This window comes from Bifidobacterium sp. M0404 (assembly GCF_016101415.1).
GTDB classification, from domain to species: Bacteria; Actinomycetota; Actinomycetes; order Actinomycetales; family Bifidobacteriaceae; genus Bombiscardovia; species Bombiscardovia polysaccharolytica.
The window spans coordinates 1-57,671 of sequence record NZ_JACFQP010000004.1; the positions used below are offsets into that span (position 1 = coordinate 1).

Annotated in this window: 43 protein-coding genes, 2 tRNA genes and 2 pseudogenes (1 of these 47 running past the window's edge); 16 read left to right on the forward strand and 31 right to left on the reverse strand. The window is 60.3% G+C overall.

The features are described 5' to 3' along the window. Positions 1-389: 389 nt before the first annotated feature. The 4 genes and pseudogenes from H3T93_RS08085 to H3T93_RS08100 form a co-directional block, all read right to left on the reverse strand. Positions 390-737 (reverse strand): hypothetical protein, encoded by a 348-nt coding sequence (locus tag H3T93_RS08085; RefSeq protein WP_015022035.1) that lies wholly within the window; start codon positions 735-737, stop codon positions 390-392. Positions 738-761: 24 nt separating this feature from the next. Then, positions 762-1,025, reverse strand: a complete 264-nt coding sequence (locus H3T93_RS08090; protein ID WP_141650026.1) for a hypothetical protein — start codon at positions 1,023-1,025, stop codon at positions 762-764. 183 nt (positions 1,026-1,208) lie between these two features. Then, a complete protein-coding gene (locus H3T93_RS08095) occupies positions 1,209-2,639 on the reverse strand; it encodes a ParB/RepB/Spo0J family partition protein (RefSeq protein ID WP_015022037.1) in 1,431 nt (476 codons plus the stop codon). Between the two features lie 699 nt (positions 2,640-3,338). Beyond that, positions 3,339-4,501 (reverse strand): annotated as a pseudogene (locus H3T93_RS08100) (IS1249 family transposase). Positions 4,502-4,663: 162 nt separating this feature from the next. Here H3T93_RS08100 and H3T93_RS08105 point away from each other — a divergent pair. The 5 genes from H3T93_RS08105 to H3T93_RS08125 all read left to right on the forward strand — a co-directional run bounded on the left by H3T93_RS08105 (position 4,664) and on the right by H3T93_RS08125 (position 8,790). Beyond that, positions 4,664-4,807 (forward strand): hypothetical protein, encoded by a 144-nt coding sequence (locus tag H3T93_RS08105; RefSeq protein WP_015021173.1) that lies wholly within the window; start codon positions 4,664-4,666, stop codon positions 4,805-4,807. A gap of 21 nt (positions 4,808-4,828) precedes the next feature. Beyond that, positions 4,829-5,164, forward strand: coding sequence for a hypothetical protein (locus tag H3T93_RS08110; protein WP_015021172.1), 336 nt, complete (start codon positions 4,829-4,831; stop codon positions 5,162-5,164). A 487-nt stretch (positions 5,165-5,651) separates the two neighbouring features. Then, on the forward strand, positions 5,652-7,679 hold the full coding sequence (locus H3T93_RS08115; protein WP_144178546.1) for a bacteriocin-associated integral membrane family protein: 2,028 nt from the start codon (positions 5,652-5,654) through the stop codon (positions 7,677-7,679). 25 nt (positions 7,680-7,704) lie between these two features. Next, the gene (locus H3T93_RS08120) at positions 7,705-8,376 is read left to right on the forward strand and encodes an ATP-binding cassette domain-containing protein (protein WP_015021170.1); all 672 of its coding nucleotides are present in this window, start codon (positions 7,705-7,707) and stop codon (positions 8,374-8,376) included. 27 nt (positions 8,377-8,403) lie between these two features. Beyond that, positions 8,404-8,790, forward strand: a complete 387-nt coding sequence (locus H3T93_RS08125; RefSeq protein ID WP_144178548.1) for a replication protein RepA — start codon at positions 8,404-8,406, stop codon at positions 8,788-8,790. 269 nt (positions 8,791-9,059) lie between these two features. On the opposite strand, the gene ilvA is transcribed toward H3T93_RS08125, so the two are convergent. The 6 genes and pseudogenes from ilvA to H3T93_RS08155 form a co-directional block, all read right to left on the reverse strand. Then, the gene (gene ilvA / locus H3T93_RS08130) at positions 9,060-10,325 is read right to left on the reverse strand and encodes a threonine ammonia-lyase (protein WP_110424712.1); all 1,266 of its coding nucleotides are present in this window, start codon (positions 10,323-10,325) and stop codon (positions 9,060-9,062) included. Between the two features lie 461 nt (positions 10,326-10,786). Further along, positions 10,787-13,252, reverse strand: coding sequence for a bifunctional alpha,alpha-trehalose-phosphate synthase (UDP-forming)/trehalose-phosphatase (locus tag H3T93_RS08135; protein WP_052733228.1), 2,466 nt, complete (start codon positions 13,250-13,252; stop codon positions 10,787-10,789). A gap of 162 nt (positions 13,253-13,414) precedes the next feature. Next, complete coding sequence (locus H3T93_RS08140; RefSeq protein ID WP_144178550.1) at positions 13,415-15,325, reverse strand: glycoside hydrolase family 13 protein; 1,911 nt, start codon at positions 15,323-15,325, stop codon at positions 13,415-13,417. Between the two features lie 87 nt (positions 15,326-15,412). Further along, positions 15,413-16,216 (reverse strand): annotated as a pseudogene (locus H3T93_RS08145) (carbohydrate ABC transporter permease); the annotation flags it as partial. 97 nt (positions 16,217-16,313) lie between these two features. Beyond that, positions 16,314-17,252: a carbohydrate ABC transporter permease gene (locus H3T93_RS08150; protein ID WP_110424724.1), complete on the reverse strand. Its 939-nt coding sequence runs from the start codon at positions 17,250-17,252 to the stop codon at positions 16,314-16,316. A gap of 20 nt (positions 17,253-17,272) precedes the next feature. Beyond that, positions 17,273-18,571 carry an ABC transporter substrate-binding protein gene (locus H3T93_RS08155; protein WP_144178553.1) on the reverse strand — a complete coding sequence of 433 codons (1,299 nt, stop codon included), beginning with the start codon at positions 18,569-18,571 and terminating at the stop codon, positions 17,273-17,275. A 189-nt stretch (positions 18,572-18,760) separates the two neighbouring features. Here H3T93_RS08155 and H3T93_RS09180 point away from each other — a divergent pair, with 189 nt between their 5' ends. Beyond that, positions 18,761-20,041 carry an ROK family transcriptional regulator gene (locus H3T93_RS09180; protein ID WP_144178555.1) on the forward strand — a complete coding sequence of 427 codons (1,281 nt, stop codon included), beginning with the start codon at positions 18,761-18,763 and terminating at the stop codon, positions 20,039-20,041. A 22-nt stretch (positions 20,042-20,063) separates the two neighbouring features. On the opposite strand, the gene H3T93_RS08165 is transcribed toward H3T93_RS09180, so the two are convergent. After that, complete coding sequence (locus H3T93_RS08165) at positions 20,064-22,316, reverse strand: alpha-galactosidase (protein ID WP_144178557.1); 2,253 nt, start codon at positions 22,314-22,316, stop codon at positions 20,064-20,066. A gap of 150 nt (positions 22,317-22,466) precedes the next feature. Beyond that, on the reverse strand, positions 22,467-23,441 hold the full coding sequence (locus H3T93_RS08170) for a ketopantoate reductase family protein (RefSeq protein ID WP_144178560.1): 975 nt from the start codon (positions 23,439-23,441) through the stop codon (positions 22,467-22,469). 222 nt (positions 23,442-23,663) lie between these two features. On the opposite strand from H3T93_RS08170, the gene H3T93_RS08175 reads away from it, so the two are divergent. Continuing rightward, positions 23,664-24,485 (forward strand): sulfite exporter TauE/SafE family protein, encoded by an 822-nt coding sequence (locus H3T93_RS08175; RefSeq protein ID WP_144178562.1) that lies wholly within the window; start codon positions 23,664-23,666, stop codon positions 24,483-24,485. Between the two features lie 10 nt (positions 24,486-24,495). On the opposite strand, the gene H3T93_RS08180 is transcribed toward H3T93_RS08175, so the two are convergent. Next, positions 24,496-24,924, reverse strand: coding sequence for a nucleoside deaminase (locus H3T93_RS08180; protein WP_144178658.1), 429 nt, complete (start codon positions 24,922-24,924; stop codon positions 24,496-24,498). A 59-nt stretch (positions 24,925-24,983) separates the two neighbouring features. Next, entirely contained in the window at positions 24,984-27,770 is a 2,787-nt protein-coding gene (locus tag H3T93_RS08185; protein WP_269749180.1) for a cation-translocating P-type ATPase, read from the reverse strand. A 522-nt stretch (positions 27,771-28,292) separates the two neighbouring features. Here H3T93_RS08185 and H3T93_RS08190 point away from each other — a divergent pair. Continuing rightward, positions 28,293-30,524, forward strand: a complete 2,232-nt coding sequence (locus H3T93_RS08190; RefSeq protein ID WP_144178564.1) for a cation:proton antiporter — start codon at positions 28,293-28,295, stop codon at positions 30,522-30,524. 6 nt (positions 30,525-30,530) lie between these two features. Here the strand turns inward: H3T93_RS08190 and H3T93_RS08195 are convergent, their stop codons facing one another. From H3T93_RS08195 to H3T93_RS08205, 3 genes are all read right to left on the reverse strand, one after another. Continuing rightward, positions 30,531-31,286: an alpha/beta hydrolase gene (locus H3T93_RS08195; RefSeq protein WP_186363998.1), complete on the reverse strand. Its 756-nt coding sequence runs from the start codon at positions 31,284-31,286 to the stop codon at positions 30,531-30,533. Positions 31,287-31,317: 31 nt separating this feature from the next. Continuing rightward, the gene (locus H3T93_RS08200; RefSeq protein WP_144178566.1) at positions 31,318-32,127 is read right to left on the reverse strand and encodes a hypothetical protein; all 810 of its coding nucleotides are present in this window, start codon (positions 32,125-32,127) and stop codon (positions 31,318-31,320) included. A 204-nt stretch (positions 32,128-32,331) separates the two neighbouring features. Beyond that, entirely contained in the window at positions 32,332-32,565 is a 234-nt protein-coding gene (locus H3T93_RS08205; protein ID WP_024627567.1) for a DUF2188 domain-containing protein, read from the reverse strand. A gap of 693 nt (positions 32,566-33,258) precedes the next feature. Between H3T93_RS08205 and H3T93_RS08210 the strand changes: the two genes are divergently transcribed. After that, entirely contained in the window at positions 33,259-33,816 is a 558-nt protein-coding gene (locus H3T93_RS08210; protein ID WP_144178568.1) for a hypothetical protein, read from the forward strand. Positions 33,817-34,062: 246 nt separating this feature from the next. On the opposite strand, the gene H3T93_RS08215 is transcribed toward H3T93_RS08210, so the two are convergent. Next, positions 34,063-34,136: transfer RNA gene (locus H3T93_RS08215), tRNA-Gly, on the reverse strand. A gap of 123 nt (positions 34,137-34,259) precedes the next feature. Further along, positions 34,260-35,378, reverse strand: coding sequence for an ROK family protein (locus H3T93_RS08220; RefSeq protein ID WP_046322207.1), 1,119 nt, complete (start codon positions 35,376-35,378; stop codon positions 34,260-34,262). A gap of 298 nt (positions 35,379-35,676) precedes the next feature. Between H3T93_RS08220 and H3T93_RS08225 the strand changes: the two genes are divergently transcribed. The 4 genes from H3T93_RS08225 to nagA are packed head-to-tail and all read left to right on the forward strand — an operon-like array spanning position 35,677 to position 40,200. Next, on the forward strand, positions 35,677-36,981 hold the full coding sequence (locus H3T93_RS08225) for an AGE family epimerase/isomerase (protein ID WP_144178570.1): 1,305 nt from the start codon (positions 35,677-35,679) through the stop codon (positions 36,979-36,981). 5 nt (positions 36,982-36,986) lie between these two features. After that, positions 36,987-38,093, forward strand: coding sequence for an ROK family protein (locus tag H3T93_RS08230; RefSeq protein WP_144178572.1), 1,107 nt, complete (start codon positions 36,987-36,989; stop codon positions 38,091-38,093). Then, positions 38,090-38,878, forward strand: coding sequence for a glucosamine-6-phosphate deaminase (gene nagB / locus H3T93_RS08235; RefSeq protein ID WP_046322199.1), 789 nt, complete (start codon positions 38,090-38,092; stop codon positions 38,876-38,878). Before H3T93_RS08230 ends, nagB begins: the two co-directional genes overlap by 4 nt. Positions 38,879-38,892: 14 nt before the next feature. Next, positions 38,893-40,200: an N-acetylglucosamine-6-phosphate deacetylase gene (gene nagA / locus H3T93_RS08240; RefSeq protein WP_144178574.1), complete on the forward strand. Its 1,308-nt coding sequence runs from the start codon at positions 38,893-38,895 to the stop codon at positions 40,198-40,200. 20 nt (positions 40,201-40,220) lie between these two features. On the opposite strand, the gene H3T93_RS08245 is transcribed toward nagA, so the two are convergent. From H3T93_RS08245 to H3T93_RS08290, 10 genes are all read right to left on the reverse strand, one after another. Next, entirely contained in the window at positions 40,221-41,063 is an 843-nt protein-coding gene (locus tag H3T93_RS08245; protein WP_144178576.1) for an ABC transporter ATP-binding protein, read from the reverse strand. 132 nt (positions 41,064-41,195) lie between these two features. After that, positions 41,196-43,028, reverse strand: coding sequence for a hypothetical protein (locus H3T93_RS08250; protein ID WP_144178578.1), 1,833 nt, complete (start codon positions 43,026-43,028; stop codon positions 41,196-41,198). 249 nt (positions 43,029-43,277) lie between these two features. Then, positions 43,278-44,453: a sensor histidine kinase gene (locus H3T93_RS08255; RefSeq protein WP_144178580.1), complete on the reverse strand. Its 1,176-nt coding sequence runs from the start codon at positions 44,451-44,453 to the stop codon at positions 43,278-43,280. Beyond that, the gene (locus tag H3T93_RS08260; RefSeq protein WP_186363999.1) at positions 44,450-45,109 is read right to left on the reverse strand and encodes a response regulator; all 660 of its coding nucleotides are present in this window, start codon (positions 45,107-45,109) and stop codon (positions 44,450-44,452) included. Before H3T93_RS08260 ends, H3T93_RS08255 begins: the two co-directional genes overlap by 4 nt. A gap of 47 nt (positions 45,110-45,156) precedes the next feature. Further along, positions 45,157-46,092: a zinc metalloprotease HtpX gene (gene htpX, locus H3T93_RS08265; protein ID WP_046322188.1), complete on the reverse strand. Its 936-nt coding sequence runs from the start codon at positions 46,090-46,092 to the stop codon at positions 45,157-45,159. 86 nt (positions 46,093-46,178) lie between these two features. Next, complete coding sequence (locus H3T93_RS08270; protein ID WP_144178583.1) at positions 46,179-46,778, reverse strand: DUF4411 family protein; 600 nt, start codon at positions 46,776-46,778, stop codon at positions 46,179-46,181. Beyond that, complete coding sequence (locus H3T93_RS08275; RefSeq protein WP_144178584.1) at positions 46,775-47,956, reverse strand: ImmA/IrrE family metallo-endopeptidase; 1,182 nt, start codon at positions 47,954-47,956, stop codon at positions 46,775-46,777. The genes H3T93_RS08270 and H3T93_RS08275 overlap by 4 nt, the downstream gene beginning before the upstream one ends. 163 nt (positions 47,957-48,119) lie before the next feature. Then, positions 48,120-49,586 carry an FAD-dependent oxidoreductase gene (locus tag H3T93_RS08280; protein WP_144178660.1) on the reverse strand — a complete coding sequence of 489 codons (1,467 nt, stop codon included), beginning with the start codon at positions 49,584-49,586 and terminating at the stop codon, positions 48,120-48,122. Between the two features lie 117 nt (positions 49,587-49,703). Next, positions 49,704-51,671, reverse strand: a complete 1,968-nt coding sequence (locus tag H3T93_RS08285; RefSeq protein ID WP_144178585.1) for a heavy metal translocating P-type ATPase — start codon at positions 51,669-51,671, stop codon at positions 49,704-49,706. Positions 51,672-51,844: 173 nt separating this feature from the next. Next, complete coding sequence (locus tag H3T93_RS08290; protein WP_144178586.1) at positions 51,845-53,731, reverse strand: S1C family serine protease; 1,887 nt, start codon at positions 53,729-53,731, stop codon at positions 51,845-51,847. 232 nt (positions 53,732-53,963) lie between these two features. On the opposite strand from H3T93_RS08290, the gene tgt reads away from it, so the two are divergent. Together tgt and H3T93_RS08300 are read left to right on the forward strand one after the other, a co-directional pair. Continuing rightward, complete coding sequence (tgt, locus tag H3T93_RS08295) at positions 53,964-55,262, forward strand: tRNA guanosine(34) transglycosylase Tgt (protein ID WP_144178587.1); 1,299 nt, start codon at positions 53,964-53,966, stop codon at positions 55,260-55,262. A gap of 56 nt (positions 55,263-55,318) precedes the next feature. After that, positions 55,319-55,404, forward strand: a tRNA-Leu gene (locus H3T93_RS08300). 71 nt (positions 55,405-55,475) lie between these two features. Here H3T93_RS08300 and H3T93_RS08305 read toward each other — a convergent pair. Beyond that, positions 55,476-56,111, reverse strand: coding sequence for an RpiB/LacA/LacB family sugar-phosphate isomerase (locus tag H3T93_RS08305; RefSeq protein ID WP_144178589.1), 636 nt, complete (start codon positions 56,109-56,111; stop codon positions 55,476-55,478). A 97-nt stretch (positions 56,112-56,208) separates the two neighbouring features. After that, positions 56,209-57,018 carry a gluconate 5-dehydrogenase gene (locus H3T93_RS08310; protein ID WP_144178591.1) on the reverse strand — a complete coding sequence of 270 codons (810 nt, stop codon included), beginning with the start codon at positions 57,016-57,018 and terminating at the stop codon, positions 56,209-56,211. Between the two features lie 253 nt (positions 57,019-57,271). Between H3T93_RS08310 and H3T93_RS08315 the strand changes: the two genes are divergently transcribed. Continuing rightward, positions 57,272-57,671, forward strand: partial view of a glycoside hydrolase family 88/105 protein gene (locus H3T93_RS08315; RefSeq protein WP_144178592.1) — the beginning only. 692 nt of this gene lie beyond the right edge of the window; 400 of the gene's 1,092 nt are visible here — the first part of the coding sequence; the start codon lies at positions 57,272-57,274; its stop codon lies beyond the right edge, outside the window.

Here is a 57,671-nt window from a genome sequence, read left to right on the forward strand (position 1 = left end):
TGGTTGTGGTGTTCATGGGTGTTCCTTTCCTTGGTGCCGGGACTGTTTGTGCCGACGCCTGGAATGGCGGCCCGGGTATAGCGGAGAGTCAAGCCCCCGCGTGGATCCGAACACTCCCCCGGAGGCCGAGGGGGCATGCTGTTCGGCCCCCTCGGCCGGAGCGGGGTGTGGGCGGAGACGCTCGGGGCTTGAGTCGCAGCGGCCCGGGCCAGAATGGAAGGGGGCGGCACAAACACCACATTCCCAACCCCTTCAGCAGCACGCCGCAGGCGTGCGACAGCGGCGGCCAGACATCAAGGCGCAGCCGCCGATGACCACAACCCCGGCCGAGCCGAGCATGGAAAAAGGGACCCCGTTGAGGGGTCCCTTGATGATGTTGCCCTGATGGGTCAGGCCATCTGGCTTCGGAGTCCTGGGTAGTGGTGTGCCAGGTATTCGGCGGTGGCTTGGCGGATCAGTGCCGATAGGTTGGTGCCTTCTGTTTTGACGGCGGCTTCGGCCCATTGGTCCAGGGCCGGGGTGGTGCGTACCTGCCAGGTTTTGCTGGTGGGTTGTTTGAGTTCGTCGCGGGGGCGGCCGGCGAAGATGGAGAGCAGGTCGTCGTCGGTCAGGGGGCCGGCGTCGTAGCCCCGGTATACCCGGGTGCCTTCGATGGGTGTGAATTGGCCGGCGTCGGCCATGCGGTCGAGTGCTTCGGCGTGTGCTGCCCTGTCGGCGGGTGTCTGTGTGTTGGTCATGGTCTGGCTCCTTGTTGGTTGTGTCTATTGGTATCTGAGATGTTGCCACCGGCTGGTCAGCGGCATGGCGTGGAAGGCGTGGAGCTGGCCGTCCTGCCATTTGCTGACGATGACTTCGAGCAGGTTGTCGGGTAGGGCCCCGGGGTGTGGCTGGCCGACGAAGACCACCGTCATCTCGTCGCCGTAGCCCTCGATTTGTTCGTGGCCTATGGAGTGGAGGACCGCGTGCCTGATTTCGTCGTCGGCGCAGCCGTGCTTGCGGGCTGATTGCTCTATCTCGATCTCCATGACCATGAGTGTAGTACAAATTGCACATACAAACCAGTCGTGCGTTCCTCGCGTTGCGGTCTGGCTGTCCGAACGCGGGGCGTTCGACGATGCCGATTCCACCCCGTGGGGTGGCGCGAGGCATCGCTGCGCCGCCGCCGGCAGCCGGCCCCGCTTGGTGGCGGGGCCGGCTGCGGGGTTCATTCACTCTTTGGTGTCCTCCTCCTGGTCGCCGTCGTCTGTTTCATCTTCGTTCCCTTCGTTGTCTTCCTCTTCAGGTCGGGGCACCAGGTCGCCGTCGAGACCGGATTGCTCTTCGTCGCTGATGGCGTAGCCTGCGGTTTGGAGGGCACGGTAGAGGGGTTTGAGCAGGCCGTCTATGTCGTCTTGGCTGCGCCAGGTCTCGTGGTTGATCTGTGTCTCCATGATGGCGTGGCACAGGGCGAAGGCCGTCTGGGTGCGGCGACTCTCGTCAAGGTCGGCCTTTTGCGCCAGCTCGGCTTCCTGGTCCTGGACGATGGCGCGCCATGTGTCCCGCACCTGGTCCCGGCTGACCCACCAGGTGCGTTGGCTCGCTTGGGCGATGACCAGCATGGACAGGGCCTGGGACTGGTTTTTGGCGGGGCGTTTGAGGGACATGAGCCGTTGCGTGTAGGCCAGCCGCAGGTCGTGGCTTGCCGTGTCCAGTTGCTTGGCCGGTGCGATTTCGGCTTCTTGTTCGGCTTGCCACCTGGCCAGGTCATCCTCTCTTTGCCGGCGTTCGTCCTCCTGGTCCTGTTGGGTGTATGGCTCCAGCAGGGTGATTTTGACGCGCCACTGTCCGCCACGGTCGAGCAGTCCGGCGGCCGTGGGTTTGTCGCCTTCCCATTCCTCCAGCCATGTGTCGAGGGCCTGCTTGGGGTCGGGGTCGGTATCCGGGGAGAATCGGGCGATGGTGCGCCAACCTTCCGGGTCAGACCAGGATTGTGATGGTGTCAGCGGCACGATGGGCAGCCCGGCCTGCTTGATGGCTTCCTGGGCCTGTTCGATCCACTTGTCCAGCGACCGTTTGGCCTGGACCTGGTGCAGTGTCATGTTCCAGTTGTTGGTGCCTGCGGCTTTGATGAGCTGGTCTTGCAGGCCTTCGTCGTCGCGGAAGTCGGCTATCGTCTCCAATTCCTCGAAGCTCAGCTGGGATGGCAGCGCGAGTATTTTCTCGTCGTCGATGGACGATATTTTGAGCCGTCGCTGCACGGTGCTGCGGCTGCGGCCAGTGGCTTTGGCCATCTGGTCCACGTCTTCGCCAAGGTCCAGGAGGTGGGCGTATCCGCGTGCCTCGTCCAGGGCGGTGAGCTGGTCACGGTGTATGTTCTCTACCAGCATCACCTCCGCCTGGGTCTGCTCGTCCATGTCGGTGATGATACAGGGCACGGTTGCAAGGCCGGCCTGCTCGGCGGCCGCCAGCCGCCGGTGTCCGATGACCAGGGTGTGCCGCCCCTCCTGGTTCGCCGGTGTGACGACCAGGGCCTGCTGTATGCCTTGGGACGCGATGCTCATGGCCAGCTCCGACACGTCTCCTATCTCGCTTCGGGGGTTGGCGTCGTTGGGCCTGATGGCGTCGATGGGCAGCATGGTCACTGTGGTTGTGGTGTTCATGGGTGTTCCTTTCCTTGGTGCCGGGACTGTTTGTGCCGACGCCTGGAATGGCGGCCCGGGTATAGCGGAGAGTCAAGCCCCCGCGTGGATCCGAACACTCCCCCGGAGGCCGAGGGGGCATGCTGTTCGGCCCCCTCGGCCGGAGCGGGGTGTGGGCGGAGACGCTCGGGGCTTGAGTCGCAGCGGCCCGGGCCAGAATGGAAGGGGGCGGCACAAACACCACATTCCCAACCCCTTCAGCAGCACGCCGCAGGCGTGCGACAGCGGCGGCCAGACATCAAGGCGCAGCCGCCGATGACCACAACCCCGGCCGAGCCGACCAGTTTTATGTTTGCCGATTGAAGGGTGATCTGCAGTAGCTCATGATAGAAGAAAGACCATCCGATAAGAAATGTGTTTATATTGTGAAGCTTTATCTTGATGAAGCTTTCTAACTGATATCCCGAGTATATTAAAGCTTGTTAGAAGCCGCCACTGCCTCTATCATATTTATATGATATGCACACTAGGGCGGCACTTTTTTATCTAAAGGGGTGTAACTGAGATGGACACCGCTCGTATTCCTTACCCTTCGCATCCTTATCAGAGCTCAGCCAATCTAGCCTCTATGCTGATACAGAACGGTCTCTCCGGCATCAGGGGCTATAGGAACTAAACGCGTTGTTTTAGGTTCTGTGTGTGGGTTTGGTTGTGTGTTGGTCAGAGTGTGGTGTTGGGGTATCTGACTGGTGTGTGGAACTCGTTCCAGTTGATGGCGGTGCCGTAGTGTTCGGGCTCGTCCTGTTCCTGTCTGGTTTCCCGTTTGGGTGCTGGTTGTGGCTGGTGGTGTTCGTCCCTGATCAGGCTGGCGGGGTCGGGGTTGTCGGTTTTCATGCAGCAGTGCCATTCGCAGGCGCGTCTCATGTGGCTCTCGGGTAGGCCGTGGTGTTGCAGGAGGGTGCGTTTGATGGGTGAGTTGACTCCTCCTTCCAGCCGGTTGGTGGTGCGTTCCACTGGCCCGCCGGCGGTGAGTTCGGGTTCCAGGAAGGCGAAGAGCTGCCTGTCTTGGAAGAGGTGTTCGAGCCTGCGGTAGCAGCGGCGGAGTTCCTGGTGGGTCCACCACCAGGATTGGTGGCTGGCTTTGGGGTTGGCTGGGTCGTCCTTGGCCATGGTGCGTTCGTCGATGAGGGTTTTCCATCTTTCGTGCCAGGCGTTCAAGGCCTCACCCCAACGCACCGCTTCCTCGATGGTATGGACCCGGGTGAGCTGGTCGGAGAGTCGCTTGAGTTCCTTGCCGGCCTGAAGTCGTGGTTTGAGTGTCGGGTCGGTTTTGGTGTTGCGTTGCACGTGCACCAGGCAGCGTTGGATGCGCGTGCCCGGCAGCAGGCATGGCAGGCTTTCTGCACGCCGCGAAGGCCGTCGGTGATGAGCACGTCGGGCCCGGGGATGCGGGAGAACAGGGCCGTGCAGGCCGCCGTGTTCTCCTGATGGCACCACTGCCGGTCGATGACCTGGCCCGTCTGCCCGTCGATCGCTATCAGGAGGCACCAGCCGTGTGCCATATGCGTGCCGTCGGCCATGAGCGTGTGATGGACCACCCCGTCCGGTGTGATTGCCGGCTTGATGTTCCAGCACCAGCCGACCCGTTTACGCCAGGCCCTGGCGCCCATGGCCCCCATCTGTTCCTGGGTCCTGCCCGTCAGCAGCCAGTCCAGGAACTCCCTCAACTGCGCGGCGCGGGCCCGGTCCTGCCTGCGCGCGGTGGACGTGATCGAGCAGGACGGACACATCCAGCGCTGCGTGCCTGATCTGTTGCGCCCATGCCTGCGCATCCGCCCATGGCATATGGGGCAATGCCTGGCCCTCTTCGATCTGGTTCTCATTCCCCAATCGAACAGGAACGGGCACCCCTGCAAGACCCCTATTAACAACCCGACCTATTAACAACCACCCAACACGCTTACAGCCACAAGGCCAAACCCCCAACATAAACAACGCGTTTAGTTCCTATAGCCCGCAATCGCTGCTGGACGAAACGAGGAGACATGGACAAAAACCCGAACCAGAGCAACGAGGAGGACCTGAGTGCACGACTGTGCGAGACGAGGCAGGTGCTCGAGGAGCTCAGGAACTACCAGGGCGCGCAGATACAGCTGGTCACCAGCCGCCAGGTGAACCTCAGGGAGTAGTTGGAGACGATAACCTCCACGATGGAACAGGTCAACCAGATGCTGTTGACCAGCTTGCAGCGACTAGAGGACTCAGGCAACAGGCAGAGCGAAGCCTCAAGGAAGGTCATCCTCTTTGGCTACAAGGCGTTCGAGGAGAACGTGGAGCAAACGGCGAGCAGGCACGAAACACAGCTCAGAAAGATGCACGACGAGCAGCGGTACGTGAACGATCGACTCTTGAGGCTGCAGAGCAAGCAGAACAGCGGGCTCGACTCGCTCGCCCACGACGTCACACGACACCTCGACGAGGCACTGGTCTCACTCGATAGACAGGCCAGCGAGCAGATCAGACGGATGAGCAACCGGCTCGGCTGACATCAGACCCGCAACTGGCTGACCGCCACCATCCCCACCAGTGTCATCACCAGCGACATTCTCTACATGATTCCGCACTGCATCCACTAAACATCCCATGCTCATGGTGTGAGTGTAACCAAGCAAACTGGTCTTTTATGTGTTGTTCGAATTCCGGCAGGGGTATTGTTCCAAGAGTGGTGGCGTCATCGTACCAGTTCGGATTTCCACATCGGTGTCAGTGACATGAGAGCAGTCTCAATGTGTGAGAGGCCGGAATGAGTTAGCTGTGTTTATGGCGTAGAATAGTTAGCGGTAGAACGTTTTCGCCTCATATTTGCTTTCAAAGGAGAAGACTATGAGGAAGTTTGGGAAAGTTGTTGCTTCATGAATGGCAGCTCCTGCCTTGTCGGCCGGCATGTGTCTGCTCTTTGTTTTGGGTGGGTGAGGTGATTTGCGAATTCACTGGATTCAACGGTTGACGATTTGGGCTTCCTTGATTCTCACCATGGTGGTGACATTCGAGATGCTTATCACTATCGACCAGGAGCTTCCTGCAGGTACTGGTACCTCTTTCACCGTCGAGAGGGTTGATACCGCGACGAAGGCGGATGCTGTGCGTGCGATTGCTCAAGCTTCAAAAACTTTGGGGATTAATGTATTCAAGATCCAACCTTCATTTCGTGATTCAATGAAGTCTCGTGTTCTCGTGGCCTTTGTGGGCGACCAAGAGTCTTTTCAACGAAATGGAGGGTACGATTATCCTTCCTTTTCAACGCGTGACCAGTCAACGAAAGTAGTTTCTTTTGAAGAGATTACCACCCAGGACTTGCGCGGAAGCTATGCGACCAATGCGGATAGGTCGCATATGGAACAGCTCGCCAAGGCTTTGTCACGTTCCCGGATAGTGGTTGACGAATCACAAAGCCTCTGGTCACGAGGCTTCTGGATAGCTGCGATGATATACGCGTTAGGGAGGGGTGGCCTTTGGGCGGGAGTCGTTATCATCGCCATCACATTGGTGGTTTCCACCGCGTATTCCCTGTCCAGGAACAGGAAGATACATGCGATCAAGGCGATGCACGGTTATACCAGCGGAAGGATACTCGTCGGCGAGCTGGCGTCACTGCTCGCCACACTCGCCGTGGGATTGGCGACAATTACCTTAGTGGGATTACCTTTCCTCTGGTTTATCAATAACTTCCACCAGATTTGGCGACTCCTTCGAGCGCTGTTTGTCGCCGTGGCTGTATTGACAGCATATCTTGTCTTCCTAGCGTTGGCTTTAGGTGGTGCCAGTGCATTCCGCGATCGAATACCCGCCGTTCTCAACGGAGAGGGCAACGAACTCCGTGATGGCATTATTGCGGGTTTTGCCCAGTTCATAGTAGTGGCTGTTCTCTTTGGCACCATCAGCGGTTCTCTGAATAGAATCAGCGCGGTACAGAGCACCAGCCGGTCCTTGGCACAGTGGTCTCGCATCTCGGATCAATATGTCCTGAGGTTTTCAATCAACACCACACAGGAGGATATGCTCCGGGCAGCGCCTCCCCTGATGAAAGTGATCGAGGATCTTGACGGCAGGGGGAAGGCGATGTTGGTCGGGTATAATGGTGACTCCGTTCGTCCCGCTGATGGGAACAATGATCCTTACGAACCGGACGGATCCGATTCGATGATAGTGAGCCCGAACTATCTTGACAAACAATCCATTGCCGGACTTGATGGGAAACCGGTTAAAGTGGTTGGAAGAGATATCGGGGCTTTCACACTCCTGGTGCCTTCATCATATAAAGGGGACCCCGGAGCCTTATTGAAGAAATATGCCGAATATTTCAAGACACAGTGCCAACTGGGTGTTACCCAGAAACAGAAACCATATTCCTGCAACCCTCACGGCGTCCTGGTCCGCACACGTTCGGGCCAAGACATATCTCTCTTCTCGGGGACCCAGTTCATGCCTGCGGAAGATCAGCAGAGGCTGTCTTTGAAAGATCCAGTGGTAGCCGTCACATCCCCATCGTCAGGGTTGATCAGCCCCATGGTATACCTGTCATACACATCAAGCGATAGTGTATTGTTCTCTGATCCGGAACTCTTGCAAAGCAAGCTGGACCATTATGGAATCTCTGGAAACTTCCAGGGTATTGACAACGCCAAAGACTCGGTGGCGTATACGTTGTCATTATCCAGGAACGAGCAACGCGGGGACATTATAGCCATATCGTTCGGTCTGGCCGCTGCCATGATGGCCATCCTTGTGTGCTCGGCCGCGTATTGCGCAAGACGACGCAGGCTCTCCTTCGTCCAATTCATCCATGGATACGGGTTTTTCAGAAGACATGGAGGCTTCCTTATCATGCAGAACACCGGGGTGCTGCTGACCCTCATAGCAGTCGGCATGATCGGCTCGATGAACAAGGTTGCGGATCTGGTGGCTGGAACATTGCTCTTCGCCGGATCCAGCCTCATCATGGCCATTACCGTATCGGCATACGAATCAAGGTTCCGTGCCGACGACATCAAACGCCCGTGAATCCGCGGTGCGGAGGGAGATGCATATGACAGACGCAGGCATGCAGCCGACATTGAAAGTCGAAGGACTTACCAAGAGATTTGCAGAACACACCTTATGGTCGAGACTGTCCTTCGACGCTGGACCCGGTTCCATAATCGCAGTGAGCGGACCGTCCGGCGCAGGCAAGACGACCCTGCTCAACTGCGTCGGCTTGTTGGAGGACTTCGATGAAGGATCGGTCACTTACAACGAAGGGACATTCCGTTCCGGTTATTTACACAAGAGCAGGAAGGGACAGCGAGTGTGTCTTCGCGAAAACATAGGATTTCTATTCCAGAACTATGGTCTTGTCGAACAGTGGAACGTATCGCGTAACCTGCAGATTCCCCTCAAAATGAAGAAGCGCGAGCATCGCAAGGAACGGGACGAACGAATCGACAGCGTACTTGACATCGTCGGGATGAAAGGTTCACAGAAGAAAAAGATTTACACCCTATCGGGCGGGGAACAACAAAGAATCGCCCTCGCAAGGCTCCTGCTCAAACAGCCGAGTGTCATTCTTGCAGACGAGCCGACATCTGCGCTAGATCAAGACAACGCTAACGTCGTAATACGTATACTGTGCGAACTTGCCCAACAAGGTGCCGCCGTCATCATCTCAACGCACAATGAAGAAATAAAGCAAATCTGTTCGTCGATTATCGAAATAGGCTGATATACCCACGTCCTCCAACCGCAGACCGTGACGACCCTGGGGAAGGGCATCACCCACATCTGGCCGTACGGGAAGAAGGCCAGGTTGCTCATGGTGTGGATAAGCACCCAAGTCGTGCGCCAGAAGAAGCACAAGACCAGCCGCGTCATCATGCTTCCCTTCACGCTGCGGCAGCTGATGGAAGACCTGGGCATCCAACGCAAGCCCCGTAAAACCGATTACGAGAACTTCAAACGCCAGATCAGCGCCCTGTCCTACTCCGACATCTACGCATGGCTGTCGAGCGCATATACGCTCTCAACCATTCACACGCCTACCAGACCCCGCTCATCACCTGAAAATCGCTCCAGAACCAGATGGGCTCGAACTATGCCGAAACACGAAACTTCGTCACTAGATTCAAACAGTCGCTGAAACATGTAGCCGCTCTCTGGAACGCGGCCCTGGCCGACGCCGGCGCAAAGGGCAGGCTTCATTACAGCATCGAGAAAGGCGGAGTCCGCCTGCGACGAGACGAAAGACAGCGCAAGGATCGCCATAGTTGGGCCATACAAGAATCTGTCGGGCCCATCAGCCAAGTTCAGCATTGGCGACAGCCAGTCTGACTGTTCTATCGGCCATCATCCTTATCGCGGAACCTGGAAAGATGGATACCGGGCCCCGGGCCGATTGGGAAACCATGCTCAGTAGTTCTGATGGACCTGGAAGCCGTGGCTGCGCAAGGTGTCCAGAATCTGGGTGATGTGATCGGGGCCGTTGGTCTCCACAGTCACCTCCAAGAGCACGCCGTTGTCATAGTGGCCGGAGGATTTGAACTGGTCGTGGTTGAGCTCGATCACGTTGGCACGCAAATCGGCCAGGACCGTGGCCACCTTGACCAGCTGACCAGGAACGTCGGGCAACTCCACCCCGAACTGCATGATGCGCCCGCGGGAGATCATCCCCCGCTGGATGACCGCACCCATGGTGACCGTATCGATATTGCCACCCGAGATGATGGGGACGATCACATGCGGACCCGGGGCCGATCGGAAGACATCGGATTGTAGATCCAACTGACCCAGTGCTGCCAGGGAGACGGCACCAGCCGCCTCGACCACCAGTTTGTGCTTCTCGAGCATGAATAAGATCATTTCGGAGATGTCGCTTTCAGTCACCTGGACCAGATCATCCATATAGCGGCTGAGCAGAGCATAGTTCAGATCGCCGGGACGTCTGACGGCTACGCCCTCGGCAGCCGTACGCATCTGATCTGCTGCGACCACATGACCAGCTGTCAGAGATTCACGCCAGGCCGGAGATCCGACCGGGGTGGCTCCGATGACTCTGACGTCTGGCTTGAAGGTCTTTACGGCGAGCGCCACGCCGGCGCCCAGCCCGCCCCCACCCAGGGGAACCACGATATCGGTGACATCGGGCACGTCCTGAAGAATCTCCATGGCGATGGTTCCCTGACCGCAGACGACCTCGTAGTCGTCAAAAGGCGGGACGAAGGTCATGCCGCGATCACGTGCCAGACCCAAGGCGTAATCGGAACTTTCGTCGAAGACCTCGCCCTGCAGGACAACCTCGGCGCCATAGGCCCGAGTGGCATCGACCTTGAGGGGCGGCGTGATTCGGGGCATGACAATCGTGGCCTTCGCGCCACGGCTGCGTGCGGCAAAAGCCACCCCCTGGGCATGATTGCCAGCGGAAGCGGTGACGATGCCGCGGTCCAGCTCGTCCTGATTCAGCGAGGCCACCTTGTTGTAGGCTCCGCGAATCTTGAAGGATCCGGTCAGCTGCAGATTCTCCGGCTTGAGCAGAACGCGATGGCCTATCCGAGCACCCAGATCATCGGATTCCTCGATAAGGGTATGACGGGCCACACCTTCCAGACGTTGGGCGGCTTTGCGCAGATCAGCGGCATGATCGGACTCAAGACAGGCAGTGATTGTTGAAGTATCCATGCTCCAAGTATGGTCGGCCGGGCCCGACCAATGGGGTCAGCCGTCAACATGGTGGACACCTAAACATACTGAAAAACCAAAATATGTGAGCAATCGAACGTTTGGGCACCCGAGGACCGGACAGGCATGAGAGCGGATCTGAAACAACCAGAAACAACTAGACCGACAACCAAGCAAGCAATAAATGAATCAGTTCCGACAGACAGATTGGTACGCCGATGCGACCGAGTCGGGCAAACAAGTGGACATGATGGATGAACAAAAAGTCCGTCTGCAGCCAATAGTTGCCGACAGCCCTCACCAGTCCGCCACCAACAGACAACGGTCGCAACCGACCGCCAATGGTCTTCCGTCTGTGGTCGCCACAAGCCGTCACCGGTGGGCGGCAATTGCCAACAGCCCGCCCGTGAACTTGACGGACTTCACGAGCAGTCACCGGCGACGGCCGGTGGCCGTCTGCCTTACTTGTCGTCTGTGAGCTGGGCATGTGCCTCGTCGACCACGGTATGGTCGTCGCGGAAGTCATGGGAGGCCACGGGCTCATTGGAGCCACGGGCCACACCGGCACCCAGGTCGGCCAGCAGCAGAGTGACCGCGGTCGGATCGTTGACCCGCAGCCGTGCCTTGGTCTGGCCGGGCCCGACCTTGATGGTCCAGCCCTTATCGGGCATGACGGCGAACATGGTCTCGTCGGTGTCATCGTCGCCCAAGGCCATCATGAAGTCGTAGTCACCGCTGTTGACGAAGGGCAGGATGGCCTGGCCCTTGCTGGTGGCTACGGGGGTGACCTCGACGACCTTGGAATTCTCCATGATCATCAGTCCTAGGCCGACTACTACGCCGCGCAGACGACGGAGCAGATCCTGACGCTCATGGTCGGCCACCTGGGCATCGCTCATCCGGTAGTGCCAGGCCACCGCATCGGACTTGCTCTCCACGAAGGAGTTGGGGACCCTGGTGGCCGACTCATCCATGATGGGCCGGATCACCTTCTGCCAGGTATCGGAGTCGGGCAGGCCCTTCGCCCGCTGCCACTCGTCCGAGTCGCTGCCGGGCAGGTTACGGTTCCAGGCGCCATGCTCGGCAATCAGCCCCACCGGCAGGTCGCCGAACCAGTCCTGCATGATCTGATGGCTGCGGCCGGAGACCAGCAGGAAATCCACATCAGGATTGCTCCCCACCTGGGTCAGCAGACGGCGGAGGGCCTGGGTGGGCTTGGCCCGCTCAGGACGGCGAACCAGCGGGGTCAGCGTTCCGTCATAATCACACAGGACCAGACGACGATGGGCGCCGTCCCACTGACGAACGATGGCGTTGTGGTGATCCATACGCAGCCTCCTATCGGTCATGCCCGGAGCAGACACCTGCCGCAGGGAGTCGAGGAAGGAGGTGCACCAGTTGGCTGCAGTGCGCACCTTGAGTCGGGCCTGCATGCGGATGTTGCGCTGCCTGGACTCCTCGGGGGTGATTTCCAGGGCGTTGTGCAGGGCCTCGCAGACCATGTCGATATCGTAGGGATTGACGATGAAGGCATCGGTCAGCTCGTCGGCAGCCCCGCACATGTCCGACAGGACCAGGGTGCCGTCGCGTCCGTCATGGCAGGCCAGGTACTCCTTGGCCACGAGGTTCATCCCATCGCGCAGGGGGGTGACCAGGGCTACGTCGCCGGCCGTGTAGATGCCGCAGACAGGCTTGATGGACAGGGAGCGGGTGATGTAGTGGATGGGGGTCCAGGCCAGCAGGGAGTAGCGGCCGTTGATCTCCCCCACCAGCTGGTCCACCTGGGCCTTGAGCCGCTGATAGGATTCGACGACCTCACGCGAGGGGGTGGCCAGCAGGTAGTAGGTGACATGGCCCACCCATTCAGGGTACTTGTCCAGCATGCGGCCGAAGGCCTGAAGCCGCTCGGGCAGACCCTTGGTGTAGTCCAGCCGGTCCACCGAAACGATGACCTTGTTGGAGCGGCTGCCCACCGAGGAAGCCGCCTGCTTGGCCAGCGTGGACTCGGGGATGTCCTTCTCCATGTAGTGGCTCCACCAGTTGGCGTCCGATGTGGCGGCTTCGTTGGCCGCCACGCCCTCGGCAGTCACCGAGGTGCGGTAGCGATGACGGGGAGACTTGCCGCAGACCTCGTCGATTCCTCGACGCATGGCCCGGGCCAGGCCGGAGTGGGCGGTACGCCGGTAGAGGTTGTAGTCGATGCCGATGGGGAAGGCATCGATGGCTGCGCGGTGGCCGTCAGGCATCTCGACCACACCGTCCCGGTTGACCGGCAGTTCTGGCAGCAGCCTGTGCAGCGAGGCCAGGAAGCTGGCGGAGAAGTCCACGGTATGGAAGCCGATCAGGTTTGCGCCCAGGACGCCCTCCAGTATCTCGCGGCTCCAAGGCAGGGAGCGGAAGATCTCGGCGCTGGGGAAGGGTACGTGCAGGAACCAGCCGATGGAGGCATCAGGGTAACGTTCGCGCAACATCTTGGGCAGGAGCATCAGGTGGTAGTCCTGGACCCAGATGGTGTCGCCCTTGCGGATGAGCGGCTCCACCACCTGTGCGAAGCGCATGTTGACCTTGCGGTACATCTCCCAGTCCTCCTGGCGGAAGACGGCCTCATGCGAGAAGTCATGGAAGAGCGGCCAGAGGGTGTTGTTGGAGAATCCGGCATAGTATCCATTCAGCTCCTCCTTGCTCAGGAAGATAGGAATGCACCGGCTCTCCCGGTAGGCCTGACGGATGCGGTCCAGCTCCTTTTCCGAGTACTTTTGCGGATCGATGCCGCTCCAGCCGATCCAGAGGCTGTCCTTATGGGAACGGTGGTAGGGGCCGATGGCCGTGGCCAGTCCCCCCACGTTCTGTCGCAAGGTGTAAGAGCCGTCCTCCTGTGCCTGCAAGGACATGGGCAAACGGTTGGAGACGATGATCAGACGAGACATGCAACCCGCTTTCTTTTCCCGTCCGCGCCGGAATCGTCGGGATTGACCACAGCGCGAACCCATCGCCCCGGGACCCGCGGACCCGACCGGTCCGCACAGGCCCATCAGGGCATCGCTGACTTCCACTCTAGCCTGGAAAGCGTGCCGACGGCGGGGTTTTCCTCAGAGTCGGTAGACGAAGCCCTCCCAGGGGGAGAGGCGGCCGGTCAGCAGGGAGCTGGCGGTTTGCTCCGGTCTGTAGGTTGATATGAGGATCCGATCGGGGTCCACCGCTCCGAGAGCCATGGAGGTCAATCCGGTTTGATCCAGGCCCAGAAGTGCGGCGGTTTCAGGCGGCAGTGAGGCCGGGCGGCTGCTCAGATTGACCACAACCAGCAGGCGCTGACAGGGCAGGGCATCCAGCACGCTGGCAGCCTCGGGTCCCGACTTGGGCTCGGGCGCCTGGTCCAGGGAACGGGTGAATGAGTAAATCTGGTCCGCATCCGGATCCAGAAGGGTGAAGTCGCCGGCCGCCACGACCGGATTGGTATGACGCAGGCGGATCAGCTCCCGGTAGAAGGCCAGGACCGAGTCCGGGTCACGCAGCTCGGTCTTGGCGTTGACCTTATCCCTATTGGGATTGACGGCCAGCCAGGGCTCCTTGGGGGCGTATGGAGCCGTGAAGCCGGCGAACTTGGTGGAGTCCCACTGCATGGGGGTGCGGGCGTTGTCGCGGCTCATATAGGCCAGGGCGGCCATCATGGACTCCGGATCCTGCTCGTGCGCCTGATCGACCCGCTGATGGTAGAGGTTGATGGACTCCAGATCCTGGTACTGGTTGAGGCTGGTGAAGCCGGCATTGGTCATGCCCAGCTCCTCGCCCTGATAGATGTAGGGGGTCCCCCGGTGCATGTGCAGGAGGAGCCCCAGGGCCTTGGCCGAACGCGAGCGCAGCTCCTCACTGGAGGTGTCGCCCCAGCGGGAGACGATCCTGGGCTGGTCGTGGTTGTCGAAGTAGAGGCTGGCCCATCCGGCCTTGGCCACAGCCTGTTGCTGCTCGTCCATGGCAGCCTTGAGCCGGGGAACTCGGAAGGGACGGATGTCCCACTTGCTGTCCCCGGTGTCAACCTCGGTCTGGGTGAAGAGGAAGAGCATGTCCAGCTCGTGGTTGGCCGGGTCGGTGATCTGCCCGCTGCGGGCAGGAGCCAGGCTGGGAGCCTCCCCCACAGTCAGATAGCCCTGCCGACCTTGGAAGACTTCGCTGCGCATCTGTCCGAGGAATTCATCCAGTCTGGGGCCGTCCACGCAGAAGGGCACCGAGGACGAGTACCCCTCAGGCCCCACGGGACCGTCAGCGATGGCTGATCCGTCCTCGCCGGGCAGGCGGCCCTCGGAGTCGACAGTCTTGGAAATCATGACGATCACATCCATACGGAACCCGTCGATGCCCCGGTCCATCCACCAGTTCATCATGTCGAAGACGGCCTGCCGGACCTGGGGGTTCTCCCAGTTGAGGTCGGGCTGCTTCTTGGAAAACAGGTGCAGGTAGTATTCGCCGCGCTGTGGATCGTACTGCCAGGCGGAGCCTCCGAAGTAGGACCCCCATTGGTTGGGCTCTGCGCCAGGAGTCCCCGGTTCATGGCCGGCTTTTGCAGGGCGCCACCAGTACCAATCGGCGTGCGGGTCATCCTTGTTGCGGGAGGCCTGGAACCAGGCGTGCTCATCCGAGGTGTGGTTGACCACCAGGTCCATGACCACCTTGATCCCCCGCCGGTGGGCCTGGTCCAGAAGCTCGTCCATATCGTCCATGGTGCCGAAGATGGGGTCGATGTCCTGGTAATCGGCAATGTCATAGCCATTATCGTCCTGGGGGGACTTGTAGACCGGGCTCAGCCAGATCACGTCCACGCCCAGATCTGCCAGGTAGTCCAGCCGCTGCGTGATGCCCGGCAGGTCACCATAGCCGTCGCCGTTGGTGTCCTGGAAGGACCGCGGATAGATTTGGTACACCACAGCGTTCGCCCACCAGGGATTAGGGGTGGCTCCGTTGGTCCGTACCTGGTCGGGCAGCTGCATGCGTTCTTCCTGGGTCATGGTCCTCCTCACGAAGATTGGATTCCTGGGACTTCCTTGTTCTGTGACCTCTACTATAGGCTGTCCTCACCGCCTGTCCTGGCGGGGCTACTTGACAGCTCCTCTCATAACGCCGCTGATGACCCACTTCTGCGCGAACAAGTAGACGATCAGTATGGGCGCCAGGGCCATCAGGTAGCTGGAGAATGCCATCGGGTAGTTGGTGGCGAACTGGGAGCTGAAGACATATTGCGCCAGTGGGATGGTCTGGCTGGTCTGATCCGTCAGGACAATCAGGGGCATGAGGAAATCGTTCCAGGCCCAGAGAGCCGTGGTGATGGCGATGGTCGCATTGATCGGCCCCATCAGAGGGAAAATGATGGTCCAGAATATCCTCCAGGTACCTGCGCCATCCAGGCGGGCGGCCTCCTCAAGAGCTGTAGGGATGGATCGGATGAATCCCGTGGCAATGAAGAGGTTGGTACCCAGACCCAACACCACGTAGAGCAGGATCAGACCGGGCACGTTGTCCAAGTGCCAGCTGCCGAACTGCTTGGCGATGGGAAGCATGACCACGGGGAAGGGGACGAACATGGCCGCGATGAAGAAGTAGTAGAGGAAGCGGAAGAAGCGCTTGTCCATATTCCTGGCCACGGCATAGGCCACGAAAGTGTTAGTCAGCAGGGTGAGTGCCACTGCGCAGACCGTGACGATGGCCGAATTCAGCGCGGCCTTGGGATAGTTGACCTTGTTCCAGGCATCGGCGAAATTGTGCCACTGCCAGGAAGAGGGCAGGCTGAAGGTTCCGGCCTCCGCAGGGGTCTTCAGAGCCGTGACCACGGTGAAGTAGAGCGGCACAAGAATCGTCAGGGAGAGGACAGCCACGGTGGCCGTCAGCCACCAGTTGACCCTCTTGAGGCGCGACCCCGGGAATCCCCCATGCTGCCTTCCCCCTCTTCCTGCTGATTGTACCGACGTCTGTGGTTGTATAAGCGCTGTCTGTGCCATCTCAGATCTTCTCCCCTCTTCTGGAAATGCCCAGCTGGATGAACGCGATCACGGCCAGGACGATGAAGAACATGACCGCGTTGGCTGTCTGGTAGGCGTACTCGCCTCCGGTAAGGCCGCCCTTGTAGATGAGGTAGGTGACTGTTTCCGTCTTGGAATCAGGTCCTCCTGCGGTCAGGGCCACCACCTGATCGAAGGTGTTGAAGGCATTCTTCAGGGTCAGCACCAGATTGATGGTGAAGAACGGGCCAATCAGGGGGAAGGTGATCCTCCAGAATTTCTGCCACTCGTTGGCGCCATCGATGGATGCAGCCTCATAGACCTCTGAGTCGATGGTCTGCAGACCCGCCAAATAGATCAAGGTTGAATAGGCCACCGCCTGCCAGACCGAGAGGAAGACGATAGGGATCCATGCATAGTGCTCGCTGGTCAGCAAGGACTGGGAGAGCCAGCCGATGCCCAGGGCCTTCCCCAGAGCCGGCAGGGGCGTCATGAAGATGTACTTGAAGACATAGCCGATGACCAGAACCGAGAGCGTATAGGGGATGAAATAGATGACCCGGAATCCGTTCTTGAAGGCGATCTTTCCATTCAGTGCCACCGAGATGAACAGGGCGATAAAGTTGACCAGCAGGGTGATCAGGATGGCGATCAGCAGAGTGAACAGATAAGCGTGGCCCACGCGGCCGTCACGGAAGAGGGCGCCGTAATTCTTGAAGCCGATCCATGAGAAGCGCCCGTATCCCTGGGAATTCGTAAATGAGTAGGCCACACCCTGGAGGAAGGGCACATAGAGGAAGAGCGCGAAAATCAGGGATGCCGGGACCGCCATCCAGTAGAAGGCGCGGTCCACCTTGCGATTGGAAAACTTTGAAGGCCGTTTTCTGGCCTTGGCTGCTGCGTCAGCAGTACGGATGCCGACGACCTTGGATTGTGCCATGTCCGAATCCTGACCTTTCATCATTGGAAGTTCCTTGCCTGGACCTTGTCCCATTCGTTCTGCATGGAACCGATGAAGCCATCCACGTCCCCCCTGGTGACCATGGTCTGCAGGTATCCGCCGATATTGATGGACGAGGGGATGTAATGGTCGCAGAAATCGGCCAGGCGGTTCTGCTGGAAGAATGGAAGAACCCCGTTCAAGGCCGGATCGCCTGCCTCCACCTTTCTGGTTGGCGTGAAGGCCGTCTGGGCCTTTGCATACGTGCGCAGCTGCCGGGGTTGCATCAGGTAGCGGATCAGCCGCATGGCCTCCTTGGGATGCCTGGTGGTGGCACCCATGGTCAGCATGACATCGTCGCCCGCCGTCAGTATCTGGCGGGAGGGGGAATCATCGGCCGGCATCTGGGCAAATCCGAGGTCTACGTCCGGATCGATCATCCTGATTTGCGGTATGGCGTATGTTCCCAGAGGAAGGATCGCCACCTTGCCCTTGGCCATGTTTTGGGTGCCCTGCTGGTAGGTAACACCCTTGTCGCCGGTGGAATGGCTGAAGAGCTCGACCTCACGCCGAGCCGGCTGTGTCCATAGGGTCTTGAAATCGGTCTTCCCAGCCAGAAGATCCCTGTATCTGCTCTCGGGGACCAGGGTTCCCGCCAATGAAGCCAAGGGAGCCTGAGCGGTCCACGAATCGGAAAGGGTGCCCTGCACAGGTTCGATGCCCTGGTCCTTGAACTTGTCCATGACGGCTGTGAACTCCGACCAGGTACGCGGTGGATTGTCAGGATCTACCCCTGCCTTTCGCCAAAGTGTCTTGTTGTATATGTATCCGCTGGCGTTGCCGGCAAAGGGCAGGCCATACAGGCGCTTGGCCGAAGGATCCTTGGTCTGGACCAGGTTCCTGGCTATCGACACCATGCCCGGATTGAGCTCCTTGACCAGCGGATCGTCAGTGAAATCATGGAAGACCCCGGATGCCGCGAACATGCCGAAGCTGATATCACCGTTGAAGGTGATGACGTCGGGCACCCGGTTTTTGACCAGACGGGTGCGCAAATCCGTCTGGGCATCGGCCGAATTGTTGATGTTCACCCTGATGTCAGGATTCTCCTTCTCGAATTGTGCCACCATGGCCTTGAACTGGTCGGCGGCCTCGAACTTGAACTGGAAGAAGTCCAGAGTGACCTGGCCTGAATCCGCGGAACCACAGCCCGCCGTGGCCACGACGGCCAACAGAGCCAGGAGTGAGGCGACTCCGTTCCGAACCCAGGTCGTTATTCGATCAAACCCGGATCCTTCCCTACTGCCGATATCTTTCATATTTGGCTCCTTTACCATCCCTACGGGCAACAATGACCTAGATGATTCTGCGAACCAGCATAGAGGGCCGGGATATTTCATTCCCAGCTCTGGCGAGTTCCTTTCGTTAAGAAAGTAATTAAGATAGGCTGTTCAGTATAAGGGGCTTGTCCGCAATCAGGTCGGACCAGTTTTCCGTGAGGAGGCACCGTGGCCGACAGAGACAACCAGAGATCAAACCATCACGAGAACGATGACCGCTCAGGAGAAGCACGGTCGTTCCCAGCCTGGTTCACAGCCTCCAGGTACACCCACCGCATCACTGTTGAGATCCTCCAGCACGGCCCGATCTCCAGAGTGGCTCTGGCACGGCGATTCAACCTGACCCAGGGTGCCGTATCGCGCATCACCAACGATCTGACCCATCTCGGGGTCATCAGGGAAGCCGGCACTCTACCGCAGGCAGACGAACCAGGAAGACAGGATGGCCGCAAGCATAGTTCCAATAGCGTAGGCAGACCGCAGCAGGCCCTGGTCATCCGTCGGGAAGCCAAGACCTTCATCGGCATCAATCTTCACGGCGGCACCGCGTTGGCCACGGCGACGGACCTGGCCTGTCGACCGGTCGGCCGGTCTCACAGTCATCACATACGTCAACGCAGCCCAAGCCAGGTCGTGAGGATGCTGTCAAACCTTGCTCAGGAGTGCATGCGTGAGATCAGCCAGGCCGGGCTGCCCAGCCCCTCCGGCCTTGCCATCTCCCTGGGCGGTCGGGCGGAGGGAGACAGGGTCGTCACCTACGCCCCATTCCTGCATTGGAGCGAACCCGTTGATCTTGCCACCGAAATGGAGAACACATGTGATCTGCCTTGCCTGATCTTCAATGATCTCGATGCCCTGGCCCTGTACGAAGGATGGTTTGGCGAGGGCATCGGACTGGACCGCTTCGCTCTGATCACCATGGGATCCGGCATTGGCTATGCCTTAAGCGAGCACGGCATGCCCGTCTCCTCGCCGGATGAAGGGTTTGGGCTGATCGGCCATCAGCTGGTGGATCCGGATGGGCCGGTCTGCTATCTGGGCCATCGTGGCTGCGCCCAATGCCTGACTACAGGCTCCCTGGCTGAGCAATACTCGCATGCCATCGGACAGGCCGCCAGCCTTGAGAAGTTGGTTAAAGACCTGGAGGAGGACATGCCGCAGGCTGAGACCCTGCTCAATCTGACCGGTTATCGGCTAGGGGTTCTGATCGCCCTGGTGGCCAACGTGGCCCTGCCTGACAAGGTTCTGGTGGGTGGGGAGACATCCTATTTGATGAAGAGATGCATCGAATCCGTACGCAAGGGCACAGCCGCATTCCGCCACAGCCAGATGGTCGAGGTCCCCGTGAAAATCATTGGCAGCGACTGGCTCTGCTGGGCCCAAGCCCCCGCGGCCAGAGCAATCGCCAGGTACCTGCAGGGTCCCGAAGAGGCCGATAAGCCCGAATGAATCGGAAAACGACTGGACGGATTCAGATACGGCTCGCTTCAAAAATCACTGCCTCCGCCGGATGAATGACCGGGGGCCGAACTCCCTGAGCTTCCAAGGCCGAACCCGGGAGAACCACGCCTTGGGGACACCACCAGGCCAGAGGGCTTTGTCCACTGCCGATCCGATCCAGGTCACTGCAGATGTCCAAGGGCCTAATCCGGTAATCAGACTTGGAATCCAGGCCGGGAAGCGCTAAAGGCTGCGGAGGGTAATTGACCGAAGAGGTCAACTGGGTGAAGCGGTAGAGCGCCTGCGAGCCGTCAGCTGAGACTACCCCGTCCAAGCGAACTGCCGGGTCGGGTGCGTCGCCATGTACTACATGACCGGTGTGCAGCATATGCCGCCACTGCTTATACAGATCGATCCAGCCCCCCAGCTCATTCAGCTGATCCTCGGGCACGGCAAGCAGGTTCCATTCCACGCCCATATGGCCGAAGAAAGCCATGGCCGCACGCAGACCGAGCGAGGTGGCGCGGCCTGTGGAATGGGCCGGGGAATCGCCCACATGCTCCCCCAACATCTCCGGCGGCACCAGCAGGGATGTGTACCGCTGGATGTCGGCCCGCTCGACCGGATCCACGCAGTCCGAGACCCAGACCCTGTCGGCAAATTCCAATATGCCCAAATCGATCCGCGCGCCCCCTGAAGCGCAGGACTCGATCTCCAAACCGGGATGCCTGGTTTTCAGGTCGCGCATAATGCCATAGACTGCCTCGGTCTGCGCATGCACGGCAGGACGTCCCGACCGAAGAGAGCAGGCCTCGGTCACATAGCGATTATGATCCCATTTGATGTAGTCGATGCCCATAAGCGCAATGAGCGAGTCCATGGTGTCGAACACGTGGGCATAGGCATCGGGATTGGTCAGATCCATGACCTGCTGGTTGCGGCCTTCGACAGGCAACCGGGAAGGCCCCGGGGACAGGACCCAGTCAGGATGATCGCGAAAGACGTATGAGTCCGGACTGATCATTTCGGGTTCGAACCAGAGGCCGAATTCCATTCCCAGCTGATGCACCCTGACGGCCAGGGCTTCCAGGCTCTTAGGCCCTTCTGGCCATACCTGCCGATCGATGGACCAGTCCCCCAGCCCGGACTCATCCGAACGCCTGCCCTGGAACCACCCATCATCAACGACAAAACGCTCAACACCTATACGGGCCGCCTGTTCGGCCAAGGCAGCCAGCTTGTCATAGGACTGGTCGAAGTAAACCGCCTCCCAGGTGTTAAGGGTGACGGGCCTGGGACGTGAGGTCAGCCCAGGGTGCAGGAATCGCAGGAAAGCATGATACCTGTGGGCCGCCTGGTCCAGCCCTTTGCCCCGGGAACCATAGAGCCAGGGCGTGGAATACGCCACCTTGTCGGAATGACCATCAGCATGGGGAAGCACTATCTCCCCGGCCATCAGAATCTCGCCGCCGCCCAGCAATGCGGGAGCCGAAGGAATCCGCTCGGTGCTGAGCAGACCATTGCCGCTCCAGCCCAAGTGGACCATGTATACCTCATCGTGCTCGAATCCGAACCCGGGTCGACCCGCACACATGACCAGGGAGGAATCAAAATCCGGCCGGCCAACCAGGCTTGAACGCTCCAGACGGCCTATGGTCAAGGGCTGGCGTTGCGGGCTGCGTTCGCGCAAGTGGTGACCGGTGGTGGTCAGAATCTCGGTTGCCTCAGCCGGCAAGGGGAAAGCCAGCTCCAAACCGTTGACATCCAGATCTCTGACCGTGTCCAGGTTGAACAAATCCGCACGCTGCCTGACGAGACCGGACGAAAGTACTTGGCAATGCCAGGTCAGCCCCACACCCTGGTCCCGGTCGCAGGCCCGGACCTTCAGCGTCGGGACAGCAGAGTCGTCAGACCGGATCGGTTCTGCACCCAGATCGACTGATTCCACCTGGAAGCAGCAAAAGACCTCAACACCGCCGCGGCAGATGCGCAGTCGGCGCTGTCCGGTCCAAGCCTCAGACTGGGTCGGAAGGATGCTGGGCCAGGCCGTCAGGTCCAGTCCTCCTGAGACCCGCTGCGGGGCCAGAGCATCGTAGGTTCCCAGAAGGGCCTGCGGATCGGCCATTGGATCGCCCCAGTGAACTATCCGCGGCAGACCCTTCCCCGGGAAGAGGACGGCAAGGGCCAGCCCGGACTGCTCCATGTAAACCAACCTGAGGGGAACCCCCAGATTCGATTTGCTCTGATAAGACCCCGTCCTTGGGCCGCCGCGATGATCCTCCATGACACCTCCGCCATAAGCCCGGCGATGTCGGTCGCCGACACTGATAAATCAGGCTCCATGCTAGGGACCTGCGGCTAACTTGTCTGGAAGGGCGTGTTTTTCTTACTTGGGAAAGTAATCCATGGGAATCTGCTCAGTAGCCCCTTGGCATCATCCCTGGTCGGACTGCTCCTCATGATGGACGCGGAAGGCCAACTCGGCCAGATGGACACCGTGGGTCAGGAACTCCTGGGTCCGGCAGACATAGTCATGCTCGCGACCCAGCCGTGCCAGGTAGCCGTTGATGTAGTCCACCTCGGTCGGGCGGCCCTTGGACATGTCCTGGTACATGGAGGGGTAATGAAGCGGATTGCCTATGCGGCTGACGTAGTCCACCTCGTCCAGGGTCTCCTGGCGGGTCTGAATCAGCTGCTTGCCGGCCCGCTCGCAGGCATCATAAGCCTCGTCGATCAGCTGGCGGGACATCTCCTTGGCGCCCGGGTAGGAGATGAACTGGCCCATGGTGATCTGGTACATGGTGCAGATGGTGTTGACCACCGAGTTGAAGATGATCTTGGCCAGGCAGGTGCCCTCGAAGTTCTCGGTCAGGATGGGGTTGAGGTTGGCGGCCTTGAAGTCCTCGGCCATCCGGCGCTCCAGGTCGGTGGTCTGCTCGGTCATGGCGCACAGGTGCATGGAACCTGCCCCGGACTTGCCGATGAAGTCCACGTCGCCCGGCCCATTGAGGACCGTGCCGATCATGGCCGTGCCGCCGTAGATGCGCTCCTTGGGGAAGTACTTGAGCAGCTTGTCAAAGTGACCCCAGCCGTTCATGGCCGAGAAGACCACCTGATGGTCGCGGAAGAGCGGTGCGCAACGCTCCAGGACCCCCTCCAGCTGCATTTGCTTGAGCATGACGATCCAGACATCGGGGTCGCCCTTGTAGTCCTCGGGGGTGTAAATGTTGACGGGCACCAAATGCCGATTCTCATGATCGCGGGAAACATAGACGCCTCCCTGGTCATGAACCTTGTCAATATTGGGCATCCAGGTATCCACGAAATCCACCTGCAGGCCGGCCTGCTCCTGCAGCAGCACACCCAGACGATAGCCCATGGCTCCGGCACCGATGACCGTATATCGCATCGAAATACACCCTCTTTGTTCTCTTGAATAGACGACGCACCTCCGGGGACCGGCCCGGGGGATACCAAGCAGTATGCCGAGACGGCAGAAGGGAACCAAGGCAACGGTCGCATGGTGGACATAAGGACCGGAATATGCCCGGATTTCTGCACCTTGGAGGACTTGGCCGCATACGCGGACATCCTGCAATCCCGATGAAAACGTCGACCTAGGCTGGAACCCATGCAGAAAGAACAGAGAGGAGCCGGAAGGATGGACCGGCGGACCCTGGCCATCCTGGTCCTGGTGGGCGTGATCAGCGGATTCCTGTCGGGGATGTTCGGCATCGGCGGCGGATCGATCATCGTGCCTGCCCTGGTGTGGACCGGACTGCAACAACGGCAGGCCTCGGCCACCTCACTGGCCTCCATGATCCCCATGTCGCTGGCCGGCGTGGCCTCCTACGCCCTGGGCGGGCATGTGGACTGGCTGGCCGCCCTGCTGCTGGCCGTGGGCACGGTCATTGGGGCGCAGATCGGCACCTGGCTGCTGGACCGGCTTCCAGAGGTGATACTCAGGTGGCTCTATGTGGGCTTCCTGATGGCAGTCATTGCCCAGCAGCTGCTGTCCACACCCTCCAGGGAGAGCAGCATCCAGCTGAGCCCGGTAGTGGCCATGATCATTCTGCTGGTCGGCGTCCTGATCGGAACCCTGTCGGGGCTGCTGGGCGTTGGCGGCGGAGCCATCGCGGTGCCGGCCTTGGCCCTGCTAGGGGCTAGCGACCTGATTGCCAGGGGAACCTCCCTGCTGGCCATCCTGCCCAGTTCCTTGTCAGGAACGTTCACCAACCTGCGACACCACCTGGTCCACCCCGGTCAGGGGCTGCTTCTAGGAATCGTGGCTGCTCTGACCACACCGGTGGGCACCTGGGCGGCCTCGGGGGTCAGCGCGCGAGTGGGCGCCAATCTGTTCGCCGCCTACCTATGCCTAATCGTTTTGCGTTGCATCTGGGCGGCCCTCCAAGTCACTCCGGCCTTCCAACGTTACAGGGCCAGTCGCCGCTAAAAAAGAAGTCTCAGCTCTGGCGATGCCGAGCGAAGAAGTCGGCAAGAATTCCAGCGCATGCCTGTTCGCATACACCGCCCAGCACCTCGACCTTTGATCCTGTATGCGGGTCACGGGGCAGATCCCAGACCGACCCGCAGGCTCCCATCTTGGGATCCCAGGCGCCGAAGACCACCCTGCTGAAGTGGCAGGCCATCAGGGCTCCTGCACACATAGGGCAGGGCTCCAGGGTCACGACCATGGTGCACCCTGCCAGATCCCAGCCCGCGTCGGATTTCCCAATGGCCTCCATCTCGGCATGAGCCAGGGGACGGCCCATGGCCTGCCGCTGGTTGAAGCCCCGGCCGATGACCCGGCCCGAGGCATCCAAGACCAGGGCGCCCACGGGCACGTCCCCTCGGTCTCCGGCCAGGCCGGCCAGCCGCAGGGCCTCCTCCATGGACGCCTTCCACCGTTCTTGCACGGGTTCAGTCTGGCAGTCCAGCCCGACAGGTCGGTTCAGTTGATCATGCCTGCGATGCGGCGGCGCACATGGTGCAGATGGCCCTTGGTCCGCCCCGATGTGTCGATGCCACGCTTGGCCAGGAAGGCACGAACCATCTTGTCGCCTTCGCTGAAAATCAGGACCGTCAGTCCAATCCCCAGGCAGATGAGCCACTGGCTTGCGCTCAAGGGGGCCATGCCCAGAACGCCCGCAACCGGAGCAAGATACATGGCCCCCGCATGGATGCCCAGGGCCACGAACGAGGCCACCAGAAGGAAGATGTTGTCCAAGGGGTTGAGCTGGAAGATCAGCCTGTTCTCGGACCGGGCCGACATGGCGACGAAGAAGTTGAAGAGGACCAGTAGGGTCAGGGCGATGGTCCGGGCGTGGGCCAGATCCATTCCCGCGTTGATGTTCAAGCGGAAGAGGACCAGGATGCAGGTGGCCATCCAGAGCCCGCAGACGGCAAGTCGCGCCCAGAGCACCCGCGAGAGCAGACCCTCTCCAGACGAACGCGGGGGCGACTCCAGCTCATCCCCATTGCCAGGCTCGAATCCCAGGGCGATGTCCTGGACACCGTTGGTCACGAAGTTGATCCAGAGCATCTGCAGGGGCAGGAAGAGCAGGGGCTCCTCGGAGATTACATTGACCCCCACGGCGATCATGGCGGCTGCAGCCGTGGACAGGAGGAAGTAGGCGGACCCGCGGATGGCCTTGAAGATGACCCTTCCCTGGCGCACGGCCTGGGTGATGGTGACGAAGTTGTCGTCGGTCAGGACCACATCGCTGGCCTCACGGGCCACGTCGGTGCCGGAACGGCCCATGGCGATGCCCACCGAGGCGGCCTTCAGTGCCGGGGCGTCATTGACGCCGTCGCCGGTCACAGCCACCACGTGGCCCTCATCCTGCAGAGCCTCCACAATGCGAAGCTTGTCCTGGGGGGAGACGCGGGCGGCGATGGAGGTCTCACGCAGACGGGCCCGGAGGACCTCGTCGCTCATCTCCAGCATTTCACTGCCGGTCAGCGCCTGATCGGTGTGCTCCAGACCCAGGCGGCGGCCTATGGCGGCTGCGGTCACCGGGTGGTCGCCGGTGATCATGACCACGCGGATGCCGGCACCGGCGCATTCGGCGATGGCCTCGCGCACGCCGGGTCGAGGCGGGTCAAGCATGCCCTCAAGCCCCAGGAAGGTCAAGTCGTCCGGCCGACGGCGGGAGGCGGGATCCTGGTCAGAGGAAAGGACCCTGCTGGCCACACCTATGACGCGCAGCCCCTGGGAGCCCATGGCTTCATAGGACTGGTGGACGGCCTGGGTATCCAGGGGGACGACTTGGCCATCCGGATCCAGCATGGTTCGGCTCATGGCCATGACCGCGTCCGGGGCGCCCTTGACGTATTGGGTCAGGGTACCGTCTGGATTGCGGCGGATGGTCATGGAGTGGAGCAGCTCCGGCTCGTAGGGGGTCTCCATGATAATAGGGGCATCCAGGTCTTCGGTGGTCACAGCCCCGGTCTGGTCGGCCAGGCGGGCCATGGCCATATCGACCGCGTCGCCGCTGTATTCGATGCCGCCTTGTTCATTCGGCTGCCGGTGGGCCTCATTGGTCAGGGCCCCGGCCCGAGCAAGGGCGGCCAGACCGCGCATACGATCGTCGTCGGATACAGCCGCTGCACCCAGGTCCATGCCCTCTACGGGGACCGGCTGACCGCCGCCCAGGGTGAACTGTTCCACGGTCATGCGGTTCTGGGTCAGCGTGCCGGTCTTGTCCGAGCCGATGACGGTGATGGAACCCAGGGTTTCAACGGCCGGCAGAGAACGGACGATGGCATGGTATTCGGCCATCCTCGAAACCCCCAAGGCCATGGCCACGGTCAGCACGATGGGCAGGGCCTCGGGCATGGAGGCCACCACCAGGGAGACTGCGGAAAGGAAGGCCCCGGTAGCGTCGCCATTGAGAATGGCTCCGCCGATGAAGACGAAGATGGCCACCAGGATGACGGCGACGGCGATGCCCACCTCGGTGCGGTGGATGATCCGCTGCAGTGGCGTGCGGCCCTTGGCCACATGGACCAGATCGTTGATTTCACCCAGTTCGGTGTCGGAACCGGTGGCCACCACCAGCCCTCGTCCACGGCCGCTGGTGACCATGGTGCCCGAGAAGGCCATGCAGCGCCTGTCGCCCAAGGCTGCATCGCGGTCCACGGGATCCGTATTCTTCTTGGCATCCTCGCTCTCGCCCGTCAGCATGGCCTCGTCAATGCGCAGATGGAGGGCCTCGATCAATCGCAGATCGGCAGGGATGCGATCGCCGCTCTCCAGGAGGACCAGGTCGCCCGGGACCAGCTGGTCGGCATCAATCTGCTCCATCCGGCCCTGGCGCACCACCCGTGTGGTGGGGGTGGACAGGGTGGTCAGGGCCTCCACGGCCTTGTCGGCCTTGGACTCCTGCACATAGCCGATGATGGCATTGAGAAAAAGGACCAGGAAAATAGCCGCCGCATCAACATAGTGCTGCAGAAAAATGGTGATGATGCCGCAGACCATCAGGACGGCGATCAGGGGGCCGGCGAATTGCTCCAGGAAGAGCTTCCAACGGGGTTTTGCCTGGGCCTCGGCCAAGCTGTTAGGCCCGAAGAGCTCCAGTCGGCGTGCGCTCTCCTGCGTATCCAAACCCTGGTCCCCGGTGTGCAGGGTCTCCAGCACAGCCGAGGTCTCCAGGCTGTGCCAGTCGGTGTCGTCGAAACGCATGTCGGTCCCTGCTGCCGCAGCGTTCTGATTCTTGATGTCTGTAGATGTCATGGATGATGTCATCGGTCAACCTGGCCTTTCCAAACCGGATCGGTCATTTGTCCCCGCATGCGACCCTCTGCAGTCTTTCTTGCAATCTTCCTTTTGGACCGGGGGATGTCCAAAAGCATCGGGGAAACAATAGCGTGCGCGCGAGTCCCCGGGGTCAAGAGATGGGGCTCCATGGTCAGCCGCTTCAAGCGGTGCACCTCTGGGAGGTTTGGAGCCTTCCCGGTGTTGACGAGTATACCGATTAAGCCGGCCTTTCATGCGCTTAGGAGGAGTCCCCGGGCCGGATTTTCACAAATGTTCGCCTATCGCGAGCGCAGTCTGTCCACCATTTTGGCTTGAGGTGTCAACTTAGCGCACATTGTCCATTAATGCTGTTCCTGGATACCGTGATTCCGTATAATGGACGATGCGACGTCGATCCTCATGCGACCCTGCACTCGGAGATTCCTTCATTGGTCGAACGAACCCTGCTAGTCGGGCCTGCAGCAGCCCGCCCGGGATTGCGTGGCGGAAAGGAAGCCCGTGGAAACATTCATTCTCATTCTGTGCATACTTGCTGCCGTCCTCGTCTCTTCCTTCATCTCCAGGTTCATTCCCCGAATCTCCACCCCCCTGGTCCAGATCGTCCTGGGCGCAGTAATGGCCCTGTTGCCCATTTTCCCGCGGATGCGGCTGGATCCCCAGCTGTTCATGGTCCTTTTCATCGCGCCCCTGCTCTACTACGAGGCCCACACTATCAACAAGGTGGAGCTGCTCAAGGGTCTGCGATCATCCCTTTCTCTGGCCATTGGCTTGGCTGCTCTGACCATGCTCATGGTGGGCGTCATCCTGCATGCCGCCTGGCCCATGTTCCCCCTGGCTGCAGCCATGGCCCTGGGCGCCGCCCTGGGACCCACCGATGCCGTGGCCGTCTCCTCCCTGGGCGAGAGCGCCGACCTCACACCGGACGAACATTCAATCCTTGCCGGTGAATCGCTCTTCAACGACGCCACCGGCGTCATCGGCTTCCAGTTCGCCATCCTGGCCACCGTGACCGGCTCCTTTTCCCTGCCCCAGGCCCTGGGCGAGTTCTTCGTTGAGTTCGTGGGTGGCATCGGCTTCGGCCTGATCATGGGCTTTGTGATCAACTGGCTCTTTGAGTCGGCCCGCCGCCTGGGCTGGGAAACCACCACTACCAGGATCCTGCTGGAGCTCTTCCTGCCCTTCCTGATATACATGGTCGGGCAGAACATCCTGCATGTGTCCGGAATCCTGGCCGTGGTCTCCACCGGACTGCTGATCCGCTTCGACCACACGGGAGTGGGACCCAATACCTCCAAGGCCAACATCGTCTCATCCAGCGTCTGGAAGGTGCTCTCTTTCAGCCTCAACGGTGCGGTCTTCGTCCTTCTGGGCATGTTGCTGCCGGCAGCCATGGGCACCAGCTGGCGAGACCGGCGGGTCAGCAACTGGATGTTGGTGGCTACCATCACTGTGGTCTGCCTGACCGTGATCGTGTTGCGCTTTCTCTGGACGGCCAGTGTCCTGATCTTCACCAAGGACCATGAAACCGGCAGCAGACCACGGATCACATCCAAGCTCCTGAGGTCGGCGGCCGTCATGACCTTCGGCGGCCCCAAGGGAACCATCACCCTCTCCCTGGCGCTGACCATCCCCTATATGACCGACGACGGGTCGGCTTTCCCCATGCGCAGCGAGCTGATCTTCGTGGCCGCCGGGGTCATCATCGTCACCCTGGTGCTGGCCAACTTCGCCCTGCCCCTGCTGGCTCCTTCACAGAGCAGCGAGGTACCGGCCCAGCAGGTCGAGAAATCCATCAAGGTCCTCAGGGGCACGGTCCGGGAACTCTCGAGCAGGATTACAGACGAGAACCGGCTGGCCGTCCAGCAGGTAATCAAGCAGTACAATCACCGCATCGCCAAGCTCAAGTCAGAGATCGGCCAGTACTCCCCCAAGGACTTCCAGGACCTGCAGGTGCAGACCATGGAGTGGGAACAGGATTATATGGAGGAGCGGCTGAGCCGGATCGAAGAAGCCCAGGATCAGCTGGAGGAACGGCTCAGAAGCGAAGACGCAGGCATAGAACAGGCACCTGCATCAACGCAGTCTGCCACCGGAAACCAGACCGAGGCCGAGACCAGCACCGAGGCCGAGACCGTAGCCGACAGGGATGCCGATGCCCAGCTGATCGACCGGCGCAGTGAACGGGGAGACGACCAGGAGGAACTGCTGAATCTGCGCAGCCAGGAACAGGCCGCCCGCAGGATCCTGTCCACCATATCCGGGTCCCTCTTCCACTTGGACAGGGGCGGGGAGCTGCGCTGGAGGGCCTACACGGCTCGCAGACGACTCAGAGGGCTGTTGCACAGCCAGTTCCACCGCCTGAAGCACCTGACCCAGCCGATCGACAAGGATCAGGTCTTCGTTGCCGGGCGCCACCTGCAGGCAGAGATGAACCACTTCCTGATTGAAAAGCTCTACTCCGAGCTGGGCAAGGGCCGCTTCAAGACCGAGGACCTGTTGAACACCATCATCAACCACCAAATGATCGAATCCTCGGCGGAGGGAAAGACCGAATACGCGGGCATACCTGCCATCAGGGATCAGCTGGAGGAGACCAAGCGCGAGGGCTACGCCATCGAACTGAGCCAAATCCAGGACATGGTCGAATCCGGGGAAATCTCCCGCACGACAGCCCGGAAGATGCGCCGCAACGTCTACGTCATGCAGGTTGACGCTGACTCGGCCCTGTGAGCCGATCTACATAAGGCCCGAGGTCACGTCGATCTCGCCCAGCCACTGGCGAAGGTCATTCATCTCGCGCATGTCGACGGCATGTTCCAGGTGGTCGTACTCGGTGGTGTGCAGCCATACGTGCTCGTCCAGCCAGGCGGCCAGGGCACGGAATTCGTACTTGGGCACCGTGGTGTCATCCGAACCGAAGCCCAGAAAGACCGGCTTGTTCAAGCCAGCAAGGCGCTCATCCGCGGGAGCAGTACCGGGCACCAGGCCTGGAGCCAGGAACCCGGATAGGCATATGGAGGCTCGGTAGCGCTCAGGGTTGACCCGAAGCAGATGAACAGCCAGCATGGCTCCCTGGGAGAAGCCCATGATCACCACAGGTCGGTCCTCGGGGATGTTGGCTGAAACCCAGGCGTCCACAGCCCGAGCTGCTGCATAGCCATCCCGATCCAGATCCTCCTGCTCGGGGCGCATATCGTGGAACCAGGTGTAGCCCGGGCCGAACATGCCGCGCTCGCTGCCAGGCACCACCATGGGTGCCCGCAGGGAGGCGTAGTCGTTGTAAGGAGCCACGTAGCGCATCAGGTCAGCCATGTCCTCCTCATTGGAGCCCCAACCGTGCATGAGTACAAAAATGGGCCGCGAGGGGTTGGCTGTGCCCTGCTTGCGGGACCAAAGGACCTGCTCGACCTTGAGCTCCTGCCCAAAACGTCCGGGCACCACCGTGGAGGGCCGACCCACCAATCCGCCGTTATCCTTTTGTGCTTGATCCATATCTGCCACGATAGTCGACCGGACCGGTCATTCAATGCTGACTTATGAGTGGCTCGGCCTGGCCACCCCACTGGCCCTGCAGTCCGGTCACCTGGGCCTTGCTGCCCACCACCATCCAACGCTTGCCGGTCAGCAACCATAGATCCTGGGGCTGCAACCCGCCTCCATAGCGGGAGATCAGGTCAGGCACGCGAGCGCGGATAGGCCCTTTGGCCAAGGAGGCCGCTGAATCGTTGTCGAAGACCACGTAGGCCATGGTCGTATCCGTGCAATACCGGGCTTGGGAGATGCCCACATACCCGTCCAAGCCGATGTCATGCCAACCTGAAGCGCACTGGCCAGCAGCCTTGTCAATACCGCCTGTCATGGCCTGGGGCGAGCTGGTGGGCGCTTCGTCACGCGCAGGAGCCTTGATGATGCCCTTGGGGGAAGAGTTGGCAATAAGCAGACCTGCCACTGTCAAGAGCATTCCACAAATCAAAAGAATAATACCCGCCGAGCCTACTGATGGTCGGTTCGGGACTGGTCCGGAGTGACGGGCTATGACGACCAGGATTATGGTCAACAGTGCAAAGGCGACAGAGACACCCACCCAGGCCGAAATGCCCACCTGACCTATGACCCCCAGCCTGGAGGGGGCTATGGCATGGGCCAACAAGGCCGCGCCCGCAAGAGCTGAGACCAGTCCTGTGACTGCCGCAAACCGACTCCAGATGTTGGCATGGGCTATCTGAATAGGACGCTCGTCCATACCGGGGTGGGGAGGGTAGGAGGCTGGCAGACCCTCGTCATACCCGCTGTCCGCCAGCCGCTGATCCAGCTGGTTGAATCCATCGGCCATCGACTTCGCCACCTTTCACGGTTGGTTTCAGTCTATGGGGGCGGACACATACAGACCAGCGACGCCGGCCAATGCTTCACCATCCCAACATCCTGCCGGACTGATAGATGGGCCTAGGCAGAAGCTCATAGTTACTTATCGCCGCGACGTTCGGCACCAGCACAGGCCCGATGACAGCGAAAAGTCCCAGAGCTCAGTTGGCGTTCAGCCCTTGATGTCTCGAGGATCCTTCTTGCCTATGGTGCGCTTGTCGCGGATTTTGTTGCCACCCTTGTTATGGATATTGACCTCACCACCGCCGGACCGGTCTGCAAAGACCTTGGCCTGCTTGGTGGCCTCCGCCTTGGTAGCAAAAGTGCGAGAGACGCGTGAGGCACCGGCCCGCTTGACTGTCCAGAGATTGCGATCCCCGTCGTATTGCACGTGATAATCAGCCATGATTGCCGTCCTTTCCATACTTCCCTGTACCCCCTCATCTTCCACTGCCCGGCCTGAGGCACCGTGCTTCGACACTCCAGAATTTTCAGGAATATTGTTCATCAAAGACACAGCCCTGTGTAGCAACTCCTGTCTCAAATACGAAGTGACTTTCTAGTTAGAACGAAATCCGGCTACAACTCGACGTGGTCCTGCAAATACCGAAAAGCACACGCATGACTTCGGCCACGTCGAGGTACGAATAAAACCTGTTATGAACTACTTCCAATGAATACAAATTGGCTATTGTCGAATAATTTGGCTCAAGCAGAACAGTTCGAACTTCTCATGCGTCAGCACCTGGTTACAAGAAAAGCGGGAATCAGCGTATCGAATTAGCACTAACAACCGACTGCAGAGAACCGTCCGGCTCTGCACATGCAAGTGAGTTCATAACATTAATCGACTGAGCAGTGAACATCACCAAACCTGAACGCTTTTCTATAATTACATCCTCAACATCAGTCGAATTTCCACGACGGATTTTCCCAATGTGCATCGGCATCTTTGATTCCGTAGGAGTCAACGATCTTGAAGGCAGACCAGAATTGAAGGATAACCTCTTAAATCAAGGAAACGGCTGAATTCCAGTTCTAAACGACAAAAGCTATCTGACGAAGAAATACGAAATGCCATGCCTCTTACACTGATGCTATGAGACAAAAGAAATGGACCATACCTGCCCTAATAGCAGGTTCAGTCCTCTTTTGCGTTATTCCATACCTCTACCAATGGGTTACCGGCAACAACTCCGACTGGCAGGCGTGGTGGGCTTTTGGCACCTTCCTCATCGCCCTTATGGCAGCCATCATCGCTTATAAAGAGTACAACGCCCATATCAGCGCAACGGAGCCGCTCATCATAGTTCGCATTGCAAAAATGAAGGGCAGCACTCTTGATACGGTGTTTCTCACCAACGTAGGCGGTTCCATTGCCCTCGATATCAAATTTTCGCTTTCGCCAGGAATAAGTCTAAAAAGCTATGCAGGCGTAGAATATCTGGCCCGAAATCTTCCAAAACTGAAGCCAGACGAAGAAACCATTATTATCGACGCACAATACTTGACCGCAGTTCAACTCTTAGTAGGATCAAACCGTTCTCGCCAGATACTTCATGTTGAGTGGAAAGACGCATTAGGCCGACAGTACGTGAATGATAATCAAAAGCTTGACTTCGGCATTTATTCTTCCGCGTCTGTCACTGAGGAATAATTTTCAAGAGTATTCTTATCGAGAACCAACGAAAGCCATTTAGGAACAAGGCGCTTTGCAGAGATATACAGACTTGATAAGCTTATGACCAACAAATATCCACGTAAGCACCTCATATTCCATATGTCAGATCTGTGGAATAAGGCGCGATCTCAGAAAAAGCCGGATCACGTCAATAAAAGCTCATATATGCGAATATAAAAGGTTTGAAATTCTAATCTTTATTGACGCGCTTGTAAATCAGACTGGAGCGGGCGACGGGAATCGGACCCGCCTCTGAAGCTTGGGAAGCTTCCATTCTACCAATGAACTACGCCCGCAAATCCGGCTACCGGGGTCAGGCCTCGGCCAACCGCATGCGAGTCACCATGGTAGCAGGTCTCGGCGATGTGCGCGAATCACCAACTCCGAGCACGGTTGCAAGCAAGGTCTTCAACCCACTTTCAGACAGTGCCGTCAGGCTCAATCAGGTCGGCCACCACTGTGGAGCAGGCCCCGAGCAAGGCAGCATCTTCCCCCAAGGCCGAGCGGTCAACCACGAGAGGTCGCCGAAAATCAGTGGCCAGGGCATCATTCATAGTCTTCTCCATGGCGCTCAGGAAGATGCGGTTGACCACCCTGGAGTCCCCTAGAACAGTCACGCGAGGAATGTCCATAAGGCCGGCGGGCATGGTCAGGACGCGGCCCAGCAGTTCACCAGCCCGCCGCAGAATGCTTGCCAGATTGTCAGGATCCCGATCCATCGCAGCAGTCAGCCTGGGAACGCTAATCAAGGATTCCAGGCAGCCGCGCTTGCCGCAGCGACACTGAGGACCAGTTGGATCCACCACTACATGACCGATCTCACCGGCTGCACGGTTGCAACCGGTCACCAGCTCGCCAGAGACCAGCAACCCTGCCCCGACTCCGTTGCCCAGGTGGACCAGCAGCAGGTCGGATTGACCTGAGCCGAACTGCCGCTCGGCCAGGACCTCGTTGTTGGCATCGTTGTTGACCGTCACCTCCAGGCCTGTCTTCTCGTGCAGATAGCCGCGCAGGTCGGTCTGAACCCAGCCCAGGTTGGTGGCATCGTCCACCACGCCTTCAGCACTGACGATGCCGGGACTAGATACGCCTATGCCCATGATGGGATGGGCCGCCCGTTGCATCAGCGAATCGGACAACTCCCCCACCAAGTCCAGGGGAACCTTGCCGTCAGTGGTCAGAGGGATCTCTTCACGCGCCACCACCTGTCCGGTCAGGTTGAGCACCGCTCCCCTAAAGACATAAGGAGTGGAAAGGTCCAGGGCCAGGATGCTTCGCCCGTCGGGATTGATGCGCAATAGCCGTCCACGCTTGCCCGGCCCGGTGGATTTGCTATAACCAACTTCCATGAGCAGATGCTCACCCAGCAGCTCGGCCACGATGTCCGATATGGCGACCCTGGTCAGCCCGGAGGCTCGGGCCAGGTCAGCCCTGGTCATACTGACATCAGGATAGAGCAGCCTAAGCAAGATGGCTCGGTTGTGTTGCCGCACCGACTCAGGCAACGCCTTGGACAGGTTGCCGGTATTGATGGTCATGATTCACCTGACGATAAATAATGCGGGGACGGGGACCCGCCGTGGGGATTGGGCCTTGAACCCCGTGACCGCGCCCATCCATACTTGCATCTTATATTGTAAACGCCCTTTTCCGGGCAGGCTCAGACCTCGTCATTGCGACACCAGAGCGGTTCATTTTTCAAGACTGCGCACTAGCATCATAGACAAGACAACGGGGCAGTCAGCAAAAAGTTCAGTTCCCTAACAATTACGTGTTAGGCTATGAACAGATACCAGAAACAGCTGCATCCCCTCGCTGAGCAAAGGAGCGATCGCCATGACCACGACACCGAACCATTCGGGAGCCTCACTGTCCGCCATAAATCCCCGTTACCTGCTGGGCAACGAAGCCAACCGCATCTTCATGGCCTCGCAAACCTATAGCTTCCTGGACTTCGGGCGGGGGTTCCCCACCGAGCAGGGCGGCGCCGGCTGGCTCAATGACGACGGCAGCATCGACCCCGAGCAGGGAATCCAGACCTGGATCACCTGCAGGATGACCCATGTCTACGCCATCGGCAGCCTCCTGGGCTACCCGGGCGCATCGGAGCTGGCCCATCGCGGTGTTCAGGCCCTTCAAGGCAACCTGCACGACGACGAACACGGCGGCTGGTACCCCTCGGTCTCCTGGCAGGGCCAGCCCGAGAGCGGCAAGACTTGCTATACCCATGCCTTCGTAGTCCTGGCTGCCTCCTCGGCCATGCTGGCGGGCGACCCTGACGGACAGGACCTGTTGGATCAGGCGCTGGAGATCTTCAACCGCTACTTCTGGGATGACGACAAGGGCCTGGCCGTCGACACCTGGGACAGCGGCTTCACCCGTCTGGACCCCTACCGGGGGCTCAACGCCAACATGCACAGCACCGAGGCCTTCCTGGCCGTGGCCGACGCCACCGGCAAGGAGGATTACCGCGAGCGCGCCGGTCGCATCATCGACCAGGTCATCAGCTGGGCTGAGAACAACCAGTGGCGCATCCCCGAACATTTCAACAGCGACTGGCAGGCCGACCTGGACTACAACCAGGACAACAAGGCCGACCAGTTCAAGCCTTACGGGGCCACGCCGGGCCACGGAATCGAATGGGCCAGGCTAATCACCCAGTACGCCCTAAGCAGGTTCGATCGGGAGGCCGACCGCAGCCGCTACATCGAGGCAGCCGAGCACCTGTTCGCCAGGGCTGTTGAGGATGGCTGGGCCGCCGACGGGGCCGAAGGCCTGGTCTACACCACGGACTGGCAGGGCCGCCCGGTGGTCCACGACCGCATGCACTGGACCCTGGCCGAAGCCCTGAACACTTCGTCCACCCTCTACGCAGCCACCGGCAAGGCCACCTACGCTGACTGGTACGCCACCTTCTGCAGCTATGTAGACCACTATCTGATTGATCACCAAGGCGGGTCCTGGTGGCATCAGCTGGATGCCGACAACCACGTGATCGGCACGGTCTGGCCCGGTAAGTCCGACCTCTACCATGCCTTCCAGTCCACCCTGATCCCCTACAACGACCCGGCGGTCTCCATCGCTACGGCCATCAAGAAGGCTTGCGGACAGGGGCAGGCGGAGCAGGATCAGGCCCGCTGAAATCCATGGCAGCATCGACCCCGCATCCCGAGGCGGATACAGATAGCGTCCAGGCCGGTCCGATCAGCCTAGGAATTGACATTGGCGGTACCAAGATCGAAGGCGTGGCCATAGACGGCGACAAGCGCCTGCTGGCTTGCCACCGAATACCCACGCGCAAGGGTAACCAAGCGGTTCATGACGACACCGTGACACTTATCCACCACCTACTGGATCCGGTTGGCCTGAATCGGGGGCCGGTCACCGTAGGCCTGGGGATCCCGGGGCGCGTGGATGCAAACCGTGGAATGGTGGACGACGCAGTCAATCTGGGAATCCGCCACATGGCTCTGGGCCCTGCCGTTGCCAAGACGACCGGTCTGCCCGTCCGCGTCGAGAACGATGTCAACATCGCTGCTCTGGGAGCTGCCTCGCAGGCTGACAACACCCTGATAGCCCCTGGAACCACACCCCACTCCGAGGCTGCCCGGGACCAGGCCCGACGATCCGCATCAGAGCCTGGGCGTGACGGACCCAGGGCCCTGCCCGACCAGGACGACCACGTAGTGGCCTTCATCAACCTAGGCACCGGTCTGGCAGCGGGCATCATCCGTGAGGGTCGGATCGAACACGGAGCCAGCGGGGCAATCGGCGAAATTGGCCATATATCAGTGGATGCCCACCAGTTCCCCTGTAAGTGCGGCCAGTGTGGTTGTCTGGAGACCGTGGCCTCAGGTGCGGCAGTGGAAACCCTTTGGCCGGGAATCGCCCACCCCCTGCCTGACCTGATTGCTCAGGCAAGCAAGGGGAACCAGCACGCCAAGGAGGTCCAGGACATCATCGGCCATGGCATTGCCCTGGCTGTCCAGATCGTGGCCCTGGCTATCGACCCCGCAGTCATCATCTTGGGCGGGGGCATGAGCAAAACCGGCCAGCCCCTGCTGGATCTGGTCACCGAGCATCTGAATAAGAGCGCGGCCTGCAGCCACTTCATCGCCTCGCTGAGGCTACCCGACCGGTTGCGTCTGGCCCCAGCCGACCTGCCCATCGCAGCCATCGGCGCCGCCCTGGCAGGACGCATGGCCGCCGACAGCCGCCCATCTGAGCTTATTGGAAAGGAAATCGCATCATGACCGAAATCATCATCGTCAAGTCCCAGGAGGAAGCAGGGAAAATCTATGCCCGCTGCACAGCCGACCTGATCCGGCGCAAGCCTGACTGCGTGCTGGGTCTGGCAACGGGGTCCAGCCCCCTGGCGGCATACCAGGCGCTGGCCGACCTGGTTCACAAGGAAGGTATCGATGTCTCCCAGGTGCGCGGATTCGCCCTGGACGAGTACGCTGGCCTGGATCCGGCCCACCCCCAGTCCTACCGGTCCACCATCAACCGGACCGTGGTCGAGCCTCTGGGCCTGGACCCTGCCAAGGTGCAGGTGCCAAACGGAAACCTGGACACCATCAAGGACGCTGGCCGCGTGTACGACCAGGCAATCAAGGATGCCGGCGGAGTCGACCTGCAGATCCTGGGCATCGGCACAGACGGGCACATTGGCTTCAATGAGCCTGGATCCTCCCTGGCTTCGGGCACCCGCATCAAGACACTGACCGAGCAGACCCGCATCGACAATGCCCGATTCTTCGACAATGATATGGATCAGGTGCCCACCCACTGCATCACCCAGGGAATCGGGACCATCCTCAAGGCACGCCAGCTGGTTCTCCTGGCCTTTGGTGCCGGTAAGGCAGAAGCCGTGGCCGAGAGCGTAGAGGGCGGCATATCGTCCTTCTGCCCGGCCTCCGCCCTCCAGATGCACCCCCACGCCACTGTGATCGTGGACGAGGCCGCCGCCTCCCGCCTGCGCAACCGCGACTACTACAAGTGGGCATATGCCAACAAGCCTGACTGGCAGTCCATCTAGAAGGCAAACCAAACATGTCCAAGGAAGCATACGAGTCGGCGGGGCTCGCGGTTGAATCATCCCTCCACGGACCGGCCCATCCCCTTGTCCTGACTGGCGCAAGGCTGATAGACGCTCGAGGAATCAGGGAAAACAGCTGGATTTTGGCTCTGGATGGCAGGATTGAGCAGGTCGGGCAAGGCAGAGAGAGCCTGGAATCCGCCCTGAGGGCCGCTGGCCTGCCCAGCCTGCCGCCCTCCTTCCTGCCTAGGTCAGATACCCATGACGTGAATGCGGACGGTGCTGAGTTCATCGATGCAGCCAGCTTCATCCTCACCCCCGGGTTCATCGACATCCACTCCCACGGCGGCTGGGTTCACTCATTTGACGACGGCGACGAGGCCATTCGCACAGCCAGGGCCTGCCATATGGTCCATGGAACAACCAGGCAGGTGCTCAGCCTGATCACCAATCCGGTCGACACGATGTGCACCAATCTGCGCTCAGTCAAGAGGGTCATGGACTCCAGGCCCGACGTGCTGGGCGCCCACTTGGAAGGGCCCTTCATCGCACTCTCCCGTAAGGGCGCGCACGATCCCAAGTGCCTGCGCGATCCTGAGCCAGCGGTTCTTGACAATCTCCTGGAGGCTGCCGACGGTTGCATACGCCAGGTGACCCTGGCCCCCGAGCGCGACCATGGCTACGAGGCCATATCCCGCCTGGCCAAGTCCGGTGTGGTGCCTGCGGTTGGCCATTGCGATGCCGACTATGACCAGACCCGCCGCGCATTCGATGCCGGCGCCCGTATACTCACTCATGTTTTCAACGCCATGAACGGCATCCACCACCGTCAGCCGGGCCCCATTCCAGCCGCCGTGGAGGACCGCCGGGTTACGGCCGAGCTGATCAACGACGGTTTCCATGTGCAGGACCCCTGCGTCGACCTGGCCTTCAGGCTCTTCCCCCATCGGATAGCCCTGGTCACCGACGCCATGGAGGCCACCGGCTGCGAGGACGGCGCCTACAAGCTGGGTTCCCTGGACGTAACAGTGAAGGGCGGCCACGCCCGTCTGACCTCCAACGGGGCCATCGCCGGCTCAACCCTGACCCTGGATGTGGCAGTCGGCAGAGCCGTCCAATCCATTGGCCTCCCGGCCCCCCAGGCCGTGGAAGCCGCCACGCTGACGCCTGCCCGGGCCCTGGGACTGGACCGCTCCAACCCGATCACCGGTGCTCCGCTGGGTCTGCTGGCACCCGGCTATGCGGCCGACCTCCTCCTCCTGAACCCGGCTGACTGGTCCGTCAAAACCGTGGTCTGTAACGGGCACAGAATTCAGCTTTGAATCGACCTCAGCGGCTCCTCCTACTCCGACCCGGACAGAAGGAGCCGCTCTATATCCTCTTGATCCATATGGGGATAGGAACCGCAAATCCTCCCATCCTGCATATACAGAATTCTGTCGGCCCTGGAAGCCACCCTGGCATCATGAGTAACCAGAAGGCTGGCCTTGAGTCCCGCACTCATGGCTGCTTGGATGGCATCAAGGGTGTCCTCACGGGCTCTGGGATCCAGATTGCCGGTGGGCTCATCCGCGAAGAGAACCTGCGCATCCATGATCATGGCCCGAGCGATGGCCACCCGCTGCTGTTGACCTCCTGACAGCTCGCCCACCTTTCGCCTCATTACACCGGTCGGCAGGTCCACACAGGCCAGAGCCCGACGTACAGCACCATCATCGGTGGCTGAACCATTCAAGGACCGCGGCAGGATGATATTCTCGGCGACCGTCAAAGAATCGACCAGCATGTAATCCTGGAAAATGAAGGCGAATTCGGTCCTGCGAAGCCTTGCCCGGCGAAAATCCGACTGCCGAGCAATATCCCGATGCTCATACCAGACCTGGCCTCGCAAGGGGGTCAGGATGCCGGCAAGCAGCTTGAGCACAGTGGACTTCCCGCATCCCGAGGGTCCGATCAGTGCCGTAATACAGCCATCTTGCAGTTCTATATTGACTGGCCCGATTTGAGGTGCCGGGCCATTCCTGTCATACGACTTTCCCAGCAGACGATGCCTGCGTCGTCCATTTTCCGAGTAGTCGTAGCAAACGGACCTGGCCCGCAAGACCGTACCGCCACCATCCGGGCCCACACCCTGGGCAGTTACCTGAGATTTTCTTGCATCCCATCCATCATGTCCTGTTTCCATACATCCCTCCTTCTCACGCCCAGCCTTCTTACACGCAATTTTCAAAACATCCGCTCACAACCGCCGAATGTAAGACTCCGTCTCATTTCATGGCGCTCTCACTTATTTCCAGTCCACCACAGGCTGCTTTGCTCATCCCTGACAGACCAGACGAACATAGGAAATCATGTGGGCGACCAGGGCCACCAGCCCCATCGCCAGGACCACCGCCAGAAGCAGACCCAGCTGCCCAGCGGGACAGTAAAAGGAGATACCTCCATAGAGTTCGACTGACTGCGGGTGAGAGCAGAGGTTGACAACCAGGAGCGAACCGGCGCAGGCCAGCAGGAAGGCCGGCAAGACTTCGCTCAGGTACCTTAACGTCCCACTGCATCCATACCGCCAAACTCCCAAATCAAGAAGGACGGCCACGGCCCTGGTCCTACGCCTCTCCTCAACCATGGTGAAGATCAGCGACAGGACGCCCACGGCACATATGACCAAGACCGGGTAGACGATGACGGCCATTTCCTTCATCCCCTCCCCTCCGGTCTGTGCATAGATCTTGCCAGTCGGCAGATTCGCCACCCATGCTTCAGCCGTCTGGTCAACGACCCCTGTCGGCACCTCCCGGCCACCCACCTGTGACGAAACCAGAGCCAGGGGAGTGCGCCCGCCCCAACGTTCATATCCGGTCTTCCATGCATTTCGGGAGGTAGAAGTAGATAGATGCGAGGGGATGAAGTACTGACCCATTCCACCCGGCAGGTCAGCTATAGCCGCAATCCGACTCCGTCGAGCTGGTCCGTTCCCATCATCAATACAGACCGGCGCGCCGAGGGACAGACCCGCACCCACCTCCGGACTGGAAGCCACCACCCCATCGAGCCCGTCCAATCCTGTACTATCCCGCGCAGGATGCAGGGCTGCCGACGGAAAAATCCGACTCAGATCGCCATCTATTTGAAGGCGTGAGGCACCACGATAGTAGGAGGCGGCCCGGCGTATTTGCCGGTCGCATCCCGCACCGTCCTTTGCCATAGGCACTACGGTGGCAGGAGCCAGAATAAGAGGATCAGTATCGCGCGACCGAACATAGGCAGCCCAATGATCCAGAGCCCCTCGGTCACTGCCGACCGGGCTGATCACAGACCCTCCTGCCAGAGCCGTGGTCAGAGAGGCGCGCGCATTGGCATCGCTGTATCCCAAGAAGCCGAAAAGTCCGCAGGCAACTGCAGTGGCGACGACCACCATCGTCAAGAGCGAGGCCGCCCTAGTGGTCTCCTGATTGCGCAAAGCCAAGGTGACCACAGGACCTTTTGGGTAACCCGCCATGATGACCCCCGCTGCTCGGTTCAATAGGGGTCTGCCCACTCTTATCAAGGCCCATGCCAAGAGAGGAATCAAAAAGATGCCCATACCGCCGGCGGCCGCTCCAGTCCCCTTTAGGTAGATCATCATGCAAGTCGCAAGGACCACCAGGAGCATGGCCGCAGTAGACAGGGCGCGGTGCCGTCTCCCGGAAGAGCGGGGCATGGACTGCAAATCGGGCCGAGCTCGGATGACCCTCACTGCAGCCAATATGGCGCCCAGACATTGGCACAAAACGGAAAGCAGGACCGTCATAAGAATGGAGGAGAGGTTTGGCAGGATGCCATGCTCCGGCAAAAGCATGTCCAGCCGTGCCATGGCAGGCCTTGCCAGAGGCTTCATCAGCTCGCCCAGAGCCACGCCAATGAGGCCTGAGAAGGCAGCCATGAGACCTTGGACGGCCAGTATCGAGCCCAGGAGCCGACAGGGGGAGGCGCCCAGCAGACGGATGCGCATGAGCCTGTCCCATTGAGCAGTGAAGGCATGGTCGCTGATGGTCTTGGAAACGGAAGCTGAAGACGTCAGAAAGATGGCTACCATGACTACCGGAGTGGTCGAATCGGCACCCTCTCCTCCCCGGACCATAGCCTCAAGAACCAGGAGAATCAAGGCCATGGAACAGGCTCCAGCCAGGATGTTCAGGATTTGCAGGCCGCGGTTTCCCCTCCACAAGGAATTCACCAGGCGGATGTACCCGATCCTAATACTCCCCCCCTCAGCCCCTTCCGTTCCGGGTCCTTTCCTTTCACCGTCTATTGCTGCCCATTGCATAGGGCCAAGCTATATCGACGGATAGTGGAGATGCTACCGACAGATGTCACCATCAGGAGGACAAATGTCACTGCGTCCGCTGCACTGCAGAAGTTACCTGCAAGAATCCGCGGTCAATGGAAGGGAGAGTATTACCCGGGTACCTCGGGAAGACTCCGCTGTCTCTGCCGGTCCTACCTGCAAGAAGCCGCCCAAGTCCTTTACCCTCTGCTCAAGGGAGGACAGGCCGAAGCCCGGCACAAACCGACCAGACCCTTTGCCAGGACCCACCCCGTCGTCCGTCACACACAGGCGAAGGGTTCTCGGTGCCAGATCAATAACAATCGAGGCGGAGGAGGCATGGGCGTGACGGACCACGTTGGTCAAAGTCTCCTGCAAGGCCCGGTAGATAAGGACCTTATTCTGCGATGACAGGCCCTCCAGGCTCCCATTCACCGTAGCGGTCACATGCAGACCTGTGGATTCAAAGGAGTCTGCCAGACCGACAATCGACCCCTTGGTCAGCTCCCCGCCAAAGGCAGCCGGGTTCAAAGCCCTGGCCTGCTGACGTACCTGAACCAGTGCCTTCTTATCGATGTCTTCGGCCTTGATCACATGGGTGAGGGCCCGGTCGATGGATGAACCCTTGTGCAGGGTCCTTTGCGCCGCCTCAAGCTCCATGTGCATGGCCGATAGGTACTGACCGATCGAATCATGCATCTGCGAGGCCATCTCTGCCCGCTCCTTAGCTAGGGCCAGGCTCTCTATTGTGAGCGACTGCCTGGCGAGCTGCCGGTTCTTTTCAATGAGCAGACGGCTGGCCCGTGCGTAAAAGAGGAAAGCCACCGCGAAGAAGACGATCAGAGCCAGGTTCAGGACCGTATCGCCCCAGGAGTCCCGTCGCCATTCTCCCCTCCATGCCATATGCAGAATGTAGACCCCTATTTCCCCTCCTACTGCGACCCAGGTCCAGATCTCCGGAAAGGCGAAGAGAACATCCACGGTCACGATGGTGGTGAGAAACATCTGCGGCGGATTGTCGAAGAGAGTGGCTGCCAGACAAACCGCGATGAGAAGGCCCCCACAAATGAGGGCAGGAATACGTCGCCGAATCAGCCTATAACCCAGCCAGGCCGACACCATGACCGTCTGGAAGAGGAAGAAGTTGAGAGGATTGCCATATTTTGACCACAGGAAGGAGCAGCAGAACGAAGCGACCTCCACCAGGCCCACGTATGGGAGGGACCCTGGTTTCCGCTCCTGAGACGACTCAGTTTCTGACGGGCTCATGACCGCCTTGAGGTCATGGCCAACTCGGTGCGATTGCGCACGCCGGTTTTGTCGAAAATGCTACTGACGCGGTTTCTGACCGTGCCCAGGGATAGGCAGAGATGATCGGCAATCTCCCTGTTGGTTAAACCAGCCACAATCATGTCGATGATCTGACGGTCAGTCCGATCGAAGTCGTCGGCTACGTCGACTCCTCCCGCTGCTTTGACAGGCTGCGACGGTTCGCCTTCCCTGCTGATGAGGTCCATCAGCCTACCCGACTCTGCAGTCCCGAGGACGCGTTCACCCCTATAGACCCTATGCACGGTGCCGATGATCTCCTCTGCATCGGCGTCTTTGAGCAGGTGCCCATATGCTCCAGCCTTGATGCTTCCCACAAGGTTCTCATCCTCGTCGAATGCCGTCAATGCGATGCATCGGGCTTTCAGTCCTCTCTTACGCAAGATGTCGATGAGGCGAATCCCGTCAATGTCAGGCATACGGCAGTCAACCAGGGCCACATCGACATCTCTCAGGCGAGGGTGCTCCAGAAGCTCCCGGGCACTGGCTGCATCCGCGACAATGTTGATATCGTCCTCATCAGCCAGTATCGTGACCAGTCCTGCTCTGACCAGCTCCTGATCGTCGACGATGGCCAGATTGATGGTCTCCGTCATCCCAGGCATCATCTCCTATCGACAGGGACGCAAAACTGCTCGACCTCTCAGTACCCTACCTGGGCTCCATGCCCGGAATTCACCTGGGTCTGCCCCATCTCCTGACTCATCTGCATCAGGCGGGCGATGCGCTCATCGGTGGGCGGATGAGTGGAGAAGAGCCTGCTGAATCCTTTGACCGAGAAGGGGTTCTCGATCATCATGGCGGCGGCGCTCTGGGTGCCGGCGGTCTGCGGCATAGGCGCAGCCTGAGACCCATAGGATATTTTGTTCAGTGCCGACGCCAGAGCCGCCGGATCCCCAGTCAGCCGGCTGCCGTCCTCGTCGGCGTCATATTCACGGGTGCGCGAAATGGCCATTTGGATCAGGGAGGCACCCAGAGGGGCCAGAATCGAGCTGATCAGCACGCCCAGGAGGCCGAAGACGCCGGAATCACTATCCCTGTCCCGGCTGTCACCGCCGAAATACATGAGGGAGTAACCCAGGTAGGTGATGACCGTAGCCATGGCCGAAGCCACGGCAGAGGTCAGGATGTCATGGTTGTAGACATGCATGAGCTCGTGGCCCAGCACCCCGCGAATCTCCCGCTCGTTGAGGATGCGCAGGATCCCCTGGGTGCAGCAGACGGCAGCATGGCGCTCGTTACGGCCTGTAGCGAAAGCGTTGGGCGAGTCAGTGGGGGCAATGTAGATGCGGGGCATGGGCTTGCCGGCTCTCCCCGACAGCTCCCGGACAATCCGGTAAAGGTCGGGGGCCTCCTGCTCGCTGACCGGCCGGGCATGCATGGAGGCGATCGCCACCTTGTCAGAGAACCAGTAGGATCCGAAAGTGGTGGCCAGGCCTATGAGGATATAGATGCCCAGCGTCCCCTGGCGACCGCCGGTCAGCCACCAGATGAGCATAATAACGGCCCACATAAGGGCGAACAAAAGCGTCGTTTTCAGGCCGTTGAAATGTCCGTGAACCTTCAGCTTGCCATTCATGGGTTCCATGGTAGACAATGCCGCTGAATTTTTGCTGAACGACCGCTGAAAAGATGGGACTGCCGGGCTCCTCCCCTACTATCTGCTCAGAACAGGCCTGGTTGGCTCGCAGCCTTTCTCCTGCTTTTAGGCTCAGAAGGAACATATTGGGCCTTCTTCAACCTCCCGTTGGTATCGAAGAATCGGCGAAGATTGATGGTCTTCACCCCAAACTGGTCTGCGATGTTAGGGATCTTGGGCTCTTTCTTCATGTGCTGTCCATGTTGCAGCGGAACTCGGGCCTCATCCGTCACAATGACTGAACCCTCAACCTTGGCCACGGCAATCAGCCAGGGATCCGCCTTGCCCTCTGACTCCCAGTATTGGCGCGAGCCTTCCGTATACTGCCCGCAGGTGACCAGATAATCCTGGATTTTCGCATATACCTGCGCATACCTGTCGTCCTTGTGGCTTATTTGGCGGCCTTTGAACACTGCACGTACCCAAAGAACCAGCATATCGGGATCAGCGGCCTGCTCGTTGACCAGCTCGTCGTAGACAACATCCACCATGGCAATCGACTTGTCCTCAGCCAGCTTTTCCATCCATCGCCAGAAGGGGTGGAACTCCTTGTAGTCGAAAGGATGGTTGAGCCGGTAGGAGGCGATGAAGATGTTGGAATCAGGCAGGTAGAGAGTAGCAGTCATATCAGCTTCTTTTCACGAATCAAACCCTGATAGGACTGCGGGGAACGCACCCCAACCAAGTCGAAGCCCTCAGTCGGAGCCAGTCTGCCCCCGTCCATGGCGGCATTGACCAGGCGGACGAAACCGGTATCGACCCTGGAGGCGTTGGTCCTGTTGCCATTGCCATGGGATTCCCGATCCTGATGGCGAGTTGCCTTGTCCTGAAGATGCCGATTCATTCGTGTCTGCAGCTCCTCAAGCGTATCCTCGCCAGTCAAGCCGAACTGATGGGCTTGTATACCCATAGCCAAGGCACTCAGGTGGAAGTCATCAGCTATGGACTCGGCGGCATCGGCTGGCTTTTGCCCCTCTTCCAGTTGCTCTCGCCACACCTGTCGGAAGCGCTCATCGTCGATCACGGCCTTTACCACTGCCCGGTTTATAGCGCGCTCCATGGCCTTGCGATTCCCTTGGCCGCCAATGCCGTCGAAGAGCTCCTGAGTGCCCAGCAGTACGTGCCCCACCTCGTGAATCAAGGTGAAGATCATGCCGTCAAAGGAATCGTTTCTGTTGATGAACACCAGCGGAGCCATGTCGTCGATCAGCACGAATCCACGGAATTCCTGAAGATCCAGTTTTCGAGAACTTACGGAACCCACCTGGGAATTGAGCATGATCATGATGCCCGCATTGGATGCCCGTTCCTTGATCTGACGGAAGCGGTCACTGGAATTGCCGCCCTCCCAGGCAGAGCGCCCATCCAGTCCAAGGGTGGAGCGAAGCGCATCAGCCAGGGCATCGTCATGCTCGGCATCCTGTACTGAACCGACCAGCGGGTTGGCATCCAAGCCGGACTCAAGCAATTCGTCCCTGGCCCATTCCTGCCTGAATCGCATCTGGTCGATGGTGTCCTGCAGGTTTTTGCTGGGCTGCACAGACGTATTGCCTACGGTACGGTACCGGACCAGGGGCTCAAGGCGACGCTGGGGCACAACCGACCTGACCAAGGCGCCAAAAGGTATATGCAGGGCCCTGCTGAGCTGCTCAACCTTGTTGAAGGATACGGACACGGGTTCCTTGGATTCCAGCCAATCCGGCAACTGGCCAAGCCCCCGGCGCCGGGACAGGGCCACTGGATCGGCATCGCTCTCCTCAACGGCCCACTGGAGGGTGGCCGGATAGAGAGTCAGATTAGCCATGTCACGCTCCTTCGATTCCGTGAAGGGCTCTAACGACAATGATAGCTGCGCCGGGTCTATCCGTCCGCTGTGAGCACCCGGTAGCCAGATCAAGAAACAGGGCCTGGACGTGGTTTATGAAACCTCATCCAGGCCCTGCCACTGACGGCCTAAGACCAATCGCCTACTCGCCGTGGGCGAGCTGGCGAAGCTGGTCGGGATCGATGACCTTGATGTGCTCGCGGCCGACCTTGGCGCCTTCGGCTCGCTCATAGGCATCTACCCGCTTCCAACCGGCGAAGTCGATGGGCCTGATGCCCTTGTCGGCCAAGAAACGGTCAATCGAATCGTCGTCACGATCCTTGGCGAAGCGGCCGCGAGCCGGGCTGGCGGCCAGGTCATCCAGCATGTTACCGATGGTCTCCAAGGCATCGGACTTGGTGGATCCGATCAACCCCACAGGTCCTCGCTTGGCCCAGCCTGTTGCGTAAAGACGGTCGATGGGTCGGCCGTCCTGCCCTTCGGGAGCAGTGGTCACGCGACCATGGACGTTGGAAAGGGTGTAGCCGGAGAAGTCATAAGGAACGCCGGGAACCTCGGCAGGCTTGTAGCCGATGGCGTGATAGACGGCCTGTACCGGGTACTCCTCGTACTGACCGGTCTCCTCCATGGTGCCCTCGGGTGTGACCTTGGTCTTCTCCACACGGATGCCGGTCACCTTGCCGTCCTGGCCGATGATTGCGGCGGGCATCCGGTAGAAGTGCATATAGAAATGGCGGTCGGCGGGGTTGCCTTCGAAGTCGACGCCGCCGTCCTCAGCCATGTCCTCGGCCATCTCCCTAATGGTGAAGAGCTCCTCCAGCATCTGCCGGGTCAGCTTGTCGGCACCGGCCCGGTCAATGGTCTCCTGGTCCAGGTCGAAGTCCTCCTCGTCGATGACGATTTGCACTCCGGGCAGCTTCTCCAGCTCACGCAGTTCCTGGACCGAGAACTTGGCCTGGGCCGGGCCACGACGGATGAACATGTGCAGTTCACGGGCCTGGTTTCCCTGAATTCCTTTGTAGACGTTATCGGGGATGTCAGTGCCCAGTAGGTCGTCGGCCCGACGCATCAGGATTCTGGAGACATCCATGGCCACGTTCCCGCCTCCGATGACGGCCACCTGCTTGGCATCCAGGGGCCAGTCCTGGTCAGCGTCAGGATAGCCGTCATACCACTCGACGAAGTGAGCGGCCCCATGAACGCCATCAAGTTCGTGGCCGGCGATCTCCAGAGGGCGGTCGTCCACGGCGCCGGTGGCGAAGAGCACCACATCGTAGCGCTGAAGCAGATCATCCAGGTTGACGTCCTTGCCGAACTCCACATCCGCATAGAGGTGGATCTCGGGGTTGTCCAGGGTCTTCTCCAAGGCGCCGGCGATGTACTTGATGCTGGGATGATCGGGAGCCACACCGTAACGAACCAGGCCGAAGGGAACGGGCAGCTTCTCGAACAAATCGATACGGGCCCGGTCGCCCAGACCCAGGTCGGCACCCTTCTCCCGCAGCTGCCGCAGCAGAATGTCAGAGGCATAGACCCCTGCAGGCCCCGCGCCTATGACGGCCACGCGCAGGGGGGAGCCGGCTTCCTCGCCGCGGGCCGGTGCGGGCATGGTGGAATCGTTGACATTATTATCGCTCATGCTTGTCAGCCTAACTCAAAGCGGAGGGCGGGAACAGAGCTAGTTGGGCTCCATCCCCGGGACTTTCACCAAGCGTCGCGAATAGCCTTAGTCCCGGTCTATCAGTGCAGTCAGGGCCCAGAGGATGGAAACCACGTCGATGGCCTCCTGTGTAAAGGCGCCGACAACCACTGGGATCAGGTCGAAAGCGGCGCAGAGCATGCCCACCGTGGCCAGGGTCAGCCCCAGCATGACCGCCTGGAGCATGACCCGCTTGGTTCTGCGGGCGATGGTGATCGACCTGGGCAGGCAGGCGATGTCGTCGTTCATGATCACCGCCTGGGCGGACTCGGAGGCGGCCGTAGTGGTCCCGTCGGTGATGGCCATGCCCACGTCGGCGGCGGCCAGGACCGGGGCATCGTTGACACCGTCCCCCACCATCAGGGTGATGGATTTGGTCACTGACTCACCAAGGAATTTGGACAGCCAGATGTCCCAGAATGGCTGACGGTTGGGCTCCTCCCTGGAAGCCTTGGCGATCAGATCGGCCTTGTCCTCGGGGAAGAGGCCGGCATGCACGTCGGTGATGCCCACCTGGTCGGCGATGATCCGGGCCGAGTCCTCCTTGTCGCCGGTGACCATGGATAGACGGGTGATGCCCAACTCTCGTAGCTGGGTGATGGTCTGGGCGGCATCCGACCTGGGTACGTCCTTCATGACGACCCTGGCGGCCAAAACCCCATCGATAGAGACATAGGAGGCCATCTCGTCAGGTGCCAGGGGGCCGAATAAATCACTTGAATGTCCGTCAGCCACGAACTGGGCCCTGCCCACCTTGACCTGATGACCATCGACCTGGCCCTGGACCCCGTTGCCGGAATCCTCCCGAACCTCCCGCGCATGCAGGTGGGTCTGGCCCTTGCTCTGTGCCCGCAGCCGCTCCTGGGCGGCGGCCCCGGCTTCAGCGATCCCGTTGGCCAGGATGTGGACCGAGTAGGATTCCACAGCGCCCGCCATGGCCAGAATCCGGTCTGTATCGACCTTTTGCTTCCCGCCGTCAGGGAGGTCGATCTTGGCTACCTGGGGACGTTTGACGGTCAGCGTGCCGGTTTTGTCGAAGAAGATATGCGAGACCCGGCCCAGATTCTCGATCACGTCCTGGGTCTTGATCAGCAGCCCCGCCTTGGCCAGCCTTCCCGTCCCGGCCATGTAGGCCACAGGGGCGGCAATCAGCAGAGGGCAGGGGGTTGCCAGGACCAGAACCTGGGCGAACCGGGTCGGCACGCCGGAGATGATCCAGGCCACGCAGGCGATAATGAAGGCCACCACGGTGAAGGGGACCGCCATCAGGTCGGCTGTTCTGACGACTGCAGCCCGGGAGTTCTGGGCGGAGCGCACCAGGCTGAGGATTCGCTGGTACTGGGAGTCCCGCGCCAGCTGCCGGGCCCGCATCAGGAAGGTGCCCGAACCGTTGACCGCTCCGGACATGACCTGGGCGTCCTGGTAGAGCCTGCGGGGCATGGGCTCGCCGTTGATGGTGGACATGTCCAGGGTGGCGGTCGGGCTGATCAGCTCACCATCAACGGGCACGGTCTCGCCGGGCTTGACCACCAGGAGGTCGTTCAGACGGACCTTATCGACATCCACCGTGCTCCAGTCGCTCTCCTTGGGAAGGGCATGCTCCCCCTCTGGCAACTCTGCCTGGACCACATGGGCCACCTGGGGTGCAGCCTGGACCAGCACGGTCAGGTTGTTCTGCGCCTTGTTCCCGGCGTACTGCTCGATGGCATCGCCCGAGTAAAGCATGAGGACCACGGCCCAACTGGCCCAGTACTGCTGCACAGCGAGGGTGGAGAGGATGGCGACCACGGCCAGGATGTCCACGCCCACGTGGCCCTGGCGCACGTCATCGATCATCCCCTTGAGGGTATCCACCAACGAGACGGCCACCAGGACGGCGACCAGCCATTGGGCAGCCTGGCGATAGGGGTGCCAAAGCAGGCCCATGACCAGCCCGCAGACCAGAACCACCCAAAGCATGGGGACTTTCTTGGCGAAACTCAGGACTTTTGACATGACCACTTCCCCGCTCCGGACTCGTCTACCTGACAGCCGTAGCCGGATCACGGCTCTCTTCTGCTCTTGACATTTCAAGCCTATACCGCGCCAGGGCCAGCGGTGTACGGCGGATACGACAAGGGGCCGCACCCGCCAAAGTGACGGATGCGGCCCCTGGGTTCAATCCCGGATCACTGCCCGAAGAAGAAGCGGAAGGGATCCATGGAGTCATCGTCGTCGCCCGAACCGCCCTGGCCGGAGTCGCCGTCCTGGCCGCTGCCGTCCGAATTCCTCCTGTTGGTCCTGGGCTTGCCCTGAACGGTCTTCTCCTCGCTGTCCAAGGTGGCGTTCACCTCGGCGGTCTTGCCGTCGCGCACCACAGTGATCTTGACCGAGTCGCCGAAGGCTGCAGCCCGGACAAAGCCCAGCAGGGAGTAGTTGTTGTTGACAGCATGGCCATTGAAGGCCACGATGGTGTCCCCGACCTTGATGCCGGCCTTGTCAGCCGGGGAGCCCGAAACCACATTGGTGACCTTGGCGCCGCCGCGGGTGACCCCGTCGGCCTGGGCCGTGCTGCTCTGGATGGTGACGCCCAGGGAGACGTGCTTGGCCTTGCCGTCCTTGATGATCTCATCAGCAACTCGCTTGACCAGATTGGATGGGATGGCGAATCCGATGCCGATGGATCCCGCCTCGGACTTGGAGGAGGCCATGGAGGCGATGGAGGAGTTGATTCCGATGACCTCGCCGGCCGCATTGAAGGTGGGGCCGCCCGAGTTGCCGGGGTTGATGGCCGCATCCAACTGGATCGCATTGGTCACGATGGGATTGTTGTTGCTCTCGTCCATGACCGAGACCGGGCGGTTCAGAGCCGAGACAATGCCGGTGGTGGCCGTGTTCTCGTAGCCCAGGGGGTTGCCGATGGCCATGACGTTCTCGCCCACGGCCAGCTTTTCGGAGTCGGCGAACTTCACAGGCTTCAGGTCGGAGGGCGCCTGATCCAGGCTGAGGATGGCGAGATCGGCAGTAGTGTCGGTGCCGACCACCTTGGCCGTGTACATCTGCCCGTTGGAGAGGGTGACGTGAATCTCCTGGGCGCCATCGACCACGTGGTTGTTGGTGACCACATGGCCCTGGGTGTCGAAGACCGCGCCTGATCCGGCCCCGACCCCGCTCTTGGTCTGCACCTGGATGGAGACCACGGACTCGGAGACCTGCTTGCTGATGCCCTGCCAGTCAGGAGCCTGCCCGCCCTCGACCTTGGCTGTGCCCTGGCCCGAGGAGTTGGAGGAGACCCCGCTCAGCGAGGAGGACGAGGGCAGGGTGATCCATCCGTTGGACAGAGCCGCCCAGCCCAGGCCCAGCATGAGGGCTGCAGCCACCAGGGCAGCCACCACGGCGGTGAAGACGTACTTGCCCGTGCCGCTCATGTTGCTGCTGGCGTTGTGGGCGGGACCAGGCCGACCGTTGAGGCCGCCGGATCCGAAAGGCACATAGGGGCCCTGGCCGGAAGGCTGGCCGCCTTGGGGGTTCTGGCCGGCGTTCTGACGTGGCTGGCCGTTCTGACCGAACTGGCCTGGCTGGCCGTACTGCCCGAAGAAGCCCTGCTGAGGACCTGAGCCATATCCTTGGTTAGGCTGCTGGTTGGGTTGTTGATTGGGTTGTTGCTGACCCTGATTGTTGGCAGGCGGACGTGAGCCTGCTGGCGCATATGCTCCATACTCGGGCGCAGGCCGATAATAAGGCTGCCGCTGCGTCGGCGCATCCTGCCCTGTAGTCGAGCCGTTGGAGGCGGAGACTGAAGTCCCGGTGCCGCTGTCGCCATTCGACCCGTTTTCCGTAGTCGCGGGCCGTGCATCGCCACCAGGCATGGCAATAGGGGTCGTGGGCCTCTGGTCCCAGGCCTGAGTCTGCTGGTCCCCTTCTTCTGGCGCGGGGACTTGAGCAGAGTCGGTCTGGTCTGTGGAAGCTCCCGTCTCCTGCTCTTGACTGGCGGCCCCGCGCTCGATGTGGCTTGGCTGCCAGGACTGATCGTCATCGCTGCCCCTCCAAGGGTCGGCCTTGTGCTCTTCAGCCATTTCTGCTCCTTCGGATCGATGCCGCTGCCTGCTATTCGGTCACGCTTGTCAATCTACCCCGTCGCCCGCGCTTTTTGCTGTTTCCGGCTGACAGGCGAAGCGGGTCCTCGCATGCATTGCTTCCAAGTCTAGAGCCGAGATGCTGAATGTTGTCTGGACATTCTATGAAAGTCACATCGACTATACACAGGGCAGCAGAGAGACGGTTGGATGTCTTGGATACAGTGGAGCCATGAGCCTGATCACCAACCCGCTGGGAGCCACGCCGGGCCGACCCGGCGACCGCGCCGCATTCTCATTCGAGACCCTGAACCGCCTGCCTGACAGCCCCGATGGCCTGGGGCACAATGGCCGCCGCTACGGCCGCACCGGCATCATCCGCACTCCTCACGGAGACATCCATACCCCCGCATTCATCCCCGTGGCCACCCAGGCGGCCATGAAAGCCGTCCTGCCCGAGCAAATGCGGCAGCTGGGCGCCCAGGTCCTTCTGGCCAACGCCTTCCATCTGTTTGAACGCCCCGGCCCCGACATTCTGGACCAAGCAGGAGGCCTGGCCCGGTTCATGAACTGGGACGGCCCCACCTACACCGACTCGGGCGGCTTCCAGGTCCTCTCGCTGGGAGCGGGATTCAAGAAGACCCTGGCCATGGACGTGACCGGCATGAAGTCGGACCAGGTAATCGCCGAAGGCAAGGAGCGCCTGGCCTTTGTGGACGAGGATGGAGTCACCTTCAAGTCCCCGCTCAACGGTGACCGCCACCGTTTCTCGGCCGAGATCTCCATGGGTATCCAGCACCGCATCGGCGCTGATATCATGTTCTCCTTTGACGAGCTGACCACCCTTATGAACACCCGCACTTACCAGGAACAATCAGTGGAGCGCACCTTCCGTTGGGCCAAACGCTGCGTAGACGAGCACCAGAGGCTGACCCAGGCACGGACCGGCAAGCCCTACCAGGCCCTGTTCGGCGTGGTGCAGGGGGCCAACTATGAGGACCTGCGACGACGTGCCGCCCGCCAGATCGCCTCCCTGGACTTCGACGGCGTGGGCATCGGCGGCGCCATAGAGAAACGGCTGCTGGGGCAGACCTGCGCCTGGATCTGCGACGAAATGCCCGAATCCCGGCCCAGACACGTGCTGGGTATCGCCGCTGTGGACGATATCTTTGCGGGCGTGGAAAACGGCGGAGACACCTTCGACTGCGTATCCCCCGCCCGTTGTGGGCGCAACGGAGCCGTTTTCACCCGCGACGGCCGCTGGAACATCAAGCGCGCCCAGTTCAAGACTGATTTCAGACCCATCGAAGAGGACTGCGACTGCTACACCTGCACCCACTACTCCCGGGCCTACATCGACCATCTGCTTCGCGCCCATGAGCTCAACGGGTACACGCTGGCCACCATTCACAACGAACGATTCTTCGTGAGGCTACTGGACGAGATCCGTCAGTCCATCGACGGCGGCTACTTTGACGAGTACAAGAAGGAGACGCTGGCCCGGTTCTACGCCCACGGATCCAAGGGCTGAGCCAACACGCCATTATTGCGCTGCATAGACAAACGTGCTAGCCTTTCCAGTTGTCTGCGAACGTGGCGGAATGGTAGACGCGCTGTCTTCAGGTGGCAGTGAGCTGATGCTCGTGAGGGTTCAACTCCCTCCGTTCGCACCAAACAAAACGCCGTTGACAAGGAATCCTCCCTGTCGACGGCGTCTTTTTATATCTCGCCTGCCAAGCGGCTTTCACAGGCGAGCGGCGATCATCTCCTTGATCTTCCCATCCTCCGCATTGGCCATGAAGTACTCTGCGAAATGCTCGCCGGAAATGGTCTCTTTAAGGAAGCCCTGGTCAATCCGCTCCAGCACCTCTGGCAACGGACGGTAGACCTGATTCTTTACATCACGCAGAATTCCGGCATTGCGACGCTCCGGCACTGCCCGCTCCTTGGGGTAGCCGCCACCTGCTGGCTCGGCGAAGAGACGCTCGAAAATCAACTTCAGATTCAGCTCGGCTCCCCAGCCAAACCCCTTGGCGAAGGAGATCGAGAGGGCATTGCCCCCGTTGATCTGGCTGAACAAGTAGGCATCAGTCGGATCCTCGGCCAACCCGCAGACCACTCCAGGGAAACTGTTCAGGGCCGTCATGGCCCCCTGGCCGGTTCCGCACCCGCTGATGACAAAATCAGCCGCCTTGCTGTTGAGCAGGATCGAAGCCAGCAGGCCATTCTGCACGTAGGTCAGCTGGCTCTCCCCCTCCTTGCCGTACATGCCATAGTTGAAGGCCTGAAGCCCTTTCTGATCGCAGACCTCCTTCAAGGTCGCGAAAATCAGGGCGTTCTTCGAGGCCTGCGAGTTCTCGTTGATCAACGCTACTTTCATGCTCTGCCTACTCTCCCTCAGCACTGATTGATTTCACTACCCGTCTGAACCCCTGCACCCCCTCGGGCAGGCAGCCCGAAAGCTTCTTACCGCGGCCTTACTGAGGCTGCTTGCCGATATAGGCCAGAATGCCGCCATCGACATACAGCACCTGCCCGTTGACGAAATCCGAGGCCGACGAGGCCAGAAAGACCGCAGGACCCTGGAGGTCCGAGGGATTCCCCCATCGGGCTGCGGGCGTCTTCGAAACGATGAACTGATCGAAGGGATGCCTGGACCCATCGGGCTGACGCTCACGCAGAGGCGCGGTCTGCGGGGTGGCGATGTAGCCAGGTCCGATGGCATTGCACTGAATGTTCGCACCGCCGTATTCCGCACAGATGTTGCGGGTCAGCATCTTCAATCCGCCCTTGGCAGCCGCATAGGCCGAGACGGTCTCACGCCCCAGCTCGCTCATCATCGAGCAGATGTTGATGATCTTCCCGTGTCCCTGCCGGATCATCCCCGGCAGGACGGCTTTGGAAACTATGAAAGGCCCAATGAGGTCCACATCCACCACCTTGCGGAAGTCCTCGACAGTCATGTCCAGCATGGGGACCCGCTTGATGACGCCGGCGTTGTTGACCAGAATATCGATGGTGCCGACCTCCCTGTCAATCCGGTCGACCATGTCGACCACGGCACCCTCATCGGTCACGTCGCAGACATAGCCCCGGGCTGGGATACCCGCCTGCCTGTAGGCCTGGGTCCCCTTGTCCACCGATGATTGCCTTGAAGCATTGAAAACGATGGTCGCGCCCGCCTCATGCAGGGCGGAGGCTATTGCAAACCCGATCCCGTATACAGCGCCGGTCACCAAGGCCACCTTCCCCTTCAGAGAGAACCTCGACATGGAAAACTCTGCCATGATGACCTCCTCATTACCGACTGTTGCGCTCGCGGAAACTATGTAGGGCATGCCGCATCTGCAGATGTACGGCCGAACAGCACCACCGCTGGATTGGCCTCAAACTATCAGGCAACGACTTCTGCGACAAGAAAGTTGCAGGCGCTTTCAACCTCGTATGTGCAACACTCCGGACCGATATTCCAGGGGAGACGGCCGGGCTGCAAAACAGTAGGATGTTCGATGAAACCAGCCCATCAACGAGGAAGGCACCATGGTTCAGACCCCGTCAACACCACTGGAGTATGCCCAGGCAGCGGTCGACACACTCCGCCGCACGTATCCGAACCCGGCCGACCTGCCGCCGATCCGCCATTTCCACTACCATCAGGGCGTCCTTCTGTCTGGAGTGCACCAAACCTATCTGATCAACAATGACGAATCCTATCTGGAGTACATAAGGGGTTGGATTGAATCCAACCTGGATGACCAGGGCCACGTGCTCAACCACGATCCCGTATGCTTGGACGACATCCAGCCAGGCATCCTCCTCTTCCCCCTTTATGACCATTTCGAATCCTCCCGGTACAAGACCGGCCTGGACCAGTTGGCCGACGACCTTGAAGCCTATCCGAAGAACGACGAGGGCGGATTCTGGCACAACGACGGAGTAC

Bases quoted from the DNA above. Each gene is read 5' to 3' on its own strand.
- H3T93_RS08225 (WP_144178570.1), top strand. From the start codon at position 35,677: ATGACCACGACACCGAACCATTCGGGAGCCTCACTGTCCGCCATAAAT.
- H3T93_RS08185 (WP_269749180.1), bottom strand. From the start codon at position 27,770: ATGACATCTACAGACATCAAGAATCAGAACGCTGCGGCAGCAGGGACC.
- tgt (WP_144178587.1), top strand. From the start codon at position 53,964: ATGAGCCTGATCACCAACCCGCTGGGAGCCACGCCGGGCCGACCCGGC.
- H3T93_RS08150 (WP_110424724.1), bottom strand. From the start codon at position 17,252: ATGGCACAATCCAAGGTCGTCGGCATCCGTACTGCTGACGCAGCAGCC.
- H3T93_RS08115 (WP_144178546.1), top strand. From the start codon at position 5,652: ATGGTGGTGACATTCGAGATGCTTATCACTATCGACCAGGAGCTTCCT.
- H3T93_RS08230 (WP_144178572.1), top strand. From the start codon at position 36,987: ATGGCAGCATCGACCCCGCATCCCGAGGCGGATACAGATAGCGTCCAG.
- H3T93_RS08310 (WP_144178591.1), bottom strand. From the start codon at position 57,018: ATGGCAGAGTTTTCCATGTCGAGGTTCTCTCTGAAGGGGAAGGTGGCC.
- H3T93_RS08220 (WP_046322207.1), bottom strand. From the start codon at position 35,378: ATGACCATCAATACCGGCAACCTGTCCAAGGCGTTGCCTGAGTCGGTG.
- ilvA (WP_110424712.1), bottom strand. From the start codon at position 10,325: ATGGATACTTCAACAATCACTGCCTGTCTTGAGTCCGATCATGCCGCT.
- htpX (WP_046322188.1), bottom strand. From the start codon at position 46,092: ATGAATGGCAAGCTGAAGGTTCACGGACATTTCAACGGCCTGAAAACG.
- H3T93_RS08175 (WP_144178562.1), top strand. From the start codon at position 23,664: ATGCAGAAAGAACAGAGAGGAGCCGGAAGGATGGACCGGCGGACCCTG.
- H3T93_RS08210 (WP_144178568.1), top strand. From the start codon at position 33,259: ATGAGACAAAAGAAATGGACCATACCTGCCCTAATAGCAGGTTCAGTC.
- H3T93_RS08290 (WP_144178586.1), bottom strand. From the start codon at position 53,731: ATGGCTGAAGAGCACAAGGCCGACCCTTGGAGGGGCAGCGATGACGAT.
- H3T93_RS08095 (WP_015022037.1), bottom strand. From the start codon at position 2,639: ATGAACACCACAACCACAGTGACCATGCTGCCCATCGACGCCATCAGG.
- H3T93_RS08135 (WP_052733228.1), bottom strand. From the start codon at position 13,252: ATGTCTCGTCTGATCATCGTCTCCAACCGTTTGCCCATGTCCTTGCAG.
- H3T93_RS08110 (WP_015021172.1), top strand. From the start codon at position 4,829: ATGGAACAGGTCAACCAGATGCTGTTGACCAGCTTGCAGCGACTAGAG.
- H3T93_RS08155 (WP_144178553.1), bottom strand. From the start codon at position 18,571: ATGAAAGATATCGGCAGTAGGGAAGGATCCGGGTTTGATCGAATAACG.
- H3T93_RS08245 (WP_144178576.1), bottom strand. From the start codon at position 41,063: ATGGAAACAGGACATGATGGATGGGATGCAAGAAAATCTCAGGTAACT.
- H3T93_RS08170 (WP_144178560.1), bottom strand. From the start codon at position 23,441: ATGCGATATACGGTCATCGGTGCCGGAGCCATGGGCTATCGTCTGGGT.
- H3T93_RS08275 (WP_144178584.1), bottom strand. From the start codon at position 47,956: ATGGCTAATCTGACTCTCTATCCGGCCACCCTCCAGTGGGCCGTTGAG.
- H3T93_RS08165 (WP_144178557.1), bottom strand. From the start codon at position 22,316: ATGGAGGATCATCGCGGCGGCCCAAGGACGGGGTCTTATCAGAGCAAA.
- nagA (WP_144178574.1), top strand. From the start codon at position 38,893: ATGTCCAAGGAAGCATACGAGTCGGCGGGGCTCGCGGTTGAATCATCC.
- H3T93_RS08250 (WP_144178578.1), bottom strand. From the start codon at position 43,028: ATGGCCTTGATTCTCCTGGTTCTTGAGGCTATGGTCCGGGGAGGAGAG.
- H3T93_RS08270 (WP_144178583.1), bottom strand. From the start codon at position 46,778: ATGACTGCTACTCTCTACCTGCCTGATTCCAACATCTTCATCGCCTCC.
- H3T93_RS08200 (WP_144178566.1), bottom strand. From the start codon at position 32,127: ATGGCCGATGGATTCAACCAGCTGGATCAGCGGCTGGCGGACAGCGGG.
- H3T93_RS08195 (WP_186363998.1), bottom strand. From the start codon at position 31,286: ATGGATCAAGCACAAAAGGATAACGGCGGATTGGTGGGTCGGCCCTCC.
- H3T93_RS08105 (WP_015021173.1), top strand. From the start codon at position 4,664: ATGGACAAAAACCCGAACCAGAGCAACGAGGAGGACCTGAGTGCACGA.
- H3T93_RS08180 (WP_144178658.1), bottom strand. From the start codon at position 24,924: ATGGAGGAGGCCCTGCGGCTGGCCGGCCTGGCCGGAGACCGAGGGGAC.
- H3T93_RS08285 (WP_144178585.1), bottom strand. From the start codon at position 51,671: ATGTCAAAAGTCCTGAGTTTCGCCAAGAAAGTCCCCATGCTTTGGGTG.
- H3T93_RS08085 (WP_015022035.1), bottom strand. From the start codon at position 737: ATGACCAACACACAGACACCCGCCGACAGGGCAGCACACGCCGAAGCA.
- H3T93_RS08280 (WP_144178660.1), bottom strand. From the start codon at position 49,586: ATGCCCGCACCGGCCCGCGGCGAGGAAGCCGGCTCCCCCCTGCGCGTG.
- nagB (WP_046322199.1), top strand. From the start codon at position 38,090: ATGACCGAAATCATCATCGTCAAGTCCCAGGAGGAAGCAGGGAAAATC.
- H3T93_RS08140 (WP_144178550.1), bottom strand. From the start codon at position 15,325: ATGACCCAGGAAGAACGCATGCAGCTGCCCGACCAGGTACGGACCAAC.
- H3T93_RS08120 (WP_015021170.1), top strand. From the start codon at position 7,705: ATGACAGACGCAGGCATGCAGCCGACATTGAAAGTCGAAGGACTTACC.
- H3T93_RS08205 (WP_024627567.1), bottom strand. From the start codon at position 32,565: ATGGCTGATTATCACGTGCAATACGACGGGGATCGCAATCTCTGGACA.
- H3T93_RS08090 (WP_141650026.1), bottom strand. From the start codon at position 1,025: ATGGAGATCGAGATAGAGCAATCAGCCCGCAAGCACGGCTGCGCCGAC.
- H3T93_RS08255 (WP_144178580.1), bottom strand. From the start codon at position 44,453: ATGAGCCCGTCAGAAACTGAGTCGTCTCAGGAGCGGAAACCAGGGTCC.
- H3T93_RS08305 (WP_144178589.1), bottom strand. From the start codon at position 56,111: ATGAAAGTAGCGTTGATCAACGAGAACTCGCAGGCCTCGAAGAACGCC.
- H3T93_RS08260 (WP_186363999.1), bottom strand. From the start codon at position 45,109: ATGACGGAGACCATCAATCTGGCCATCGTCGACGATCAGGAGCTGGTC.